Origin of the sequence: Exiguobacterium sp. SH3S1 (assembly GCF_004337105.1) — a bacterium.
Classification (GTDB): domain Bacteria; phylum Bacillota; class Bacilli; order Exiguobacteriales; family Exiguobacteriaceae; genus Exiguobacterium; species Exiguobacterium aurantiacum_A.
Window position 1 is genome coordinate 1 of record NZ_SJUW01000001.1, and the last position, 56,347, is coordinate 56,347.

Here is a 56,347-nt window from a genome sequence, read left to right on the forward strand (position 1 = left end):
CTCCAGGATGTGTAGTTATAGCCAGTTTAGTCCGAAACGGCAAGGACGTACAGCGTCGCCCCGAGGGCACGCCGACTCCCGGGGGAACAGCGGGCAAGGCGAGACCCAGCAGCGACATCGTCGCGATGCGGCTCGCTGACCGCCCCCAGGAAAGCGGCGTGCCGGACAGGGCGGCTCGAAGGGCAATGAAAGCAGAGGAGCGCCATCCCATTCGGGATGACGCTCCTCTGCTCAAAATTATTTGAAGTTTTTCAGTGCCCTCCACGTGGGAAGAGATGTTTTTCAGCTTAGTAGATGCCGACCGCGTCAAACGATTTCGCGGCAGCAACGGCTTGTGTGCTCGTCGAACCGTAAAGGTCTTTAGCCGATTGGACGACCGCTTGGCGAAGACTCGAGAAGTTCGAAGTCGGTGTCAAGTAGACCGTGAGGGCGCGGTAGTAGATGTCCCCCATCTCCATGACGCCGACACCTTGGACCGAGACACCGTAATGCGATCCGCCATTCCCTAACAAGTAGGCCGCTTTGTTGACGATTCCTGAGTTGATATGGACACCGCCGTTATCTTGCGTTCCTGTATAACGCACCGAATAGTGATCCGGGTCACCGTAAGCGGCCGGGTTCGACATCGAACGTAGAGCGTCCCCCGCAACGCCTGGCGTGTAGATATCCTCCCCGACCAACCAGTCAAAGTTCGATCCGACACTGTATTCGGCGACCGTACCAAAGATATCAGACACCGCTTCGTTGATCGCACCCGATTCGTTCTGGTAGATCAAGCCGGCCGTGTACTCGGTGACGGCGTGTGACAACTCGTGGGCGACGACATCGAGCGCACCCGAGAGGTACGTGAACGTCTGTCCATCCCCGTCCCCGTAAACCATCTTGCTGCCGTCCCAGAACGCGTTGTTGTAACTGCGGCTGTAATGGACCGTCGAGTTGAGGGCCGCCCCGTTGTTGTCGTAACTATTGCGGCCGTAAGTGTTTTTGAAGAAATCGTACGTTTTAGTCGCATTCACGTGCGCACTGACCGCGGCCCGGTCATACGTCGTGTTCAAGACGTTGTCGACGTCAGCCCAAAGTGATCCGGGAAGACGTGTCCGGTTGCCGGCATCGTACGTGTAGATGCCTTTACCGCGCGTCGAGTCTTGTAAATAGTAATATGAACCGCTCTTCGTCGTCTTGAACGTTTGGCTCTGTCCGAGCACGTCGATGCCCGTTCCGGTAAACGTCGTTCCTGTGACGCCGTTCGCCGGTTTGGCGTGGGCCAACTGGTTGTATTTGTTCAACACTTCGCCGCTCGCCGCATCGATGAAGTACGTCCAACGTGATGGTTCCTCAGCATCGAGGATCGTCCCGGTCACCTCATAGGCATAAGCCGCTTCACCTTTGTTCGGGTAGATGACGAGTTCCGCTGCCGGCTCGAGCTCGTAGGCGCCTGTATGACCGACAAGTTCTTTATAGCGGGCGATCGCTTTTCGTTCGTTCAGTTTGATCGATTTATGTAGTCCTTTCAGTTGTTTCGTGTCATCGACGACCGTCTTCAATTGCCCGGCCTCGTCGACCACTCCGACGACGATACCTCCGAATACGGGAACACCGTCCACCGTCTGTTGGAGTTTGACGACTTGTCCGACTTTGTCGCGCTTCGATTCGATCGTCTTGAATTCTCCTTTCGCTTTGGCGAACTCTTTGACGATCGTCGCCGGCGCCTCAGTCGATGGTTTTGTCAACGTGCCTGTCTTCAGTTCTGCCGCCCCGGCGAATTGTGGAACGAGTAAGACGCCTGCGATCAATGATGTCGATAAAACTTTTTTCATATGTGTTTCCCTCCTTATGTGGTGTCTCTTACTTTACATAGTTTCCCACAGTTAAGATATCCAACTTATTGATTATTTTGACAATTCTAATTATTGAGACATTTAACCTATTCAGTCTTCCTGTTTAGTGCTTTCAACCGTATAAAAAAAGCGCCACCGGGATGGTGACACTTTCTCATTTAATAGACATCTTTTTGGGTGAAGTGATAAAACGCGTACGCTAACGCCGCGAGCGTCCAAACTAAAATGACGATGAGCGAGAACGGCAGCGTCATCCCATCAATCGGCGGGGCTTGTCCCTCGAGATAGTTATTAAGACCGAAGTTGACGTTCACCAAGTATTTCGAGCTGTCCCAGTTCGACCCGAGCGATGTGAGGAGCGGTCCCGAAATGAGGATGGCCATCATGATGCCGATCCCGGTCGCCGTATTTTTGACGAGGACCGAAATCATGAGTGCGATCGTACCGACGGCCGCCACGACGAACCACGATAGACCGACCGACATGAGCAAGTATTGCCACATCGGCAGCGTATGGACGAAGTCGGTCGAGAACGTCCCGGTCGCTGAGGCCTGGAATCCGGTCAAAATCGGTGCGGTCCAACCGTCCCATCCGAGCACGATCCCTGAAATGGCATAACTGACGAACGCCGTGATGAAGATGAGGATCGATGTGTACAACAGCGTCGTCATCCATTTCGCCAACAAAATCTTAAAGCGCCGGACCGGACGTGACAACAGCGTCTTGATCGTCCCGTCGTTATGCTCGCCGCTGACGATGTCTGCCATCAGAACGATGATGAACAGCGGCAGGACGAGCGTCGTCCCTTGGGAGAAGAAGACACGCATGAACGTCGGCGCCCCAGGATAACTCGGGTTGATGTCGTTATCTAAGTAGTATTGATTTTGTTGCACTTGGAACTCGAGGATTTGCCGGAACTCGTCTTGGACGTTCGCCGAGGCGAGCCGGTTTTGCGTATCGACGATCTCTTGCTGCAGGTCGACACGCCAGTCGATCGTCCCTTGCTCTTCACGTTGCTTCTCGATTTGACGATAGTTAGCGTACGTGAACATCGAGACGAGTACGACGAGGATGACCGAGACGACCAATAGTCGTCGTTTATTATGGATCTTCAACACTTCGTTACGAATCAGGCCGAGTAAAGATGGATTAGACAATGTGGTCACCCCCGGTCAATGTGATAAACAGTTCTTCGAGCGTCTGAACACGTCGTTCGAGACCAAAGACTTCCACATCTCGATCAAGCAAATAACGATTTAATCGGGCCGTGTCTTCTAAGTTCATCGAGACACGGATCGTCCGTTCGTCGACGACGTCCGCCTGTTCGATCGATTCAAAACCACGAACAATCGGCAACACCTCAAAACTGTCCGCCACGTGAACGTCGACCGTCGACGCCAATTCATTGATCAGCTCTTGAACGGTACCGACTTTCACAATCTTGCCGCGCGACATGATGGCGACACGGTCAGCGAGCAACTCAATTTCCGCCAAGATGTGGCTTGAAACGAGCACACTGAGTCCGGTTTCTTCGACGAGGCGACGGATAAACAGTCGCAAATCACGGATCCCCATCGGATCGAGCCCGTTCGTCGGTTCATCTAAAATCAAGACACGCGGGTTGTTGAGCATCGCTTGCGCGATTCCAAGCCGTTGGCGCATCCCGAGCGAGTACGTCTTCACTTTGTCATCGATCCGGGCCGTCAAATCGACGAGGTCGATCACTTCTTGAATCCGGGCCTCCGTGATACCCGGTAACATGCGCGCGAACACGTTCAAGTTCTCGCGGCCACTCAAAAACTTATACAGCTCGGGATTCTCGACAATCGCCCCGATCTGGTTCATCGCTTGGACGAACTGGCGCTCGACGCCAAAACCGCAAATCGAGACGGACCCTTTCGTCGGTTTGATCAAGCCGACGATCATCCGGATCGTCGTCGTCTTACCAGCACCGTTCGGTCCTAAAAAGCCGAACACTTCCCCAGGAAACACATCGAACGAGATATCGTCGATGATCGTTTTTTTCCCGATTACTTTTGTCAAATGGTCTATTTTCAATGTTGGTTGCATCGTCTCACCTCAACTCTATTCTAGCGGACTCGTCCGCTTCTGTCCTATTCGAACATTCACATAGGGCAGGTTCAAATATATTTGATATGATGGTTACATAGAAAGTGAGGTCATCAGATGAAAAATGGGAAATGGTATGCCTTTTTAATCGGCTCTGTCTTGTTGACGGCAACGGCCTTGTTTGGTCTTTGGATTGGGTATCAAGACATCGTCAACCCGCCGGAGCGTACGCTCTCGGTCAGCGAAGATACGAGACCTGAACCAGACGGCGAAATTTTCGTCGCTCTCGGTGATTCAATCACACGCGGCGTCGGTTCGACGTCAGGCGCCGGTTACGTTCAACCGGTCAGCGCCGCTCTCGAAGACCAAGATATCCGCACACAAAACTTGGCCATATCGGGGGCACGCACCGAGGACCTGCTCGCTCAGCTCGCTCAGCCGGAAGTTCAGCGGACAATCAAAAACGCCCGCTACATCACGCTCACGATCGGCGGCAACGACCTGTTCAACCGGGGCGAGAACGTCGATAACTTCGAATCTGTCGATATCGAACAAGTCGTCACGGACGCTAAAGCAAACTTAAATGATATCTTTGCAGAAATCCGTGGTCTGAACGACACGGCTCAAATCGTCTATATCGCGCTTTACAACCCGTTCCCCGAGAACACGAACGGACAGGCGTTCAACCAGCTGATTCTCGACTGGAACGCTGCGGCGGCTAATCTTGGGAATACGTACCGCATCGACGTGATCGATCCGTTCGCGTACGTGAGCGACGTCACCCGAGACCTCGCAAGCGACCAGTTCCACCCGAGCGATCGGACGTATGGAAAGTTTGCCGAAGACATTTTGTTCATCCTCGACTAAACACGTTTGGCCTGATCCATGTGATCAGGCCATTTTTACCGTTCATATCGGATAAGCCACGTCTCGTCGACTCGTTTCATCGCCGTGCCGTACCAACCCGTCTTCAATAATTCGACTTGGCCGTCCGTATCACTCATCTCAAGCCACGCCGTCTCACCTAACGGTCGCCAACCCGTATGCAGTTCTTTCATAAAGATATAACGAAGTTTACCGCCATACTTTTGTTTGAGGGCGCCGATTCTTAGGCCCAGGACAAACTTGTCCTTCAAGCTCGGGATGTTGAACGGGGCGACGGTCGCACAGACGAGGTCAAACCGCTCGTCTTGGCTCAATTCTTCCATCAACAGCTTCCCTAAATGCTGCTGCAAACGGTAGCCCCGATAAGACGGATCGACGTTCGTCACCTCTTGATAGATGATGCGATCGAGCTCATCCTCACGCCGCCCGATGTCACGACCTAAATGTTCGTCATCGAGCGGCGGGATGAGCAACGCCCGAAACGCGATCAACACCCCTTGATGGAACGCGCCGATGATCGTCTGATCCGACAACAGCTTCATGAATTCGTTTGTCGTGAGCGCTTGGTAATGGCTACCTTCGGCCAGATCAGCAATCACGGTGTGTTGCACCGCTTCGATGGCCGTCAAGTCCATATCGGTCAGATGCCGAACGTCGAGTTCAAGTCCCTTGCATTCACCGTGCCACATGATCGGCGCCTCCGACTTCGTAGTAATCGGTCGTCAGGCGACGGAGCACGTCCTCATCGACGTCGACACCTAGACCCGGGCGGTCGTTCAAGCGGATGAACGGTAAATCGTACGTCAAATTGCCGACGTCCGTAGCGAACCGGAGCGGGCCGGTCAGTTCGACCGATTGAACGATTTTGCTCGAGAACGCGACGTGGAAGCCCGCGCTCGAGGCGATCGAAGATTCGACCATCGAGCCGATTTGACACTCGATACCGGACATCTCAGCCATATGGACGAGTTTTTTCGCCGGATAGATGCCGCCGCACTTCATCAATTTCACGTTCACTTTATGCGCCGCTTGCATCATCGTCAAGCGGCGCATGTCGGCGACACCGCGTACCCCTTCGTCAATCATAAGCGGGACCGATATTTTGCCTTTGACTTCGAGCATTCCTTCAAAATCGTCGGCTTTGACCGGTTGCTCGACCCAATCGATATCGAACGGTTCGAGCTTACGCATCGCCTGCAGCGTCTTCGCCGCGTTTACCCAGCCTTGGTTGACATCAACACGGATTGGGACGTCAGGACCGACCGCTTGCCTTACTGCCTCGACACGACGGACGTCCGAGGCGACATCGACGCCGACTTTCATTTTGACGGCCGTGTAACCTGCTCCGACCTGTTCCGACGCTTCCGCCGCCATCGCTTCAGGCTCACCGATACTTAAGACGTGTGTGACCGGGAAAGCGTCGTGATAGCGTCCGCCGAGCAACTCGTAGACGGGTTGTCCGAGCTTCTTCCCAATCAAGTCATGGCAAGCAATGTCGAGCGCTGCCTTGGCCGCTGGAACGTCGCGGATGGCCCGTTCCATCTCGTCGTGAATCCGTTCTAGATGCATCGGGTTCCGTCCGATCAACAGTGGACCGAGCAAGTGGCGAATGACACTGATCGTACTCTCAAGCGACTCGCCCGTCACGTGTTCGTCGGCAACCGCCTCACCGTACCCGACGAGACCGCATTCGGTCGTCATCTTGACAATCACCGACGGCATGACGTCATAGCGATGGTAGCTGACGATGAACGGGACTTTGAGCGGTAGTTCAATCGCAAACAGTTCTATTTTTTCTAGTTTCATGATAAGTGCTCCTTTACATTTAAAAGTTCATTGTATATATTGTCGTTAAATAGTCGCTAAATTGCAAGGAGGAGTTTTCGCATGTCGCTTCATTTAGCAATCGTCGGTTCAACCGACTTCGTCGCTACCATCACGGCGCTGGCCCCCGATTATGAAGACGTTCGCTTCGCCTACTATACGTATCAACATCCGCACGAGGCGGCCACGATCGCCAAACAGCTCGGTTCGTTCGACGGCGTCTTCTTCTCTGGGTCGTTCCCTTATTCCTACGCGCTACCTTATCTCAGTTCGAGCCTGGCGCACCACGTCGTCCAAGACGAGACCGTACTGTTGACGACGCTCCTGTCGGCGGCGCTCACTCGTGCCGTCTCCCTCGAACACGTGTCGATCGATGTGATCGAGCCGAAACGGTTGGCGGCGATTTTATCGTCCCTCCCCGCAGTGACGACACCACCTCGTTTAATGAAGATTCATCCTGACGTCGACTTTCAAGACGTATTCGCGTTTCACGCGGACTTACAACCCGCTCAAACGAACTTGGCCTTGACGAGCATCGAGCGTGTCCACCGCCAATTGCAAGAGCAAGGCTACGAGAGTCAGCTCATGATCGAGCCGCCGAGTACGATCCGATACCACCTCGAGCAACTGATTCAACGTGTTCGGCAACTATTGGCGGACAACGCTCAATTTTCAATCATTTTATACGATACCGATTCCGAGGCGCTCCGCGACCATTTGGCTACGGTTCACTATATCGGCGGACATCTCGAAACGACGGACGGTCCCTCGACCGCTCTATTGACGACGAAAGGCGAGACGATCAACGCCCTCGAAGAAAACACGCTCGCCCCCGCGTCTTTTGACTCTTCAATCGGGATCGGCTACGGCACCCAATACCAACAAGCTTACGAACATGCACAAATCGCCTTGTCTGCCGCCACCGACGAACGAGTCCGCATCGTTGACGACTCGAAGCGATTGTCTTTCCCGAAACGCGACGACGTGACTTCTTACCGTGTGACCGAAGAAGTTGCGTTCGATATCGTCAAACAAGTCGGCATCAGCCCGGCCAACGCCGGCAAGATCATCCGATTCTCGAAACGCAAACTCGAGTTCACCGCCAAAGAGCTGACCGACTACTTGAACGTCTCGCGACGGACGACCGAGCGGCTCATCAAAAAATTACACGACGCCCAGCTCGTCCGTGTCATCGGTGAAGAAATGAGTTACGCCCAAGGCCGCCCCCGCGCCGTCTATAAATTCAATTTCCCGGCCTAGAGGGCCGGGAAATTTTTATAATGCCGCTTGATCTTCGACTTGTGTTTCTGCTTGCAACACCGTGATCCGTTCGATCGTGAACCCTGTGAACGCATAGATGATCGAGATGACCGGGACGACGAAGTTGAGCACGGCGTACGGCGCGTACTCGAACGCCCCGACACCGAGCGTCCCGAGAATGAACACCCCGCACGTGTTCCACGGGATGAACACTGACGTCAGCGTGCCGCCGTCCTCGAGCGCCCGGGACAAGTTCTTCGAGTGGAGCCCCATCTTCTCATAGGCCCCGGCAAACATGCGTGCCGGCACGACGATCGATATGTATTGCTCGGAACACGTCGCGTTCGTCGCAATCCCGGCGAGAATCGTCGACGCGATCATCGATCCGGCCGTCTTCGCCAGTTTGACGATCTGGTTCATGATTGATTGCAGCATCCCCGAATACTCCAAAATCCCCCCGAACGTCATCGCGACGATCGTCATCGAGACGGTATACATCATCGCGTCGAGCCCACCCCGACTGAATAAGTTATCGACGAGCTCATTGCCGGTGTCGATGACATAGCCGCTTTGAAGCGCACCGACGCTATCCGAGAGCGATCCGCCTTGAATGACGACTTGGGCCAGGAAGCCGAGCGCGATCCCGACGACGAGTGCCGGGATAGCCGGTACTTTTTTCGTGACGAGCACGATGACCGCGAGCGGAATCAGTAGCAACCAAGGCGAGATGACGAAACTGTCCTCCAAAATGCCGAGCGTCTGCACGATATCTGAAGGATTCGTCGCCGTATCATTGAAACGCGTCCCGAGCCACCAATAGACGCCGAGCGCGATGATGAGTCCCGGAATCGTCGTATAAAGCATATGACGGATGTGGACGAACAAGTTCGTATGCGTCAAACCGGCCGCAAGGTTCGTCGTATCCGACAGCGGCGACATCTTATCGCCGAAGTAGGCGCCCGAGATGACGGCACCTGCGACCATCGGCGCCGGAATCCCCATGCTGAGCCCAATGCCCATCCCGGCGACACCGATCGTCCCCATCGTCGACCACGAACTGCCGATCGACAAAGCAACGACCGCACAGATGAGACAGATCGTCACGAGGAAGTAGGCCGGCGAGATGATCTTCAACCCAAAATATATCATTGTGGCGACGACGCCTCCCCCGATCCAGGCGCCAATCGTCAAACCGACCAAGATGATGATGACGACCGCCGGCAAGGCGAGCCGTATCCCCTTGTACATCATCTCCTCGATGTCTTTCCATTTGTAGCCGTGACGCCACGCGACAAGCGAAGCGGTCGCCGTCCCGACGATGAGCGGGATGTGTGGCCCTTGCTCGAGTTTGACGATGGCGACGAGCATGACCCCGATCATGACAAGTAGCGGTAAGAGCGCCCAACCAAGCTTCATGTCTTGCCTGTTCCCCTGCAGTTCCATGTAAATTCCTCCCCGTTAGCGAAAATTCAGAATTGTCGTTATATTGTCGCTAATGAAATTATGATAACGCTTACATGAGAAGTTGGCAACAAAAAAATGGACGGCAAGCTCACGCCCCGTCCATTTCGTTTCACTTTGTCATAGCGTTGCTGCTCGTCTTAACGTCTCAGCGAGCAGAGCCGCCCCTTCAGGCAAGACGTCGCGGTCGAACGTCATCTGCGGGTGATGCAGTCCCGGCGTCAAATTTGCCCCGATCCCGATCATTGTGGCATCGAGTCCCGGTTTCTCGACCGTGTAAAAATGAAAATCGTCACTTCCTGACGTCACGATGCGATTGACGAGCGCGTCCTCGCCATGGAGTGCGATGATCGCTTCCGCTGCGATCCGGCTCGAGTGTTTCCCGATCTCGGCACCCGGCGTGAAGTCTTGCCATTCCAACTCGATCTCGACGCCATGCAGCACGCTAATTTGATGCAACATCGTCTCGAGACGGTCACGAAGCTCGAGCAGTTCTTTATTTTGCTGGGCCCGCACGTCAATCGAGAACGTGGCGTTGCCCGGAATGATATTTATGTTGTCACTTCCTGCCTGGACACCGGTCAGCTTGATCGAATGCGGCTCAAACGGCGACAGATAGATGCTTTTCAACATCTGTTGGATCGTGAAGACAACGTCGAGCGCATTCTGACCTTGGTGTGGCCTCGCACCGTGGGCATCGTCCCCGATGATCCGTCCTTTCAAGAACAAAGCGGCGCCGTGTTGAATCGCAGCGGCGTATTGGCCGCGCTTCAGCTCTTCGAGCGGGCGCAAATGAATGCCGTACAAGTGGCTGACATCGTCAAGTGCCCCTTTATTGATCATCGCGAGCGAGCCGTTACCTTGTTCTTCCGCCGGTTGGAAGATAAAGCGGATCCGTTTCGAGAGCGCCTCGTCCTTTAACAGCTCGAGCGCGCCGAGCACCATGCTTATGTTGGCGTCGTGGCCGCACGAATGGTTGGCCCTGAACTCTCCGTCGACTTGTTGCCATAAGGCATCGATATCGGCTCGGACGGCGATAACGTCGGCACCGGTGCCGATTTCAGCGATGACACCCGTGACGTCGTCAAACGTCTCGTGACGCACGTTCCATGACGCCAAGATGTCCGCAATCGTCTTCGTCGTCTTTTCTTCTTTCCAACTCACTTCCGGATGAGCATGAAAATGCTCGAACCAGTTCAGTACGTTCGTAGTCATGATTGATTCCCCCGTTATGTAGTCACAGTTTCTTGACGCCTTTGATCAACACCCATTGCAGCGGCAGTCGACCCCATGTCACCCATTTTGGTAACGTCTTGCCCCCGATCCGGGATGGTTTGAGTGCCATATTGATGTTTGCCGGGAACACGGCAATCAAAAAAGCTGGCAACGTCTTCTTGACGAAGCCGGTCCCTTTGTTTAAGAGCAACAACACGCCATAGACGACTTCAATCACACCGCTAGCCTGTACCATGAAGCGCTTAAACGGCCATGATTTCGGAATAATCGACATGAAGGCGCGCTCTTGAACGAAATGCATGATGCCGGCCCCTAAAAATAACACACCGTATAACTTACGAATCACGTTATCCCCTCCTTTTTCTAAGCATAACAAAAAAGATGGGCATCGTGCCCATCTTTACAACGCGTCTCCGTTCGCATTTTGAATCTCGACATCGACCGTTTCGGTCTTGCCGTCCCGGACGTACTCAATCGTGACGACGCCGTCCGTGTCACGAATCAATTCGCTCCGCAAATCGATGAACGAGGACACGGGTTGATCGTTGATTTTGACGATGACGTCACGAGCCTCAAGGCCCGCTGCCGCCGCCGAACTGTTCGCCTGCACGTCGACGATAATCGTCCCGGCCGTCACCGACTCCGGTAGGTTGATCTGTTCAGTCAAATAACCAGGCGGGAACTCATTAACGTCACGCAATGAGACACCGAGCGACGGATGGTTCACTTCGCCGGTCTGCTCAATTTGATTGATGAGCGGCAACGCGATGTCGACCGGAATCGAGAAGCCGACCCCTTCGACAGAATCGGTCGCGATTTTCATCGAGTTGATCCCGATCAACTGACCGGATTCATTGATCAACGCCCCACCAGAGTTACCGGGGTTGATGGCCGCATCCGTTTGGATGACTTCGGCATTAAAGTCCGCTTGTCCGTTCTCGTCCGTATCGACCGGTACGAGACGCGACGTCGAAGAGACAATCCCGCGTGTGACCGAGTTCTCAAACTGTCCGAGCGGGTTACCGATGGCGATGACCGTCTGCCCCGGTTTCAATTCGCTCGATTTCCCGATCTTAATCACAGACGATACGTTGTCCGCGTCGACTTCGAGCACGGCCAAATCGTACGTCGCATCGCTTCCCATGAGCTTCGCATCAGCAGTTGAACCGTCGTTGAACGTGACGGTCAGACGGTCGGCGCCATTGACGACGTGATGGTTCGTGACGATGTAAGCCGAGCCATTTTCTTTTTTATAGATGACCCCTGATCCGACACCCGCTTCGACCGCTTCGTTCGAGAATCCGCTCGCCGCGAAGTTGTTCACGGTCACGACGGCCGGTTGTGCCACCGCGACCGCATTGGTGACCGATGTGTCTTTGATGTTCGATGAAGTTTGGACAGGTGTCCCGTCTGGCGTCACATTCGTATTCGACGTGACGTCAGGTGCTTGATCGATAAACGGTAACGCAATCGCACCGGTCAACAACGCCCCGGCGACGCCGCCGATGAACCCTGGGAACATCCGGCTCATGAAAGAGGGCCGAGTGACTTGTTCTGCTTGCGGAGGCTCAGGCGCCCGCTTTGACGAACCTAGCTCTGTATCTAACCAATCTTCATGTCGATTTTGTTCATTTGGCCGATCATTTCGTTCCATAACATGTCATCTCCTCAATGATGTTTCCTCTAACTTCTACCCTGAGTATAATAGAAGCCGGCACCGTTTCATGGAATTGACGGAACGATTACAAGATTCTTCACAATTTGCGTCAATTTCGTCAGACGATGTCGTTCCGTAACGTGCCAAGCCCGGAAATCGTCACTTCGACCCGGTCTCCGGACTGGAGGTAGACTGGTGGCTTCATCCCATGTCCGACCCCGGCTGGCGTCCCGGTCGCAATGATGTCACCCGCTTCGAGCGTCATCCCTGTTGAGAGCGTCCGAATCAGTTCATCGATCGGCCGGATCATGTCATCCGTCGATCCGAGCTGACGGTTTTCGCCGTTCACGTCTGTGCGGATTGACAGTGGAAACTCGAGTTCTTCCGGCGTGACGATAAATGGTCCGAACGGACAGAACGTGTCGAACGACTTGCCGCGGAAAAACTGGACGTGCTGTTTTTGCACGTCTCGTGCCGTAATATCGTTAATGATGGTATACCCAAAAATGTGGTCCTCGACGTCTTGAATGTCGCGTCCTGACTTTCCGATGATGACGGCGAGCTCGCCCTCATAGTCAAGTTGGTCGGTAAGCGCTGCATGACGCTCGACGATGGCGTCAGGACCGACGACCGAGGTCGGTGCTTTCGTGAAGATGACGAGCTTACCGGCTCCCGCCGTATCCATCTCTTTCACGTGCTCCTCGTAGTTTTTACCGATGCAGATGACATTTTTCAGCGGTCGGTAAGGTGCGAGCAGTTTGACGTCTTCGAGCAATCGTACGCTTGCGACGTCTAAATCGATATCTGGCTCGAATTCGCGAGCAATCACTTCTAACAATGAGTTCGTATGTAGTTGATCACTGACGTCATATACTCGGTCCCCTTCGACCACCCCGACTCTTGTCTCCCCTTCGACTTCATAGCTACACCATTTCATAATGATTTCCCCCTTTTTTGTTAGTATACAAAAAATCGGGGCGTTGTCGCCCCGATCATGCTTTGTTCAGAAAAATGATCCGCTGGTTGCTCGACCCCCGGAAACGGAGCGAGCGGTCCATGAGCGGCTGCTCGAAACGCCCGTCGACGAGGACGTCGGCGTGGTCAAGGACGGTGTCGATGTCCTCATTTTCTAGCTGTTGTAGCGCCTCGAACGTGTAGCCAGTATAGATCCAGACGTTCTTCCCGAGTGTCTTGCAACCGCGCACGACCTCCGACAGCTCAGCCGGTTGCAGGAACGGTTCACCGCCCGATATCGTCACACCTTCCCATGCGGCCGTCTCGACACGGTCTAACAACTCTTCGACCGAGATGTCGCGACCGCCTCGCGGATTCCACGATTCAGGGTTGTGACAGCCCAGGCAACGATGCGGACAGCCCGCTGTAAAAATCACGGTTCGAATGCCCGGACCATCTACGACCGATTCTTCAAGTACGGATAGGACGCGCATGATGTTTCACCCTCGCTCGTTCTTCTTCTCGTTTTGCCGAGTTCCATCGATCCATCGTCCCGACCAAATAACCGGTGATACGACGGATCCGCTCGATCTGATCTCGTTCCCCGCACGTCGGACACGACTCGTCGATGATCCCTTCTAGACCGCAACTCCCGCAACGATCGACCGGATGATTGATCGAGCCATAGCCGACGTCATGCGCCCGCATGAGCCGCACGATCGATTCAACCGCTTCCGGGTTATGGGCGAGCGAACCGTCGACCTCGACGTACGTAATATGTCCGGCGTCACATAAGGCGTGGTATGGCGCCTCGATTCGAACCTTGTCCCGGATTGAGACGTGTTGATAAACCGGGACGTGGAACGAATTCGTGTAAAACGCGCGATCGGTCACACCGGCGATCATCCCGAAATCGTGTTGATCGTTTAACACGAACTTCCCGGACAATCCTTCGGCCGGCGTCGCCAGTAGCGAAAAGTTTAAATCATGATCGTCCGCCGCCTGCCTCATCCGGTTCGCGAGATGGGTCACGATATCAAGCCCGAGACGTTCTGCTTCTCTTGATTCAACGTGCGTCCCGCCAACGAGGACACGTAGCGCTTCGGCGAGACCGATGAATCCGAGCGACAACGTCCCTTGTTTTAACACGTCTCGTAATTCCGATTCAGGCAAAAGCGTCTCACTCCCCCGCCAGACATGCTGCGCATAAAGAAAGCGGAATTCGTCCGCATGTCGCTTACATTGATAGTCGAAGCGCTCGAGCAATTGCTCGATGGCGATGTCAACGAATCCATCCAACGTCTTATAAAATGACTCGATATCGGATGACACGAGTGCCATCTTCACTAAATTCAACGTCGAGAACGATAAATTACCTCTTCCGATCGACGTCTCTGCCCCATGACGGTTTCCCATCACCCGCGTCCGGCAGCCCATGTAGGCAACTTCCGAAGCATGTGTCCCGTCATAGTACTGAAGGTTGAACGGCGCATCGACGAACGAGAAGTTCGGGAACAACCGCTTACCCGTCACGCGGCATGCGTGGCGGAACAAATCGACGTTCGGGTCCCCGTCATTGAAATTGACGCCTTCCTTTACTTTGAAGATTTGAATCGGGAAAATCGGCGTCTCCCCGTTGCCTAACCCTCGCTCTGTCGCTTTTAACAACTCGCGGATAAACACTCGTCCCCACCGACTCGTGTCGGTGCCGTAGTTGATCGACACGAACGGAACTTGACCGCCGCCGCGCGAGTGCATCGAGTTGGCGTTATGGATGAACGCCTCGCACGCCTGGTACGTCGCCGAGACGGTTTCCGCTTCAGCGATCTGCTGTTTTTGCTCCACCGTCAGCTCAATCGGTAATCCGTTCAACCGCTCGAGTTGACGTTCATACGTCTTCTCGACGTAAGGAGCGAGATCGACGTCAAACATCGGGAACGCCTGTCCCCCGTGCTGCATGTTCTGATTCGCTTGAAGAATGATCGAGGCGAGCGCCAGCGCCGAACGAATGTCCTGCGGGGGACGAATCGTCCCGTGTCCGGTGTGGAACCCGTTCGCGAGTAACTCTCCGAGCGGGATTTGACAACACGTCGTCGATCCGGTCACATAGTAATCGGCATCATGCACATACAAGTAGTTATCACGGATCGCTAGACGTGACCGTTCCGACAATAGGTACGTGGTCGATAATTGTTTTGACACTTCTGAAGATAAGCGCGCTAGTTTGCCGAGTGGCGACTTCCCGTCGACGTTGGCGTTCTCTTGGATCAAATCTTGATCTGGTAGCACACAGACATCATTATAAAGCTGGAGCATGTTCACTCCGCATCACCTCGCTATATATTGATTATTTAACGGCTGATAACCGATAAAAATTCTATATATAGATTATGTCACGTTTTATCGATTTGAGGCACGTCGATATTGTGACAGTTGCAACCGATCCCGAACGTAAAAAAACAGCCGAATCCCTGATGTGGGCTCGACTGTGCGCTTCGTGATGTATGTCATACTTCTTTGGCTGGCTTGACGATTTTCAGTTCGACTTCTTCTTGCTCTGACTCTTGTGCTTCACGCAATCCTTTAGCGTTCAACCATGTATAGATCGCTCCCATGAATAACGCGCCTCCGATAATGTTTCCGAACGTAGCCGGAATCAAGTTGTGGATGGCTCCAGCAAAGCTGATTGCTTCTGGATGCGGAACAACGAGTGTGAGTGCGAACAAGACGAAGTTGGCGATGACGTGATCAAACCCTGAAGCGAAGAAGACGGCCACTAGGAAGATCATCGAGAAGATTTGGGCAAATTCATTTTTCATTTGTTTCGGCAAGAAGATGGCGAGACAGACCATCCAGTTACAGAAGATGGCTCTAAAAAAGATTTCGACTGTCGTATGATGCATCTTGCTCTCGACGACGGCAAATAACCAGTTGTTCATGCCGAGCTCTTGAATGACTCCAGTCGGCGCGAGCAACAAGGCGAAAAGAATGCCGCCGAGCGCGTTCCCGACGAAGCAAAGCAACCAGACGAGCATCGTATCACTCAGCGTCGTATAGCCACGCATCGTTGAAGTCGTAAAATACATCGTATTCCCGGTAAATAGTTCAGCGCCTCCGTAGATGATCATGACGAGCGCGATCCCGAACGAGAATCCCCCGATGAGCGTCGTAAATGGTGAATCTACAAGATACATGCCGTTGACGACTTTTAATGTGAAGATTGATGCGAACCCGATAAAAATCCCCGCGAGCATTGCCCGTAAAAAATATTCCATCGGCCGATAGTGAATCATCGCTGAGGAAGCCTGTGCTTTCTTCCGTAATGATTCGAGTGCATGGATTTCCATTGATGCCATGTCACAAACCCTTCTTTCTGTTTAAATGAACCATATAATAAGAACAAACATGTGAAATCATTAACAATATAAGCCCGGAGCGACATTTTTGCAACTGCCCATTCGAACTGTTGACATACTTTTCACATCGTAATCGGTTACATTTGTCGGATTTGTGACTAAAAAAAGCGACCCTTCGTAAAGGGCCGCATGAAACCAATTATTCTTTCTCAGAAGACTCTGTCGTCTCATCAGTCGATGCTTTAGTCGATTTTTCTGGAGCTGAAGCTTCTTCACCTTCAGTTTCCTCTTCTTCGACTGCTACCGGCTCGTTCACTGATGCGATTTGAAGATCGCCTTCAGATAAGATTTCGTAATCTTTATTCTTCGGAATATCAGCAACTGTGAGTGAGTCACCGATCCCTAGCTCGCTGACGTCGAGCTCGATCCGCTCTGGGATGTTAGCAGGTGTTGCCGAAACAGTGACTTTATAGAGTGCTTGCGACAAGAAGCCGCCTTCTTTGACACCTTTCGCGTCGCCGACGAGTGTGACGTCTGCTTCAACTTCAGTTGCCTCATCCATTTTGACTGCCATGAACTCGACGTGCTTGTATGTGTTCGTGAACGGGTCAACTTCCGTCCCGTGAACGAGTGTGTTTACTTTCTTGCCGTCGATGTTGAGTTCGATCAAGGCGTTGTCACCGTGTTCCCGGAGAATCTTGCGCAATGCCATTTCTTCAAACGCGACTGGTGTGCTTTCGACTTTGTAGCCGTAAACGACACCAAGTACTTTTCCTTCTTTACGTAAGTTTGTTCGAACCGAACGTGGTCGTAATTCTCGTGTCGTTACTTTAAGCGTGTCTGTCATAATCATTTCCCCCTACTGGTTTATGAATCATGTCTACATCTTGAGGGTGAGGCAGTGTGAACTCCACCTCTCAACCTCGATGCGTTTGACGACATGTGTATATTGTTCCCATAGCTAAGCATCCATAAACGTTACAGTCGGTTAAATTAAGATTACAACGTTTGTCACATGACACGTTTGAACAACTTCTCGAGTTCATACGTACTCCACTTCACTAAAATCGGACGTCCGTGTGGACACGTATACGGAGACGTCGTCTCGCCAAGGTCGCGGATCAACTGTCGCATCATCTCGAGGTTTAACGGATGGTTCGCTTTGATCGATCGTTTGCACGCCATCAGGATCGACGCCTGTTCGCGATATTTAGCGATATCGATCGATCGGTCCCGAATCGCCATCTCGATCAAATCACGGACTGTCCCTTCGAGATCGTGCTGCGGGTACCATGTCGGGATTTCCCGGACGAGAAACGTATTGCCTCCGAACGCCTCTAAATCGAGGCCCGCTTCTTTAAGAAGTGGGGCGACTTCTTCGATCGCAAGCGTCTCTTGTTGGGTGAACTCGAGCGTGAGCGGCAACAGCAACAACTGATACTCTTTTTCAGGCTGGCCGAGTTGGTCATAAAACAGCTCGTACTTGATGCGTTCTTGGGCGGCGTGTTGGTCGATGATGTACATGCCATCGTCCGCGCCGCAGACGATGTAACTCGCATGGAGTTGGCCGATGACGTCGAGCGCCGGCAACCGGCTTTCCGCCTTTTCAACCCCCGGTTCTTCTGGCAGCACTGTTTCGACCGGTGTCTCTTGAACGAGTGGTGTCGGCGACCAGCGACTCGGAGATGTCACCGGCTCGCGTGGGATCGGATAGTTCCATGCGTTCGGCTCAACTGCTGTGTCTGAGCGTTCGACGGTGAAATCAAGCTTCGATTGCTCTGTCGGAACGGACGGCTGTCTTGGTTTGACCGACGGAATCAACCGTTGCTCCCGAAGTGTCAGTTGAACCGTCTCCCGGATCAGTTGACAGAGTTCCTTCTCTTTTGACAGCCGCACTTCCCGCTTCGTCGGATGGACGTTGACATCAATCAGCATCGGGTCCATGTTCACTTCGAGCACGGCGATCGGGTAACGTCCGATCGGCAGGAGCGTATGATAGCCTTCGAGCACGCTTTGCGTGAGCGCGAAATTTTTGATGCTCCGCCCGTTCAAGATCAGGGTCACATACTGTTTATTTGAACGCGTCACTTCGGGCCGCACGAGGTGAGCACTCAAGCTGTAGTCATTCGTCTTGCTCGACGCCGTCACGATTTGGGCGGCGACTTGCCGACCGTAGATCGCGAGCATGACTTGCTTGATGTCCCCGTTCCCGTTCGTTCGGAGTAGCTCCTTGTCTTCATGGAAAGCCGTCAATCGAACTTCTGGGTGTGACAAGGCGATCCGGTTCAACGTGTCGGTGATGCTCGCGAGCTCGGTCGCAGACGTTTTCAAGTATTTCAAACGGGCTGGCGTATTATAGAACAATTGACTGACCGTGATCTCTGTCCCGACGTTAGCAGCAGTCGGTGTTTGCTCGATCACGACGCCGCCATGTAGCGTCATCTCAAAGCCGGCCTCATCAGCCCGGCGCGACTTTAACGTGACGTGACTGACCGATGCGATCGAGGCGAGCGCCTCGCCCCGGAATCCGAGCGTCCGAATCCGGAACAAATCATGTTCGTCTCGTATCTTGCTCGTCGCATGTCTTAAAAAAGCACGGGCCGCGTCATCCTCGTAAAAGCCGTGGCCGTTATCCCGCACTTTGATGAGCCGGATCCCGGCCTCTTCTAGCTCGACTTCCACTTTCGTCGCGCCGGCATCAATCGCGTTTTCGACGAGTTCTTTCACGACCGATGCCGGTCGTTCGACAACTTCCCCGGCCGCAATCCGGTTGGCTAACTGTTCTGGCAACTCTTGAATGATTCCCATCGACTCACCCTTTCTTCGCAGACTGTTGGAGCGCATAGAGCGCCTGCATCGCCTCGATCGGGTTCATCGCTAAAAGATCGAGCTCGAGCAATTGTTGTTTTAACTCATCTTTTGTCTCGAACAAAGAGAGCTGAGCGGTTTCATCGCTCGACTTCTTCGTTACCGGGTCAGTCGAGGCAGCGTCCGGCTCTTTCTCTTGTTCGAGCTCTGTTAAGATCGTCCGCGCTCGTTCGATGAGCGATTGCGGCAAGTCGGCCAGTTCCGCGACGTGGATGCCGTAAGACTTGTCGGCCTTGCCTGGATGAACTTCATGCAAGAAGACGACGCGTCCGTCGCGTTCGATGGCGCGGACGTGGACGTTCTCGAGCGTCGGGATCGTCGTTTCGAGGACGGTCAGCTCATGATAATGCGTCGAGAACAGTGTCTTCGCGCCGATTGAGGCGGCGATATATTCGACGATTGCTTGCGCAAGCGCCATCCCATCATACGTCGACGTCCCCCGCCCGATCTCATCTAGCAAGATCAGGCTGTTCGCCGTCGCCTCGGTCACGGCCTGGCGCGTCTCGGTCATTTCGACCATAAACGTGGACTGACCGCTCACGAGGTCGTCCGCTGCCCCGATGCGAGTGAAGATGCGGTCAAACAGCGGCAGTTCGGCCGCCTCGGCCGGGACGAACGATCCGATTTGGTGCATGATCGCGATCAACGCAAACTGGCGCATATACGTCGATTTACCGGACATGTTCGGTCCGGTGATCAACAGCATCTGACGCGAGTCGTCAAGCGTCAAGTCGTTGGCGACATAGTCACCGCGTGGCAGTACCGTCTCGATGACCGGGTGCCGGCCGCGATCGATTTGAACGTTTGCGGACGCTGTCGGGCGCACGTAGTCCCGCTTTTCGGCGACGATCGCCAAAGCGAGCAGGACGTCGAGTTCACTGAGCGACCGTGCGAGCTGCTGCAACCGTTTCGTCTCAAGTTTGACTCGGTCGCGCAGTGTGACGAACAAGTCATACTCGAGCGTGCAGCTCTTCTCTTCCGCACCGAGGATGAGCGCTTCTTTCTCTTTCAGCTCGGGCGTGACGTAGCGTTCGGCGTTCGTGAGCGTCTGCTTCCGCTCGTACCGACCTTCTTCGAGTAAACGGGCGTTCGCTTTCGTCACTTCGAGATAATACCCGAAGACACGGTTGTAGCCGATCTTTAATGACTTGATCCCGGTCGCGATCCGCTCTTGTTGCTCCAGGTTGGCGATCCACGACTTCCCGTTCGCTTTCGCTTCAAGTAACTGATCGAGCTCTTCTGAATAGCCTTTACGAATCATTCCGCCTTCTTTCGTCGAGATCGGTGGAGATTCGACGAGCGCCGCTTCAAGGAGCGCCGCCAAGTCTTCGAACGTGTCCAAGTCCTCATGGATATGATGCAACCGGCTTGATGCGACCGCTTCGAGCATCACGCTCAAAGCCGGGATGCGTGCTAGTGTGTCGCGCAATTGTACGAGATCGCGCGCGTTCGCCGTCCCGTAGCCGACTTTCGCGACGAGCCGCTCAATATCATAGACGTGTTTCAATTCGTCCCGGAGTTGGTCGCGCAGCATGAAATCGTCAAGTAAGTTCTCGACCGCGTCTTGACGCTCATGAATCGCTTGCTCTGTATAGAGCGGTTGTTCGAGCCAACGCTTTAAAAGACGTCCACCCATGGCGGTCGTCGTCTCGTCGAGCAGTGATAAGAGTGAGCCTTTCCGTTCTCCGGACCGGGCCGAGCGGAACAGTTCTAAATTGCGTGCCGTATTCGGGTCGAGCTGCATGTGGGCCTCGACCTCATAGGCGATCGCCGGCTGCAAGTGGTCGAGCGCCCGCTTTTGCGTCCGTGTCAAATAGGCGTACAGCAAATCAAACGCGCTCACTTGGGCGTCGTCTTTCGCCGATGCGGACAGTTCGCTCGACCGGCGTTCGACTTGAATCGACAGCGGGATCCCGAGCGGCTGCAACATGTCCGCGAGCTGATCGTCATCGACTAATATCTCACTCGGGACCAATCCTTCGACTTCACGGAGGACCGCTTCTTTCGTCGGCAACGTCGTCAGCCAAGATTCACCTGTCGTCACGTCACCACGGGCGACCCCGTAGGTTTCACCAACTTTGGCGACGGCGACCAAATAACGGTTGTCTTTGTCTCCGAGCGCGGCCATGTAAGTACCTGGCGTGATGACTTGGATGACTTCCCGCTTCACAAGGCCTTTTGTCGCTTTCGGATCTTCCATCTGCTCACAGATCGCGACGTTGAATCCTTTTTCGATCAACTGCTCGATGTAGACGGCTGCCGAGTGATGCGGGACCCCACACATCGGGATCGGATGCTCGGCGTTTTTGCCGTTTTTCGCGGTGAGCGTCAATTCGAGTTCTTTCGCCACGATTTGGGCGTCTTCAAAAAAGAGCTCGTAAAAGTCACCGAGCCGGTAAAATACAAAGGCGTCAGGATAATCCGCCTTGATTGAAAAATATTGCTTCATCATCGGTGTCTGATGTATCGCTTCCATTTCGTCTCACCTCTATAAAGTAGAACAGCTGACCAAAGGCCAGCTGTTGTTTTTTAGTATCCGCAACCGCCGCGTGATTTCTCCGCTGCCATGCCGCTTCCTGTTTTACCTGCGAGTACGTCGCCTTCCGTCGCTTCGATGATTCGGTCCGTCACCGAGTTGGCGAGCGTCACCGTCACGTATTGAAGGAGGTCGTTCACTTCGACTTGTGTCTCTTGGAACGCTTGGACGACCGGAATCGAATCGAGTTCGTCCATCGCCTTATCGATTTTTAGTTCGACTTTGGCAAGCGCTTCGGTCTTGCCGTAATGTTTGCAGTTGACCGCTTCTTTTTGTAAATATTTGATCCGTTTGATTAACGTTTGGACGCGTTCACTTTCGTTCACTTTCGTTTCCGCTTCTTTGAAGCGGGCCACTTCTGGAGTCTTTGCCAAAAGGTCGGCTAATTCTTTCGCTTTTTCAATCACTTGTTGGTCAGTCACTATCGTAAACCCCTTTGCACGCTATAATGTTATCGCACGTTTTCATGTGCGCATGTATTCTTCAATATTCTACCACGAACTAATCGTGAACGGTACCGCACTGCTTTAGGAAGATTTTGTTCTTTCCCGCGTCATATCGACGTGCGGGATACCGTCTTCTAAGTATTCTTCACTCGTTCGCGAAAAGCCGAAACTCGCATAGAACGGTTCGACGTATGTCTGGGCTTGTAAGTAGAGCTCGTCATTTCCAAAATCAGCGACTGCCGCATCCATCAACCTGCGAGAATAGCCTTTCCCCCGATGAGTTTGTCTCGTAACGACACGACCAATCGCGATCGGCGTTTCTTCGGCGAGCACCCGAAGTGCGGCGACAATCACACCGTTTTCTTCGATCCAGTAATGATGCGCCGTGACATCTTTCCCGTCGACTTCCTGATACGGACAATCTTGCTCGACGACGAACACCTCGGTCCGCAGCGCCAACAGATCATACAGTTCTTTCGTCGTCAGCTCATTAAATGTTTTCTTATGCATGACACCGTCTCCTTCATTATAGCTTTGCACCGAGCGCACGTCCGACGTGCAACCCGCTCGTCATTGCCCCGATCGTCCCCGCTCCCGGGAACACCGTATCCCCGCACACGAAAAAGTTCGGCAGCCGCGTCCGATAGCTCGCGGCATGGAACAGAGCCTGACGCGGTGTTTGCGCATAGCCGCCGACAGCACCGTGCGGTCGTCTCGTATATTTCACCCACGCTCCTGGACCCCCGGGAAGGAGGACCGCTGATTCGCCCGTCCAGTCCGGAAACGCCCGCTTCACGGCCGAGATGAGACGCTCGGTCCATATTGCTTCTAGTTTCTCATAGGTGGCCCTGTCTTTCCAATCGTCCCACTCTGATAAATCGATATGCGTCGAGACCGTCACGGTCCGTTCGGGGAGAGACGTCCGTAACACGTCGTCCGGAGCCGACATCGAGATGAAGGCATGGCCGGACGGCAGGTCGTCCGTATACACTTGTTGGAATAAGGGCCGGTCCAGACAGACGCGCTCGGGCAACGTCACGTATAGACTGAACGTGCCCCATTGCGATTGCTTCAACTGACGTCGATATTGCCCGGCAAATCGACGCTCGTCAGCACCGTTGAGCAAGCGATGTGTCGCCTCGAGCGGGATCGCGGCAACGACGATGTCGACGATCTCAAGCCGGCCCCGGCGATCGGTCAATAACCAGCCGTCGGCGACGCGCTCGATTTTCATGATTTGACGACCGAGCAGCGTCGTGCCTCCGCTATGTCGAATCGAGCGTTCCAAGGCGTGAGCGAGTGTGTACAATCCACCTTCGACGTAAAATGCTCCTTCATGATAAATCGATAGCGCGACGGTCGCGAGCAAGTGACTCGCCTCGCGTGCTCCCGTCTGCAAACTATCGAGTAAAATGCCGTCGATGAATTGCTCGAACGGTGTCCCGCCCAACCGATGACGTCGCAACGTTTCATGTAGCGGACGATATAGTTTTACGAGTGCCGCTACTTGATTCGGCCGAAATCCGCGAAATGCGGTCAGCGCATCGTCAAGCGTCCGGAGCGGTAAAGCCGGCAACCGTTCGAACAACGGTCGAATTCTATCAAAATCCGTCCATACTTCTTGAAAGAATGACCGGATATCCGACTGCAGTTCCGGAAACTTTACGCTCAGTTCATCGAGAAACGCTTGGCGCGCTTGATAATAAACGACCGTTCGATCGTTCAAGTGGACGTGCATCACTTCGTCGAGCTTCTCGACTGCGACCGACTCGTTCAAATAGTCGAGCACGCGTTGATGGAGACCGCCTCGTTCGAAGCCCATCCCGAGCGTCGCCCCGGCCGGGAAGCGGTAGTCCCCGCGGTCGAACTTGCCGGCACATCCACCCCATTCGCGCGATGACTCAAAAACAATCACGTCATGTCCCGATCGACTAGCGAGAGCCGCCGCCGTCAACCCGGCGATCCCCCCGCCGATAACCCCGATTTTCATCTCCATCCCCTCCTGACTTCATCATACATCCGGTCGTCCTATTTTTGACGATTGAACGTGCTGCTCGTGACATTTTTCAAGTGTTAGGCAGGGTTCTGACAAACTATGGCGAAAAAACTCGATAAAGGACAGGTGAAGCCATATGCAAAGTCGGGTCATCATTTATTTGCTCATCCCTATCTTGATCTTTATCGGGATTCTCATCACGCCGCCGTCGGAAGAATCGCAAAAACTCGCGACGATGACGGCCGTCAACATTCAAGAGATGATTCCATATGAACGAGAATACACGGCGCAAGAAGTTTTATTCGAAGCGAATCAAAACGATCACGAAGCCGTGATTGAGGAATGGCGGCTCGAACGTGGGGCCCGAACGACGTACAGTTACGTACTTCGGCTGCAAGGTTTCGAAACGGTGCTCCAAATCGACGCCGGTGCGGCTAATACCCGGTCTGACGGTTATTACGCGATGCAGGCCCACAGTCCGATTTATGAGGCGGACGAGCCGCTGTCGATCGGCTATCCGCTCGTCCTTTTTGCCTCGGAGCAACGGCTCGTACTGAGTCAGATGGAAGTCCGAGTCATTTACGAAGAAGACGGAGCGTTGAAAAAATGGAACATCACCGCAAAAGAAGACATGAACAAATGAATGAGATTGACGACCTCGTCCGCTTCGTTGACGAGGCGTTGCTCCCGTTCGGTGGCAGGTTATTCGCCGGTTTCAGCCGTGGTAAATCAAACGAAAAGTGAGGTGAAACAATGTTCTTTTTACAAATGTCCGGATTTCCGGGTTCCGGCAAATCGACGCTGGCCCGTGCCATCGCGCCTCAGCTCGATGCGATCATCGTCGACCATGACGTGACGAAGACAGCGTTGCTCGAATCAATGGTGGATCATCCGCCCGACCCGGCACTGGCCGGAAAAGTCGCCTATGACATCGATTAGGCGCTTATTTCGTTCAATTTGTCACTAAGGCGGAACGTCATTCTGGACAGCCCTTGCCTGTATGATGTGATGCTTGAACGCGGATTGCCACTCGCCGAAAACTATGGCGCCACTTATCGCTACGTCGAGTGTGTCGTCGACGACGTCGATGAAATCAATCGCCGCCTTTCCGAGCGCTAACAAACGATTAGTCAAATCGAATCCGTTTCCCCGGACGACTTTCACCGAAGCATCGCCGACAGTAAAAAACCACCTTCCATAAAAACATTGACCAGCGACACGAGTCAGCCGCTCCATAGTTATATAGAGAACGTCGTCGATTACGTCAAAATGGAAGAGTAACTGCTCCATGAGTCGACGATCTCACAACCGTGGATTCATTTTTTTTGCGAAGATTGTATTTTTATGCTTTACAATTAATAATTATGCAATTACACTTAGTCTCATATCTTGAAGGAGGAATTTATACATGAAAAAGTGGATCGTTACTGGGGGACTAGTCGCAAGCGCATTATTAGCGGGATGCAGCCAAGAGACAACGGGAGAAGAAAAAAAGACACTCGTCATGGGCACAAGTGCTGATTACTTCCCGTATGAGTTCGTTGATACGGCGAACGGGGATGAGATTGTCGGCTTCGACATCGAGATTGCCGAAACCGTCACAGAGCGTCTCGGCTATGAGTTAAAGATTGAGGACATGGACTTCGGCAGTTTGCTCGGAGCCTTGAACGCTGGACGGATCGACTTCGTCATGGCCGGCATGACGCCGACCGAAGAGCGGAAAGAAAACGCGTCGTTCTCGGACATCTATTTGTCGGCGACGAACTTGATTATGACAAAAGATGAATCGTTAAAAGAAATCGAAGCGCTAGCCGGTAAGAAGATCGGTGTCCAGACCGCTTCAATTCAAGAGAATATCGCTAAAGACCAAGCGCCAGACGCTGAACTCGTGTCGTTGAACAAGATTCCAGAAATCGTTCAAGAGTTGAACACGGGCCGCATCGACGCGATGGTCATCGAAGACACGGTCGCTCAAAAATACTTAGACCAAGACGCGGGTTTTTATACGTTCGCGCTTAAAGAAGACGGCGAGAAAGGATCGGCGGCCGCTTTCAAATTGGAAGACGATTTGCGTGATCAGTTCAACGACGAGTTGAACAAGATGATCGACTCAGGGGAGATCGATGAGCTCGCTAAAAAATGGTTCTCGATGGAGCCGACGGAATGAGGCAAGTCGACCTCCCAATCTATCCCGTCACTTACCCGGAAGGATATCGATTGAATCAAAACGAAAGCCAGTTCCCGGCGCCGAAGCGGTTGCATGAACAGCTGGCAACGATCTCTTTCCATGACTTGCACGAATATCCGGTCCAACCGATCGATGAACTGTTCACCCGCTACGCGGCCTATGCTGGCGTCGAACCGAACCAGTTGCTCGTCGGCTGTGGCAGTGACGAAATGATTCACGTCGTCACGCAGGCGCTCTTGTCACCAGAAGACGTCGTCTTGTCACCGAGTCCTGACTTCTCGCTCTACCCGATCTTCACGACGATTGCGCACGGTCGGCATGTTCAGGCGGACGATTTATCGTATGAGGCGCTCGCCCTGGCGATTCAGCAACATGCACCGAAGCTGTTACTGTTGTCGAACCCGAACAATCCGACCGGTAAGTTGTGGACGGTCGGTGAGTTGACCGAACTGGCAGGCCTCGTCCCTTATTTGATCGTCGACGAGGCGTATATCGATTTCACGCCTGCATCGAGTATCGTCAAGCACTTGAATGAACTGACGAACGTGATCGTCTTACGGACGCTATCAAAGGCGTTCGGCTTAGCCAACGCCCGTCTCGGGTTTATGATCACGACGACCGAACTCGCTCAGTATTTCCGGCAATTCGTCCCTCCGTTCAATATAAGCGGTGTGAGCGCGAAAATTGCCAACGTCTTTTTGGCTGATGCGACCTACTTGAACGAGTCAATCGCTTGGCATCACGATATGCGGGTCAAGTGGTCGGAGTTACTCGGGACGATCGGTCAAGTCCAGCCAGCTGAGGCGAATTTTTTATACGTCACACTCGACCAGCCCGAAGCGGTTTGGTCTCACTTAGCCGAACACGGCATCCATACGTCGCGTCAACCGGACGGGATCCGCGTCACGCTCGGTAACGAGCAAGCACTTGCCCTTGCTCGACAAACATTGATTGCTTGGGCGCACACATCAGAAACAATTTCATAGCTAAAACTAAAAACAGGACCCAGGTCCTGTTTTTAATTTGGGTCAATATTTTTTATGCACGACGCATCATTTGTTGACTTTATAAGCATTCCCCATCAAAATTCAATTTGCTGTCTGTATATCTAACTTGAACGATAAATTTTCAATATTAGACAAGCTCGTTTCCATTGAAACAGAATTGAGGACATCACATGATTTCACGAAATGAACCGGTCGAATCGAGATGGGGACGCAATCGCATCGGGAATCGTTGGTATTGGACGATTTTGACTCGCTTTTGGTTGGCGCACGGTTTTTCATGGCTCTGGTTATTGTTTTCTATCTACATTTCTTTACCTTGGTTGACCGATTTGGCTGCAGTGACGAATTGGGTGCTCGCCTTGTTCATCATCGGTGGTATCGCTTACGTCCCGGGCTATTTGATGGCATTCTTGCTCGCGAGTCTCGTTCTCGATCGGCAGCCGCCGTTCACAAACGAACATCCGGACGAAGCCGTGACGGTCATGATTGCCGCCTACAACGAACAATCATCCATCTACGAGACGATTCGTTACGTGACACTGCAAGACTACACGGGACCGCTCCAAGTATTCGTCATTGATAACAACTCAAGCGATGCCACGTCGGCCGAAGTGATACGGGCGCAAGAAGATTTCGCCTTACAAATCGAGCTATTGCATGAACCGAGAGCCGGGAAGTTCCAAGCGCTCAATTACGGTTTAACGAAAGTGACTACCCAATACATCATCACGCTCGATGCCGATACGTTGATTCATCCGTCCGCGATTCGCTATTTGGTCGCACGGCTCGTGTCGAGTCCGAAAGACGTCTGTGCCGTCGCCGGCAGCATGCTCGTTCGCAATAGCCGCAGTTCGTTTTGGACACGGCTTCAAGAGTGGGATTATTTTCTCGGCATCGCATCAATCAAGCGGCTTCAAGGGCTTTACCAAGGGACACTCGTCGCTCAAGGTGCGTTCAGTTTGTACGAGACCGATGCCGTCAAACGAGTCGGTGGTTGGCCAGATGCGATCGGGGAAGACATCGTTCTCACGTGGCGACTCCTTGAAATGAAGCGTCGCGTCTATTTCGAACCGCTCGCCGTCGCGTTCACGGACGCACCTGAATCGTTCCGCCACTTTGCGCGTCAACGGTCGCGTTGGGCCCGTGGGATGATCGAGGGATTGCAAGAAGTGAAACCGTGGCGTCAGCCCCAGCTTTATACGAAGTACTTGACCGGGGTCAATTTGATCATGCCGTATCTCGATATCGCCTTCACGTTCTTCTGGATCCCAGGTCTCGTTCTCGCTCTGTTCGGTCATTATTGGATCGTTGGACCGATGACGCTCCTCGTCCTGCCATTGACCGTCCTTAGCTATGGACTGCTCTACTTCTACCAACGGGACTATGTATTCAAGAACTTGAACTTACGGGTACGTAAAAACTTCTTCGGATTCATCTTTTTCGTACTGAGCTATCAATTGTTCATGTCCCCGATTTCCGTTTGGGGTTATGCCCAAGAAACGCTCAACGTAAAACGAGTCTGGAAATGAACAACGCCCCGTCTAGACATATCCAGACGGGGCGTTGTTGCCTTTAAGGGATCAGCTTGATCACTCGGGCCGGATTGCCTCCGACGACGGCACGGGCCGGCACGTCTTTCGTCACAACCGCACCTGAGGCGATGACTGTGTCATCCCCAATCGTCACGCCCGGATTGATGATGGCCCCGCCTCCGATCCAGACGCGATGGCCGACCGTAACCGGCTTACCGTACTCGAGGCCAGAAATTCGTTCTGTCGGGTCGAGCGGATGGGTCGCCGTGTAGACGTGGACACCGGGACCGAGCATACAGTCATCCCCGAACCGGATCGGACAGATATCTAAAAACACGCAGTCGAAGTTCGCAAAAAAACGGTCCCCGAGATGAATATTGTATCCGTAGTCACACTTGAACGTCGGTTCTAGGTAGAACGATGCCCCGGTCGAACCGAACAGTTCACCGAGTACTTGCTTGCGGACGTCGAGCTCATCGATCCCGGACTGATTGAACCGCTCTGTCAGACGTCGCGCCTGTCGCCGGTCAGCGACGAGTTCCGAATCAGCGGCCAGATAAAGTTCACCTTGAATCATCTTTTCTTTTTCTGTCATGTTTTCGCCTCCATTCTGTTTTATTATAGAGGGATATTGGCACGAATAGGGAATAGGAAAATGGACGAATCTGAGGAGGTAGTTGACTATGAAACGCATTCTTGATTGCAAAGCGAGTGATTTCTTGACGTTCAACCGTAACGATTTGATTGAGTCGATCCGAAAAGCCGAAGGCCGGACCGTGCTCGCCGAGGTCATTCCGACCGTGCAGCCGCTCTATCCCGAAGTGACGAACGCCGAGCTCGCCCGGGCGTTCGGCGCCGACATGATCTTGCTCAACATGCTTGACGTGTTCCATCCGTACATAAAGGGACTTGAAAGCCACGCCTTATTCGGCGACATCCCGGGTGAGACGATGTCCGACAATCCGATCACGGAATTAAAACGGCTGATCGGACTGCCGGTCGGTGTCAATCTCGAGCCTGTCGACTTCAGCGAGAAGTCCTCGGACATGTTCGACGTGAAACAAGGCCGACTGGCGACGCAGGAAGCGTTCACCCGCGCTTCCGAACTCGGAATCGACTTCGTCTGTTTGACCGGTAATCCGAACACCGGTGTCACGAACGAGGCCATCGAAAAAGCGATCATCACGGCCCGGTCTGAATTTGCCGGCGTCATCATTGCCGGGAAGATGCATCAAGCGGGTGTCGGTAACGTGATCGACCGTGATGCGTACGTCCGCTTTGCCGAAGCTGGTGCCGACATCATCTTGATTCCCGCGCCAGGAACCGTCCCAGGTGTCCGTGAAGACGAGTTCTATCACGTGACGCAAGAAATCCAAGCACTGAACAAGCTCGTCTTGGCCGCCATCGGAACGTCACAAGAAGGCGCCGACGAAGGGACGATCCGCGACATCGCCTTATCATCAAAACGCGGCGGTACCGACATCTTCCATATCGGCGACGCCGGTCTGTCCGGAATCGCCACACCTGAGAATATTCAGGCGTTGTCGATCGCCATCCGCGGACGCCGTCATACGTACATCCGTATGGCCGCTTCCGTCAATCGTTAACCACAAAGGGAAGGAAGCCGCGGCTTCCTTCCCTTTGTCTGTCACCATTCCGTGACGTCGCGGCGCGGTTTCGCCGGTGTCGTCGTCCCATGCCGTTCGGCGAGCAACGTCTCGACGTCGTGTAAGGAGACGCCTTTGGCTGCGAGCAAGACGAGCAAGTGGTACAACAAATCAGCCGTCTCTTCGACCAAGTCTTCATCGTTCAATGCCGCAATGACGACCTCGAACGACTCTTCCCCAAACTTTTTCGCGATTTTGTCTAACCCTTCATCAAACAAGTACGACGTATAAGAACCTTCCTTCGGCTCTGTCTTTCGTTCTTGAATCAGTTTTTCGAGTTCGTGGATCATATGTTCACCTCCGTAAAAAAGCAACTGCGATTTCCAGTATGACACGTCGGTCCGTTCGCATGGACGCGGACTAACAGCGCGTCTTGATCGCAATCGACATGGATGCTCTCAAGGTCGAGCGTGTTGCCGCTCGATTCACCTTTCATCCAAAGCCGCCCTTTCGAACGTGACCAGAACGTGACTTTGTTCGTCTGGAGCGTCGCTTCGATCGCCTCGTGATTCATATATCCTAACATGAGGACGGTCTCGTCATCCGTCGACACGATAATCGCCGGGATTAGTCCGTTTGCGTCGTAACGAACCGCATCGGCAAGTTGTTCGCGCTGCATACGTGCTTCACCTCTTCTACTGTCGTTTTTCGGTCGTGCAAGATCGAAGCGAGTAAGGCGGCGTCGACTGTTTCAAGTGCCTCGACGACGTGTTCAGCGTTCCCGGCCCCGCCTGAGGCGATGATCGGGATATCGACCGCTGCCCGTAGCAATTCGAGAATTTTTAAATCATAGCCACTCTGTTTCCCGTCTTGGTTCATCGACGTGACGAGCAACTCCCCGGCCCCGAGTTCAGCGACGCGCTTAGCCCAATCGACCGCCGTCAGCTCGGTCCGGTGTTTCCCGCCGTACGTGTATACGTAATAGTCACCTTCTTCGAAACGGACGTCGATGGCGACGACGATACACTGGGAACCGAAACGTTCGGCTGCCCGCTTGATCAAGTCAGGTGACTCGACGGCGAGCGTGTTGAGCGACACTTTGTCGGCTCCTGCTTTGAGCAGGGACGAGATGTCTTCAAGGGAACGGATGCCGCCCCCGACCGTGAGCGGGATGAACACTTTCCGGGCGACGGCACTGACGACGTCAAGCATCGTCTGTCTTCGTTCCGTGCTTGCCGTAATGTCTAGAAAGACAAGTTCATCCGCACCTGAGGCGTCATAGTACTTGGCAATCTCGACAGGGTCACCGATGTCACGCAGTTCGACAAACTCGATGCCTTTGACGACACGTCCGTCTTTCACGTCTAAACATGGGATGATTCTACGCTTTAGCATGTCGCGCCTCCCATTCGATCAAGTCGTCAAGACTGACTTTGCCAGACAAGAGCGCTTTCCCGACGACCGCCTCATCAATTTCGGCCTCACTCAGTGCCTTGACGTCGGATTCGGTCGTGACACCGCCCGAGGCGATGAGCGTGACCGAGACAGCTTCCCGGAGCGCCTTCATGCGCTCTAAGTTCGGTCCGTTCAGTTTCCCGTCCGAACCGATGTCCGTGTAAAGAATCGTCTCGACCCCGCGGCTGGCGAGATCGATGGCCACATCGATGTCTTTTAGTTCGGTCGCGTCTTGCCAGCCGTTGATGGCGACGATGCCGTCATAGGCGTCAAGGGCGACCGCGACACGACTCCCGTACTTGGCGAGTGCCCGGTCCAGGAAATCAGGATCGGTGAACGCTTTCGTACCGAGCAGGACACGGTCCACCCCAGTTGCCATGACAGCATCAAGCGCTGCTTCGGAGCGAATCCCTCCGCCCGTCTGGACGAAAAAGCCGCACGATTTGGCGAAACGGACGACATCGAGATGTTTCGGCTCACCAGCTTTCGCTCCTTCTAAATCGATCAAGTGGAGCATCGGGACGCGCCCGGTCCATTCGTTTAACTTCTCATACGGGTCGCCGTATTGTTCTTCCGTACTGAAATCTCCTTCAGTCAGGCGGACAATCTTGCCGCCGATTAAGTCAATTGCCGGTAGCAGTTTCACGTTCGACCGCCTCCTTCCATTCTTTTAATAAGCTGAGTCCGAACGCGCCGCTCTTCTCCGGGTGAAATTGCATCCCGGTCACGAGACCTGATCGGACGATGGCCGGTACGCGCTCTCCCATATAGTCAGCTGAGGCGACGATATTGTCGTCAGCGGTCACGACGTGATACGAGTGGACGAAATAGACGTCCTCGTCGCGTAAAATCGAGTTCCAACCGACGTGAGGCAACCGTTTGGCCCGCATCCGTTCGACCCGTCCTTCAATCAAACCGAGTCCTGGCGTCGGCATGCCTTCCGTGCTCGACTCGAATAACAGTTGCATCCCGAGACAAATCCCAAGCAACGGCTTCTCTGTCGCCACTCGCTTGAGCAACGGAATGAGTCCCGTGTCCTCAAGCGACTGCATCGCTTGCGGGAACGCACCGACGCCAGGCAAGAGGATGGCGTCGGCCGCTTCGATTTCAGCCGGATCGTTCGTGATCGTGACGTAACAACCGATCGCTTGTAGCGCCCGTTCGACGTTGAAGACGTTTCCCATGCCGTAGTCAATCACCGCGACGTTCATCCTTCGATCCGTCCTTTCGTCGAAGGGAGGCGGTCGAGCCCGTCTTTCCCGATCGCTTCGGCAAGGGCGCGGCCGAACGCTTTGAACAGCCCTTCGATCATATGGTGCGAGTTCGAACCGTATAACACGTCAAGATGGAGCGTCAACCGCGCGTTCATCGCGACGGCGCGGAAGAACTCTTCCGCGAGTTCCGTGTCGAAGTCACCAAGCTTCGGATTGTTGATTTCAGCTCGGTAGACGAGGAACGGGCGTCCCGAGACGTCGATGACGGCCCGGGCGAGTGTCTCGTCCATCGGCAAGTAGCTCGTCCCGTAGCGACGGATCCCGACTTTGTCCCCGAGCGCTTCTAAGATCATCTGCCCGAGGGCGATGCCGACGTCTTCGACCGTGTGGTGCGCATCGACCCACGTGTCCCCTTCGACTTGCACCGTTAAGTCGATGCGGCTATGGAAGGCGAACAGCGTCAACATATGGTCGAAAAAGCCGACGCCTGTCTTAATGTCACTTTGACCTGTACCGTCTAAATCGAGACGAAGCTCGATGTTCGTTTCTTTCGTCTCACGTTTAATTTCAGCTGTTCTCAAAAGAAGTCACCTCTTCTAACATTTGTTTGATGAATCGATACGCCTCGTCCGTTCCCGCACTGACGCGCAGTCCGGTCGGAAACGCACGGACGTGGACACCGTAAGCGAGGAACCGCTCGGCCCACATCTCACTATTGGGCGTCTCGACGTATAGGAAGTTGGCCCGGCTCGGCAAGACGTTGCCGATTGGCGCGAGCAGTTGTTCGAGCTTTTGACGTTGACCGTTATGGAAGGCGACGGACTGAGCGATATAATCCGGGTCGTCAAGGACGACGGTCGCAACAGCCGCGCTCAATCCACTGACGTTGAACGGCGAGCGGAACCGGTCGATCTTCTCGATCAAATCGGGATGGGCGATCATGAAGCCGATCCGTAAGTTCGCGAGTCCGAACGCTTTCGATAACGTCCGCAAAATGATGACGTTCGGGTAATCCGCGAGTCGCGACTTGAAGGAATCACTCATCGTGAAGTCGATATACGCCTCGTCGACGACGAGGTACGGGACTTTTTTCGCGATCGTCTCTAATTGGTCGAGCGTCCACATCTTCCCGGTCGGATTGTTCGGGTTCGACACGAGCACGAGTTTCGGTTCGTTCGCTTCAATCAATCGAAGCAATGAATCGATCGTGAGGCCGTCTGCCTCAGGTTGGAAGAACTGGCCCCGGGCGATGTGCGCGTAAATGCCGTACATCGAAAAGTCGGGTGCCGGTGCCAAGACGACGTCTTCTGTGTCGAGAATGGCTTGGCAAAGTATGGCGAGCAGCTCATCGCTGCCGCTCCCGACCATCAATTGGTCAGGTTGTACACCCGCATAAGTCGCATAGCTAGTTTTAAGGGCCGTCAGCTCATCGACCGGATAACGGCTGAGTGAGCGGAGCGTCACGAGCTGAATCGCTCGTTGCAGGCGCTCTGGCAGCTCGAATTGACTCTCGTTTTGATTTAGCGCGTATCCGCTCACCGCATGTGGGACATAGCGCGGGATCGCTGTATAGTTACGTCTCATACGTCCTCCAATCGGACCGCCATCGCTCGGGCGTGTCCTTCAAGCTGCTCTTGTCTCGCGATTCGGATCGCGGCGCGTGTGACCGCTTCGTCGATCGCTGTCATCTCGAGAAACGTCTGTCTGCGGTAAAAATCATCGACCGACAGTCCGCTCGAGAAGCGGGCCGTCCCGCTCGTCGGCAAGACGTGGTTCGGTCCGGCAATATAGTCACCGAACGCCTCGGCCGCCTCATGGCCGAGGAAGAACGAGCCGCCGTGGCGAATCTGTGCCATATAATCGGCTGGATCTGTCACCGCAAGTTGCACGTGTTCGGCCGCCATATCGTTCGCGTAGCGAATTGCTGCTGCTTTCGTTTTGACGAGGACGCCTCCGCGCTTGAGCGCTTCGACTGCGATGTCGCGACGTGGCAGATCGAGCAGTTGCTTGTCCAGCTCAGACCGAATCGCTTCGGCCTGTTCACTTGTCGTCACGAGGGCGAGTGCTGTCGCTTCAACGTCATGCTCGGCTTGCGCGAGCAGGTCGGCTGCGACCCATCTAGGATTGGCCGTTTCGTCGGCGATGATCAACACCTCGGACGGACCGGCGACGGAATCGATCCCGACGAAATGCGAGACGAGTGATTTCGCGGTCGCCACATAAGCGTTGCCCGGCCCGACGATCTTATCGACGGCCGAAATCGTCTCGGTGCCGAACGCGAGTGCGGCGACAGCTTGGGCGCCACCGACGAGATAACATTCGTCGGCACCGGCAATCTTCGCGGCAATCAACAGCGATAAGTCGATCCCGCCTTGTTTCGGTGGCGTCACCATGACGACCCGCTTCACTCCGGCCACTTTCGCTGGGATGATGTTCATCAACACACTCGACGGGTAGACCGCCGTCCCGCCAGGCACATAGACGCCGACCGAATCGAGCGGCATGAACCGACGACCGAGCCGGAACATCTCATCTTCAAAGACGTCGTCTTGACGCTGTTGCCGCGCATGAAACGTACGGATCCGTTCGGCCGCGAGCGTTAGCGCCTCGGTCAATTCCCGATACGCCTCCGGCGGTTCAAACGTCTCAAGGTCGACCGTTTCAATCACATCGACCCCGTCAAATTGCTTCGTCCATTCGAGGAGCGCCGCGTCACCTCTCGCCTCAACCGATTCTAAAATCGGTTTGACGGCTTCTGCCCACTGTTCTCGGCGCGTCCGATTCGTTTGTCCGTTCATCTGTCTCCCTCCTTGCTTAACCGGCGAATCCACGCTTTCAATTCGTCCGGGTCGTTCGCGAGCGCTGTCTCGCTCGTGATGAATTTCGCGTTAACCGTGAAAATCGTCTCATATTCTTCTAAATCGTTCGCGCGAAGCGTCGCCCCCGTCTCGACGATATCGACGATGCAGTCGGCGAGACCGGTCAACGGCGCGAGTTCGACCGAACCGTTCAAAGCGATCACTTCGACGTTTTGACGTTTCGAGGCAAAGTGCGAGATGGCGATATTCGGATACTTGCTGGCAACTTTCAGTTTCTTCGTACCGTTTCTCCGTTCTCTCGGACCACATACCGCCATGCGGCAACGGCCGAATGGTAAATCGACGACTTCGAGGACGCCTGGTGTCTTCTCGCGTAAAATGTCGCCGCCGACGACTCCGACGTCCGCTGCGCCATGCATGACGTATTTATAGACGTCATCGCCTTTGACGAAGATGAATTCATGACCGTCTACTTCGACGGTCAACTCACGGCCCCGCTTTTCCGGCCAAACGGTGAGACCGACTTGTTCAAAATACTCACGGGCCGCTGTTTCGATGCGCCCTTTCGCGATTGCGACTTTCATTTGATCACCTCACCTAACTGTTCTAAATCGAGCGATAGTCCGAAGGCACGTCGCGACTGTCCGAAGTGCCCGTATAACGAGTCGTAACGGCCACCTGAGAGGACGCGTCTGCCGTCGATACTGCCGGTCACGGTCAAACCTGAATAATAATCAAAGTCGCCGGTCTGTCCGAAGTCGTACGAGACGTTCAATCCGATCGCACGTAGATGTTCGACCGCATGCTCCACTTCGTCGATGGCCGGTTTTAAGCCCGGTTCCGCGAGGTCGCGTAACTCTGCTAGCGCCGAGTCACCGATCAAGAACGGCAGCTTGGCGATCAACGGGTATTGATACGATTCCGCGAGGTCGCGAAGTGACTCCAAATTACGGAGTGCTAAGTATTGACGCAACGTCCGTTCCGGGATACCGGCCTCGTTCGCCACTAACGCGATCAATGCAGCGGATCCGACTTGGATGCGTAAACTTCCTTTCGGCAGGACCCGTTCCGTCATACTAAGGAACGATTCAATCAACTCCATATCTTTTGAATCCCCATCGATCCATTCAAGACCGAGTTGCTGACGTTCATGCGGTTGTCCCGAATGCTTCGGCGTGCGTCGGTAGACGGCACCGGCGTAAGCGACGCGCATCGGTTCATGTCCGTCGGCGAGCTTCCTTGCGATCTGGAGCGTGTAGTCCGGTCGCATGACGAGCAACTCCCCATCGTTGCCGAACAAGCGATAATACGCCGACTCATCGAAGAGTGCGAGATCTTGATAATGGGAATAGTATTCAACGAGCGGCGGCTCGATCACACTATAGCCGTCCCCCTCGGCCCGCTCTAAAAATGATTTTATCCATTGCTTCGGACGCAGCACGTCCTCACCTTGCAATTCGTGCCATCCTTCCGGGATGGATCCTTTTTTATTGAACCAAATCATCAGTATCACCCTTTACCTTATTATCACTTTACCAAACTAAAGTAGTGTGTTAAATTTATCAAATCAAGCCAATGCTGTCAACCGGCGAACTCGAAAGGAACGATGTTTGATGATTGATTATACCCATGACGGCCACGTCCATACCCCATTTTGTCCGCACGGATCGACCGATTCACTCAACGCGTACGTCGAACAAGCACTTGCTCAAGGCGTTCGGACGCTGACGTTCACCGAGCACGCCCCGCTGCCGGCACGTTTCATTGATCCGACGCCAGAACAAGACTCGGCGATGGCGCTCGACTTATTGCCCCGTTATATAGAAGAGGTCGGACAGTTGAAACGAGATTACGCCGGAAGACTCGAGATTCGGGTCGGTCTCGAGATCGACTATTTGCCGGGATATGTCGATGAGACGCTCGCCTTGCTCGAGCCCTATCGCTCATACCTCGACGAGACGATCTTGTCTCAACACTTTCTACAAGTCGAAGGCGAGCTCCTGCCCGTCGACTTCTCACCGGAGACGTTTGATGCGCTCGTCAGCCGAATCGGGTCGTTCGAAGAAGTGCTACGCCGGTATTACGAAGCGCTCGGGACCGGGTTACAGTTCCCGTGGGAGCGACTGAACGTCGCGCGCATCGGGCATATCGATTTACCGATTAAATATCAGACGAACTACTCATGGAACCGTGCGAACGTCAAAGATGCCGAGTCGCGACTGTTGCGTGCAATCGCCTCACGCGGGTTCGGACTAGACTTCAACACTGCCGGTCTCCGTAAAGCCGCCTGCGGACAGCCATACGCCATGGCCGTCGCCGCTGAAGCGACCCGGCTCGGCATCCCACTCGTACTCGGTTCGGACGCCCATATCGCGGCAGATGTCGGTGCCGACTTTAAAAATATGCAAAAAAAAGCCACGTTCCTATGAACGTGGCTCCTTAACAGCGATCTAGCTATCTAGATCCCCATGTTTGGTTTGTCGACAACGATATGGCGTTCCATTTCTTCATCTACTATCTATATTACCATACTCGTCACGAGTTACAAGACAAAAGTGAACTACTCACCACTTATTTGCTTCGCAACTTGAAGTGGGAGCTTCTTGGGAAGACCGTGCTCTTACCAGCCACGGTTGTGGACCAAGCTCGTCGGGCAGTCTCTGCCCTGGAGTGTTTCAGTCGGCGAGACCCAACAGGTTGAGGCTCGCGTTGACGTCGCGGTCATGGTGCGTGCCGCATACGGCGCATGTCCACTCGCGGACGTGCAGGTCCTTCTTGCCATCGTTCTCGCCACAGGCCGAACAAACCTGGGTCGAGGCGAACCACGGGTCGGCCTGGATCAGTGTGCGGCCGTGGAACCTGCATTTGTAGGCGAGCTGGCGGACGAACTCGCCCCATCCGGCGTCCCCGATCGATTTTGCCAGGCGGCGGTCCTGCATCATCTCCCTCGGTTTCAGCGTCTCGACGACGACGACTTGGTTCTCGTCGACGATGCGTCGTGACAGCTTGTGGAGGAAGTCATGTCGGCGGTTCCGTACCTTTTCATGCTTTTTGGCCAATAGGAGCCGCGCCTTCTCGCGGTTCCGGCTGCCGGGCTTCTTGCGGGAGAGCGAGCGCTGCGCCCGTCTCAGCCGTTCCTCGGCCTCGCGCAGGTTGCGCGGGTTCGGGACCTTCTCCGTGACGAGCGCGTCGTTCGTCATGACGGCGAAGTGCCCGAGGCCGAGGTCGATCCCGATTTTGTGCTCGGCCGGGACCCACGGCTCGTCGGCCTGCTCGACGAGGAGCGACACGAAGAATTTGCCCGTCTTCGTCATCGACACGGTCGCCGACCGGATGGCCCCGTCGAAGATTCGGTGCTGTGTGAACCGGATGAACCCGACCTTCGGCAGCCGGACCCGGTCCCCCTCGATGCGGATCGTGCCGTGCTGGTTGTTCGTCGTGTAGGAGGCGCGCGATTTCCGTCTCGACTTGAACACCGGAAAGCCGGCCGTCCCGGCGAAGAACTTCGCGAACGCCGCGTCGAGGTGAAGCTTCGCGTTCGCGAGCGCGAGGCTGTCCGCCTCACACAGGAACGGGAACAGGGGCTTGTAGGAGGCCGGTGTCGGCAGTTTTCGCTTCGGGCCGGTCCCAGCCTTCGCCTCCTCGTGGATGGCGATGCGGTCCTCGAGCAGCTTGTTGTAGACGAACCGGGCACAGCCGATCGTCCTGACCAGGAAATCGGCCTGTTCCGACGTCGGGTAGAGCCTGTATTTGTAGCCCTTCAGCATGTCTCCACCTCCTCTCGGCCGATGATCGTGATGAACGTCTTCCTCATCCGATACCCGCGACGGGGGAAGGGAAATCTGACGGAATCACGAACTTATGTTCGTCATATCTGTCACAGGGGTGGCCAAGAAGTTTATGTACGGGCGATTCATCTCCCACCTACGCTGGGCTTCGCCCCAGACGCTTAGAGGTGGGAGAATTCTCGCTTAATTATGTTAAAAAGGATGACCCGAAAGTCATCCTAACGTTTAAACTGCCATTTCGGCATACATGTCTTTTAACTGTTTCGTCGCGGCTTCATCCATTTGAAGGGCGACGAGCTCGACGAAGCGCAGGGCTGGATCGGTATCACCTGACAAGGCGACGATTTCAGCAGCCGCGCCGTCAAGGGCGAGTAGAATTCCTGAAACACCTAGCGTCGGGTAGTAACGGAGCAACGCCCGGACATGCTTCATCTCGGAGACGTCATTTCCATTAATTTTGAGTGATTTAACGGCAAGCTCTTTGTGCGTGCCGATGGCAAATTTATCTTCCCATACCTCTTCAAGTGTGATCAACGCTTCCACATCATAGGCACCATCTGTGAAACGAACTAGTTTTTCCATGTGACATATCCCCTCTCGTTTATCTACTCTTATTATAAAAAAGATTCAGCGGAATAGTTTGTGAAATATTGAACATTATGTGTAAACTTTGTCTCACCTCACGATTAGACATAAAAAAAGGCCCCTCCGAGGAGGGGCAAATAATGGAAGAGTAAAACACCATTGGCAGTACATTAATAATATAACATCGAATGTAAACGTTTACAATGTGTTTCTGAAACTTTTTTCAAGCGGCATATGTAAGACGTCAATCCCACTTTCCCGCATCAAATCAAGTCCATCCCCGTGCTCATAGCCGACAGCGTACACGACTCGGGCCACGCGCGCAGCGATGAGCGCGAGCGAGCAAGAATGGCATGGTGAATGGGTCACATAGGCGGTAGCGCCGAATGCGTTCGTCGAATCAGCGGCCAATTTCCCGATCGCATTGATTTCGGCATGGATCTCGTGTTGTTTTGACCAATTGTGATGTTCGAACGGGTCGCTACATTTAACAAATGTCACACCTTGCTCGATGATGCGCACAGACGGCTCGGTCAAGTCGACCGTATCATCCGTCACATATTCGGCTCGTTGGTAAAATCCGTCATCACGTTTTAGAAAGATTTCATTACAGTTCGTATGTCCCGGCGGTGTCCCGTTCAATCCGATCGAGATCGGTTTCTCATCTTTGACGATGACACAGGCGACACTCTTCGAGGCACATTTCGAGTGCCGTTCCGCCATCATGTCGGCGAACTGTAACCATGTCTCGTCCCACAATCGTTGTTTCTCCATCCTGATCCTCCTCATGGAAAAAGAAAGTCTGAATGCTCAGACTTTCTTTTTAGTATCCAGTCTCTTTTGGCAACTCTTTATTCTTTGAGGCAATTTCGATGACTTTTTCTTTCAGTTCGTGCTCCATCCGATCGAGCTCACGTTCGGCCTCACGACGCTTCTGCTTGCCTTCCTGTTGGATACGCAGCGTTTCGTCGAGCGTTGACAATAGATTCTCGTGCGCGACTTTGAGCGATTCGACCGAAACGATCCCTTTTTCGTTCTCGGTTGCGATCTCGATCGACGAATCTTTCAACATTTTCGAGTTTTGTTCGAGCAGTTGGTTCGTCGTCTTCGTGACGTCTTGTTGCATCCGGAGTGCCGTTTTCTGGCGCGTCAAGCTGAGGGCGAGGACGACTTGGTTTTTCCAAAGCGGAATCGTGTTGACGACAGCCGACTCGATTTTCTCGGCTAAGATTTGGTTATTTTGTTGGATGACACGGATTTGCGGCGCCATCTGCAGACTGATCGTCCGACTCAACTTCAAATCATGCAACTTCTTCTCGAACCGGTCTGTCAATTGGATCATATCGTTTAGCTGTTGCAGCTTCACTTGATCTCTCGTCGTTTCGACTTCTTGACGGAGCGGCGCGATCTCGTGATCGCGGACGTGGTCGAGCTTCGTCTCACCGGCTGCGATATAGACGTTCAATTCTTCGAAGTAGCGCTTGTTCTTATCATACATTTGATCGAGCATCGTAATGTCCTTCATCAGACCGAACTTAGCTCGGTCGAGATTGTGAATGACTTCTTCCAAATAGACGTTCATTTTTTCAAATTGAAGCTTATAGTTTTCAGCTTTCTTTTTCGCTCGTCCGATGAGCGGTAAGTTGTCTATAAAACTCTTCTTCTCCGGTTGAAGCATATCCGGGTCCATCTTCCGAACGTTTTGCATCAAATCGGACAACAACTTACCTGCGTCGCCACCGTCTTTCATGCGGACCTCGGTCAAGATTTGGTCAGAGAATTGAGACAGTTCCCGTTGGACGTTCGATCCGAATAACATGACGGAGTCTGTTTTTTTAATATCGATCGACTCGGCGATCCGGGTGATTCGTTCCCGGTGTTGTTGCGGCACGTCGGCTTTCGGTTGGATGGCCGGCACCTCATGTTTTTCTGTCATCGAGGACCAATCCACAGACGGGTCAGAGATTTCCTCTGTCTCGGTCTTTGTTTTCGTCTGTGAAGTGAGCTCTTCTTCTGGCCATGACTGCCAGTTCGTTTCATTCGATGAAGTCATGTTTTTTTCTCCCTTCCGGTTGATCTGCCAATACCCGTTCCATCATGATCAATTCGCGTTCGAAGTCGACAGCGTCGTCTTCGAGCAGACGGCTCCGTTGTTCTTTGAACTTATCGACGATGAGCCGCATATTGGTGATCAGTTGCTCTCGTGTCTCTTCTTGAATGACGACACGTTTTCCTTCTAGTTCTTTAAATTTCAAGACGACGGACACGAGCGAGTCCAAATAAAACGTGAACAGATCTCTGACGTGCTTCGCATCTTGGGGGTTCTCGAACAATTCGGCAAACAGTTCGTGTGCCTCTCTCGAGACCGCCTTCATTTCACGACGAACTTCGACATCTTTTATTTCAGGCAAGATACGATCGATCTGCTGGAGTTTTTCGTACCCTTGCTCGATCGTCCGTTGTAAAAATTGCAGTTCCAAGTCGTCTGTCGCTTCGAACTGACGGACCGGTGCCACATCTTCCATCGGTTTAAGGATGCGGGAACCGACGAACGGTTCTTCTTCATCGAGCAACAGTTTTTTCTTCGCCCGTTTCGCTACCGGTGCGGGTGCCCGCTTACGTCGTTTGTTACTCGACCACACCTCATTCAATACGAGCGCCCCGACGATGATAAACAGCCAGGAGAAATCAAACACACTTATGGCAAAATATAGGATTGCCCCGGTCAGGGCCCATTTCATCCATGTCTTCATCCTTGTCACCTCGTCTCATGATACTTCTATTGTACCTTACGTGAACCGTCAACAAAAGTTTCGTCATCTTTATAAGCTTAGCATAATGAAGCCGTTCGCTCTCTCGGTCGCAAGTACGAAAAAAAGCAAGGGGAAGTTCCCCTTGCTTAGCTGATTAACCATGTCGAGACCATAACGATTGCGACCGTCACCGGGATGACGTAACGAATGAGGAAACGCCATACCGGATACAATTTAGCGCCCGTCCCGGACGTTTTAATCTCGTCTTGCAAAATACGCTCATCGACGACATGGCCGACAAAGATTGACGTGAGTAACGCCCCTGTCGGCATGAGGATGTAACTGACGACATAGTCCATCGAGTCAAAGAACGTACGGCCGTTCAAGAACTGCAACTCACTCATCAGTCCGAACGATAAGGCCGAGGGGATCCCGACGGCGAACACGATGGCCGCTGAGAGGAGTGTGACGTTACGCTTCGACATCGTTTGTTTCTTCTCGTTCAATTTATCGGTCACACCGGCGACGACGACTTCGAGCATCGCGATCGAAGACGTGATCGAGGCAAACGTGAACAATAAGAAGAACAATACCATGAAGAAGCCGCCGAGTGGGACTTGGTTAAATACGGCCGGCAACACGACGAACAGGAGCGCCGGGCCTTCTGCCGGATCGAGCCCCGAGGCGAAGACGGCCGGGAAGATGGCGAGTCCCGCCAAAATTGAAACAGTGACGTTCAACAAGACGATCATATTTGCCGAGCGGTTGAGCGTCCCTTTCGTTTGAATGTACGAGGCGTATGTGAGCATCGCCGCCACCCCGAGCGACAGCGAGAAGAACGCTTGCCCGAGCGCGAACAAGACCGACTCGCCGGTCAGTGCCGAGAAGTCAGGCTGCAAGAAGAAGCGGACCCCTTCCATGGCACCGTCAAGTGTCAACGAGCGGATGACGAGCACGATGAAACTGACGAACAGGAGCGGCATTAAAATCTTGCTCATCCGCTCGATTCCGCCTTCTACCCCTTTCAAGACGATGAGTAGCGTGATCAATAAGAACAAAAATTGTCCGAAGATGGCAATCCCAGGAGATGCGACGACGTCCGCGAACACGGTCCCGAACTCGTCAGGTGACCGGCCACTGAGCGTCCCGCTCAAGCCGAGCCCGACATAGATCAACACCCATCCACCGATGACACTGTAGAATGATAGCAGTAAGAAGCAAGCGATTACGCCGAGGTAACCGACCAATGTCCAATGGCGATGGCCGAGTTTTTTAAAGGCAAGGAGCGCCGTCTTTTGCGTCGAGCGCCCGACGATGAACTCTCCGATGAGAAGCGGCAGACCGAGTAAGAATGTGAATGCTAAAAACATGAGCAAAAAGGCGCCGCCCCCACTTGTTCCCGTGACATATGGAAATTTCCAGATGGCACCGAGACCGATTGCGGACCCTGCGGCCGCTAAAATGAATCCAATTTTTGAGGCGAACGAATTTTGCGCCATTACTATCCCTACTTCCTAATTTCATTTCATTTCATTTTCATAATAATAGTGAAATACTAACACGGTTCAGAAACGAGAACAACAAAAAACAGAGAAAAGTCTGAATTCTTTCCTCTGCCTTCGTAAACGATTATGGGACGAGAAATGTCAGTTCATTCGGTAACACTTTAATCTGTAAATGATCCGTTTCAAAGTGTTCACCATCCACATCGATGACTTGTGGCTCACGCAAAAACACATCAAGTTGCTCCATTTGGAGATGGACCCATTCTGGCGACGACTGTTCGAGTCCGAGCTGTTGCGTCAATAGCTGACGAATCATCGGGAAGCCGATGGCCGAGCTATGGACGACTTCGACGAGACCGTCCGTGAACGATTGCGTCGCGATCTTCGTCGGGACCGTGCCGAGATAGGCACCGTTGCCGACGTATAGAAAGCTGACGGCCCCATCATGGATGACCTCGCCCGCCCGCTCGATACGGACCTTGAACGGATCGAGTTCACGAAACTGACGAATCGTCGCTAAAAAGTAACCGATCGAGCCGAGCGTTTCTTTTTGGAGCGGGTCGATTTGTCGGGAAGCGTCCGCGATCAATCCGACCCCGACAAAGTTGAGGGCGAACCGGTCGTTGACACGCATCACATCGACCGATTGCTGCTCGCTCATTTTAAACAGGCGAGCCGCCTCAATCGGTTCAACAGGCAGTTCAATCGCCCTCGCGAAGTCGTTGCACGTCCCCGCTGGCACGAGACCGACGCTCGGACGTTCGTCACGAGGCAACGCCATCAATCCGTTGACGACTTCATGAAGCGTCCCGTCCCCACCGATGAGGATCAAATGATCGAATCCACTGCTCGTTCGAGCAAGGTGCGCTGCATCCCCTTCAGCTAGCGTCTTTTGGATGAGGATCTCTTGATACATCGACTCGACTGTCCCGACCACTTCGCCGAGCATCGTCTCGCTCGCACCCGACTTCGGGTTCGAAATGATCATCGCTTTCATAGTAGACCAGCTTGTTCCAAGAAGTCTTGGGCTACGTCGTAGGCCCGTTCTTTCCCGTAAGCGACCCGACGGTTCAATTCAGACATCTCTTCGTCAGTGATGAGTCCGCCCAACTGGTTGAGCGCGTCCTCGATCTCCGGATGTTCTTCAAGCGTTTCTGCTTTCAAGAGTGGAGCACCTTGATAAGGCGGGAAGAACTGTTGATCGTCTTCTAACACGAGCAGGTCGTTTTCGGCGATATCCGCGTCGGTCGAATACGCATCGATAAGATTGACGTCGCCCCGTGCGATGGCGCTGTAACGAAGTTTCTGCTCCATCGAAACGACAGAAGGGAAATCAAGTCCGTACGCTTGCTGGAGTCCTGGATATCCGTCTTCACGGTCCGTGAACTCGAGCGTGAATCCGGCCTGGATGTCATTTTGCACGCTACGTAAATCTGAAATCGTCGTGACGCCTTCAGTTTCCGCATAGTCACGCGGGATCGCGATGGCGTACGTGTTATTGAATTGCATCGGTTCAAGTAAAGCGAAGCCGTCATCTGCTAGCGCATCCCGTGCTTGTTCGTACACTTCACGGGCATCGTTTGAATTCGGTGTTTCTTTCACCAGACTCGCGAGTACCGTCCCGGTGAATTCAGGATAAATATCGACATCACCGGATTTCAACGCTCCCCAGACGAACGTCGTCTCTCCGAAGTTCGGACGGACCGATACGGTCAGATCCGTCTCTTCTTCGATCAACAGTTTGTACATGTTCATCAAGATCTCCGGTTCAGGACCGAGCTTCCCGGCGACGACGAGGTCGGTCTGTTGGGTACGGCCCAATGCGAGTGGTGCCGCGACAATTATCGCCAAGACGGTCGATACGGCGATCAGCTTCGTCTTGTTGCGGGTCGCCGTCGCACCTTCCATTTGACGGAGCAAGAAGTCGAACAATAATGCGAGAATGGCTGCTGGGATCGCACCGAGCAAAATCAAATAGTTGTCGTTTCGGTTAATTCCAAGCAAGATCAACGTCCCGAGTCCGCCTGCTCCGACGAGTGCCGCCAGCGTGGCTGTACCGACAATTAACACCATCGCTGTTCGAATCCCGGCCATGATGACCGGTAGCGCGAGCGGTAGTTCGACTCTCATCAAACTTTGGTTCGGTCTCATGCCGCAACCTTGCGCGGCTTCGATCAGTGACTTATCGACTTCGTTCAACCCCGTGAACGTATTGCGAAGGATTGGCAACAACGCGTACAGAACGAGCGCAATCGTGGCAGGAAGTGCACCGATCCCAACGAGCGGAATCATAAGACCGAGTAGAGCCAAAGAAGGAATCGTTTGGATGATGGCGGTGAAGCCGATTGCTGTTTCGGCCACTTTTTTACGCCGCGTCAGCCAGATACCTAACGGGACCGCAATTAACACCGCAATCAAAAGGGAGACGACAGAAAGTTGTAAATGCTCGATTAGCGCTTCGACCAATTCCCCGCGTCGATTTTGGAACGTTTCAAGCATCTGCCTCACCTCTTCCGTGTTGTGTAAAGTTGAGCACGAACGGATCATCACTCGCCCGAATCTCGTCAGGCGTACCGACGACGACCAGTTTCCCGTCACGCATGAGAGCGATCCGGTCCCCGAGTTTCATCGCCTCCTCAATGTCATGAGTGACGAACAGAATCGTCTTCCCTAACTCATCGTTCAACCGTTTGATGTCATCTTGGAGCTGGGCCCGACTGATCGGATCGAGCGCCGAGAACGGTTCATCCATTAAAATGACTTCCGGGTCGGCCGCAAGCGCTCGCAAGACGCCGACTCGTTGTTGTTGACCACCCGACAGTTCAGGCGGTTTTTTAGAACGGAGGACAGGGTCGAGACCGGCGATTTTCATCAGTTCGGTCACACGGTCTTTCGTCTTCGTCTTCGGCCATTTCAATAGGTCCGGAACGACGGCGATGTTCTCTTCGACCGTCAAATGCGGGAACAATGCGATTTGTTGGAGCACGTAGCCGATGTTGCGTCGCAGTTCATAAATGTCGAACTGATAGATTTCGCGCTCATCAATCAGGATTTTCCCGTCAGTGTGGTCAATCAGACGATTCACCATCTTCATCGTCGTCGTCTTGCCACAACCCGATGGCCCAATCAATACGAAAATCTCTCCTTTTCGTACCGTCAAACTCAAGTTTGCAACAGCCAATGTCCCATCATCGTAACGCTTGGAAACATTTTGAAATTCAATCAACACAATCCCTCCTCGGCTTTTCACATTATATGAAAGTCAAATATTAGTTTGCCCGTTTCCAGCGATTGTTAAACAATAAAAGGTTCTCCCGCGGGAGAACCTTTTCGTTATGGAAGTGTGATGGTAACGTGGCGACGACCCCAATTGATCGCCTCGCTCTTCGTATCGACGAGTAAATCGACGATGTTGCCTTTAATGCGTCCCCCCGTATCGAGAGCGATCGCTTGACCGATCCCTTCGATCTGTACGACCGTACCGAGCGGGATGACGACCGGATCGACGGCGATGATGCGCATGCCGTTATAAAAAATCGAATCCGTCACGTCGTGTCCCGTCGCCGTCAACACCCGGCCCCCGTATGAGCCGTTGTCTGCCGCATCATTCGTATAAGCTGTCGACTCAGCTTGAATGACGCGCCCGCTGTTTGTCGAGACAGGTTTCGCCACAGCGTTTGTCGTGGCTTGCTCTGCTTTCGCTTCTGCCTGGCGCTTCGCTGCTTCTGCAAGTCGCGCTTTCTCAGCCGCGACCCGCTTTGCTTCCGCCAACCGTTTCGCTTCCCGCTCTGCCTGCTGCTTGGCTTTTTCTTCTGCCACTCGTTTCTCTTCCGCGAGTCGCTTCTCTTCCGCGAGTCGCTTTTCGCGCTCGATTTTTTGTTGGCGCTCAAGCTCGATCGCAATCCGTTCCAACTCCAGCGGGTTTTGTACGATTTTCTGTTCTGTTCCGATTCCAATTTGAGCGGCGTCAGCAGTCGTAGCAACTACGAACGTACCGGCGACGACAAACAGAAGCGTCATCATATATTTTAAATATTTCATAGTGATTAGGTCAGCCCTTTCTCGTCTTCTAACGAACAGGAGTAAATTTACCATGCCGTCTCGAACCCGAGAAGTGGTTTTGACGAAGTGAAATATTGCTGACATATGAACGAACGTTTAGTTACAGATTGTAACAATTGCCGAAAACGTTGCTATACAAGCGACCTAACAAAAAAATTACAGATCGGTTACAAACGTTCTCGTAACAAATCTGTAATCTGTTTGTCATTCTGTTTCAGCTTCGATTGGACGTAAATCATGGGCCCGGACCATCCCCCAAGGCGCCACATCGACTTCAACTTCGAACGTTTTCGCACCTTCGATCACAGCTTTCTCGTCCTCGGCGACACGGTATGAACTCATGTCGGCGATGAAGACTTGGCGATCGTAATATTCAGCCCGCGTCCCACCAAAGAACGGTCGGGAGCTGACCCGGTCGATTGTGGCAAAACCAGCGTCATCCGTTTTGAATGAGACGTAGACCGTCCCGGAATCGACATCTTGTCGCCCTTGCAACGAATCGAACTCGAGATAGACGTAATCCCCAAAAAATGGGTCATACGGCTCGTACGACGTCGCTTTGAACGTATACGACTGGCCGAACCAAGACACCGCATAAACGAGCAAGATAAAACCGATGGCAATCAATACTTGTACGATCGGTACAAGCCAAGGAGTGATTCGTTTCATGTCCGAGCATCCCCTCTCGTACGGCTACGCCACCACAACGCGAGCGACAACGCGAATACGATCAACGCCCCGATCAAGAAGAAGAGCGAGATGTCGAGCCGATCCCAAACATAAATGAAATAAATCGTCATTTGGACAAGTAAGAAATAGATGAACGCCAAAACGATCGGTTTCCGCTCATGGTCTTGCATGATCAAGTAAGCGAGCGCCACCACTTCAAGCAAGATCGCGAGTAAGATACCTGAATCTTCGAATAGCGAGAACGGGATGACCGCGAGTAGGCTCACCCACAGCAAATCGGGGCGACGATGTGTCAAGTACACAGCCACGAGGACGACGGAAAGCAGCGTGGCCTCGATGACGGACGGCTGACGTTGAGACAACCAACCCTCGGTCGCATTGACCAAGTAACCGATGGACAAGATGGCAGCGACGAACAAGTAGAGATACTGCCACTGAGCCCGCTCCCGGTAGACGAGGAACAGGATATGCAGTGCTGCGAGTGCCCAAAGCGGCCAAAACCGTCCCTCGTAATCGATATACTGACCGATCGTGAGCAACAGTCCGTAAAAGCTGAACCAGGCGAAAATCCGGTCAAGCTCGTTATCACCGTAATGGAACCAAGCCCACGTCACGAGCAGGCCGAACAGGATGAGTGTGATCCCGATTCCTTGAAAGCTGTTCGTGACCGCTAAAAAAGCGGCTAGCGCTGCGATGAACGTGAAGATCGGGTGCTTATAGATCAGTTTGTGCAGGACGGCGACAGCAAAGAATAGCCAAAACAGAAGCGGTAGTTGCGAGGAAAGATTATACGTTGTGAAGATGACAATCATCGTGGCGACGAAGAAAACGACGCCGAGGACGCGGAACAACGTCACATACCGAGGGGCTTTCACTTGAAGCCGCTCCGCTGCTACGTACATCCCGAGCATGAAGACAAGGAATATGGATACTTTGACGAGGTCTGGGATCGCTTGCCAGTTGGCGGCGACAAAACTGAATAGACTAAGGGCGAGCAGGATTGATCCGATAATGACAAGAATTGGCGGTTTGTGCTCACGTTTGTCACTAACCGCCAATTTCTTATATTCAAAATCAATCAACCGTTGACCGGTCGTTTCATCTAGCAAACCCGCCTCTTTCCATTCACGAACTTTTTTGTCAATGGACACCTGAATCATCCCTTTCGGTTAAAAGGTCAGCTGGCGCGTTCGATCAATTCCAATTCTTTTTTCAACAAAACTTGTTTCTCAAACTCGAGGCCGAGCTGTTGATATTCCTCCATGATGGAAACGTCCCCGATGACCGTATTCGTTAATACGGCAGTCACTTCTGCGACCCATCCTTCACGAGTTGACTTGACGATATCACCCACAGCGAATTCTAAAGACACACCCATTCACTTCCAATCTTAAATTTGTTTTTATCATTATAACTAAATTATATAGGTTTGAATACGTTTTCTTTTGTACATTTGATGAATTGTGACAAAATTTTTCCAGTCAATCCCCAAATAATGTAGTCTTCATGTTCGTAAAAAGGTTCTCTCATTTTAATTACCCGTTTTTCATACGCTTTAGCGTTCGCCATTCGGTCAAACGGAATATTTTGATCCGGATTCATCGTCCATTCCATCTCGCCGTGAAACGGATCAATTAACAGTAACGTTTCGACAGGAACGGTGAACAGATGATCGACTTCATCCGTTTGACGTACGTCCGAAACTGTCGGAATCATCCCGACGAACGGATAGATGAGTTGACGGTGCGGCGTGGCGAGCGGCTGTAAGCGACCGATGACCTCGATCGTCTCGAGCGGTACCTCGAGTTCTTCACTCGTCTCTCGGACCGCGGCCTCGACAGGTGTCTCCCCTCGCTCGAGCCGACCTCCCGGGAACGAGATCTCTCCAGGTTGGCGGCGCATCGTATGGGCCCGGACTTCAAAGACGACGTGCCAGACGTCATCGATTCGCGTCAACGGGATCAAGACGGCGGCGGTCTGTTCATAATTCTCTTCCATCGAGAAACTTTCTCGTAATTTCGCTTCAGTAACCCATGATTGTTTCATGATTTTCAACCTCGCTCTCTCTGTTTTACAGTTCCACCAGCGTCTCCTCGTTTAAACGTGGCAAATGTCGGAAATATCATTATTAATGATAGGAGATGGTGGAATTGGTTCAACAAGTTGATATATTGATCGTCGGGGCGGGGCCGACAGGACTCACACTCGCTTTGACATTAGCCAGATATGGAATCTCTTTTGAAATCATCGATCGAAAAACGACGCCTTCGAACAACTCACGGGCCATCGGGATTCAGCCACGAACGATCGAAGTGTTTTCACGCCTTGATGTCGCCAAAGAAGTACTCAGTCGCGCCAGAACAATCGAAAAAGGAAACTTATACTTTTCTGGGCAGTGGACGGCCAAACTCGAGTTCTCACGTCTCGTCACGCCTTACCCGTTCGTCACGCTATTGCGACAAAACGAGACCGAGGCCATCTTAGAACAGGCGTTGAACGACCACGGGCACTACGTTCAACGCGGCGAGTCACTCGTCTCGTTGACCCACTATCCGACACGTGTGCTCGCCCATCTCGAATCCGACTCGAACCGTACGATCGAAGCCAAGTATATCGTTGCGGCCGATGGCGCCAACAGTTCGATTCGCCGTATGCTCGCGCTCCCGTTCAGCGGGAAGTCGTTCAAAGAGTCTTGGGTATTGGCCGATATGAAGGCGAAATGGAACATCTCCCGTGAAGAAGTACACATCTTTTTCTCGGACCGTGGCGTGTTAGAAGTGTTCCCGCTGACGGATGACACGATCCGGATTACCGGTAACCTCGCGAGCGACGAATCATTCAGCGAGGCCGAGTTGCACGAATTGGTCGAACAACGGAGCCACATGCCGGTAGAGATCGACGAGGTCGAATGGTTTTCGCTGTTTAGGGTGCACAATCGCATGGTCGACTCGTTCATCCATAACCGTGTCATCTTAATGGGCGACGCGGCGCATATCAATTCGCCCGTCGGCGGCCAAGGGATGAATACGGGCATCGCCGACTCGTTCAACCTCGGCTGGAAGCTTTGGCTTCATCTGAAAGCAGGGGCGCCGTTCAGTGTCGTCGACACGTACCGGGACGAGCGTGAACACGTCGCCAGAAACGTCTTGCAGACGACGAACGTCGCGACCGAAGTGCTCCAAACGACGCTCCCGATCTTATTGCCGTTTCAAGCAGTCGGAGCGGACGTGTTCACCCGCGTCAATTTGATTAATGAAAAGATCACCGAACGGATCGCCCAGCTCCACTTGTCTTACCCTGGACACTCACGTGTACCGTTCATCCGGGTCGCCGAAGGAAAGATCTTTCCCGAGATCGAGATGATCCGATCCGATGATGGCCTTCGTCAAAAGATCTCTGAAGTCGCCGATGGCCGCTTCCAAGTGCTCGTCCTCGATGACGGCAAACGTGACCCAAGTGAGTTATATGAGTACTTGAACGCTCATCAATCATTCTTCCAAATCATCACGTTGTCTAAAACAAGCCGTCCTTTCTTTGACCAAGGCAACGAACTAGCGAAATCCTTGTTCATGCGTCGGGGCGTCCTCGTCATTCGACCGGACGGATACCTGCTGCATAAACAGCGTCATATGCGACCTGAACCGCTACGTGACAAACTGTCGGTCTGGTTACCGTCTTAAGTCAAAAGCTCCACTCGTGAGAGTGGAGCTTTTGTCAGGATGGTGCATTGTAATAAAGTGTCCCCGGTTTCGATAGGGTCAAGTCATAAAACGCCTCGAACGCTTCCACGTCCTCTAATTTCCGAAAATCGACTTTGTCCGTCTGTTCGTTCGGAATCGCAACGATGATGCCATCGACCGTCGATTTGATCATGCCCGTCTGTCCGTTATGGATTCGAATGTAGAGCACGTGCTCACTTTGCAGTAATTTTACGGCTTCACGCCGTGATTGTATCGTCGTTTTCACAGTCATCCCTCTCTTCTTTTCGAGTATACGGTCCGCCGCTGTTGCTTTCAACCGTTTCCCCCTTTAAAATTGTGTAAAGAAGGGGTTGAATGTGTTGGAAACTATATTGATTATCGCGCTTGGCGCGCTGTTCGTCATCCTCGTGACAATCCGGACGATTCGTAACTTGCAATGGGTCCGCTTTGGTGAGGCGTTTGGGAAACAAGGTGAGGAGTTACTCGAGGATTACACCTACTTGACGGAAAAAGGCGTCACGTGCCGAATCGAACAGGGCTTGCCGACCGGGCGCTTGTTTAAACCGCTCGCCAAAAACCTTGATGACCGGGTCGCTTTGTTCGTGCACCGAAATGATGAAAAAAAAGCAAAAGAGCTACTAAAGTAAAAAAGGTGCCGCGGCACCTTTTTACTTATTTTACTTATGTAACTGGCGCTCTGAACAATAATAAGCGATTTGCTTGATTGTCGCCTCTGATAGGAGCTCGAGTTTCGTCTTGGCGATGACTTTGTCGATCGCTTCGAACGAGTCTTCACAGTTCGCTTTAACACGTTCGACTTTAAGACGTGACGCTTCTGGAAAAATTAAAAATGACGTGACCGGTACGGCCTTGCCGCATTCTTTTTTTAATAGGCTCCGAACTTGTTTCGTCATCTGCTCGAGTCCTTCGACTGGATGCGGATAGATGTTTTTCCACCCGAGTGAGGTTTCTAACCGACACTCTCGGTTCGTCACATGGACGGCCGTCGTCGTCCGATTGATTTGGACTAAAAAGACGCCTTTCGGTCCGACGAGCACGTAGTCGAGCACGTTGTCACCGATTTCGACCCGTTCAATCATCATCCAATCGAAGCGACACGTGTGCCGAATGATTTCTACGATCTCATCCGTATACGATTTCGGCGGCAAGATGACCTCTTCTTTCGTTCGGAACAATCCTTTCGTCTGTCGTTTCACCGGCTCTTTCTTGACGGCCGTCAACACTTGTAACATCTATTCCACCTCCTCTCGTTATTCGCTAGGTCCGACTTGTTTTCCGAAGACGGCCTTTTCTAAGTTTGAAATCCGACGCAACATATCGTAGTTCGAGGCGACAGGTTGGGCCGGTTTCACCGGCTCGGTCGGTTCGCTTGAACCGCGGCGCAACGATTCGTTTTCTTGTCGCAAACGTTCGATCTCTTTCGCCATCTTCTCATAGTCCCGGATGACGACGTCTAAAAATTGGTCGACTTCTTCTTGCGAGTAGCCGCGGAGGGCCGTCTTGAATTCTTGTTTATAGATTGCTTCGGCTGTTAATTCGGTTTGCATAGTCTTCACTCCCACTGTTGTTCCCACTGTTTTTCTTCCTCGATCACACGCAGGTCGTCTTGTGTGATCATGAATAGTTCCATCTGGTGTTTTCGTTTAGCCCCTTCAACGAGGAAACGGGGGCTTCCTCCCGTCTCTTCGTCATACAACGTAATTAATCCTGCTGCCTTGTCTAAAAAGAACGCCGTTTTTGCGCGCAGCTGACTCGGGTCTTCATAAGGACGTTGCGTGAGCGGTTCAAAAAAATCGGCTTCGAGCCGCAACTGGCTGAATAACTCTTGTTCATACGGCTTATACCGTTCTTCCATCTCTAAAAATGGCGGAAACACCGCGATTTTAATCGGGTGTGTTTCTCTTAACTCTAACAATACTTGTCCTGCCCACAATTCACAACCGTTCGTTCCACTGAAGATGAACCATTCGGCCCCGAGTTCGATTGCTTCTGTGATCTTTCGGCGGTACGCTTCTTGGATGATCTCGATGCCGGGATGGTCAGCTTTGAAGATCCCAAGCTCATGGGGCCGATACCCGGTAATCGCAACAACTTTCATAACCTCTTCCTTTCTAACCGAGCTAGACGATGGTTGAGCGCGTGTTGCTGTTTTTGGACGGTATGTTTCAAGACCGTCTTTTGCTGTTCCACGATCGCAATCGCCTGCTCGGTATATCGAATGGCTGACACGACATCTTTTTGCTGATGTTCTGCATACTTGGCTAGCTCGACCAACGCCTCGGTCGTCCCGACTTCTTTGAAAAGAGGAAGCGCTTCGACGATGCGGCCGGTCCGCTTTAACAGCAGCGCTTGACGCATTTTCGCCCGTTTTGTCGGTTGCTCGATCCGTTCATACTGTTTGAGTGCCTCGTCCGTACTCCCTAGATCGTTCAACCAATGGGCCCGCTCTTCTCCAAATGTCGGCTCGTCTGCTTCGACGAGGTGACAGAGCCGCTTATAAAGCGACACGAGGCTCAAGCAATCGGCGTGATGGTGCTCGATGACCGATTGTAAAATATCAGGGTCCCGCTCTTTGACGTATTGAAAGTAATGCATCGGGGCGAGAAAACCTGGCAGATCGTCCGTTCGGGCATGTCCAAAATGGGCCTCGACCGCTTTTAACGAGACCGACTCGAGTGTCGGCTTCAACAGACGCCTTGACGCATGCAACAGATCGACATGACCGACGGCGGGCAACGCCTTCACTTTCGTCCGGACGAACGTATGACGCGTCTTGATTTGCGGCCAATCGAACGATTTTCCATTGTACGTCACGAACCGGACCTCGTCGCCGATGTCATTGAGAAAGTGATAGTAGAACGCGGTCTCAAACGCCGGGTGCGGCAATACGTACTGAATCATCTCGAGATGGTCTGGCTTGAAGCGGGCGAACCCGATCAAAAAGATGGACGTCCCGGCACCACGGAGCCCGGTCGTCTCCGTATCCATGAACAACACTTGGTCATACGGCACGTCGACCGTGAAGAACGGATG

Annotated in this window: 59 protein-coding genes and 1 pseudogene (1 of these 60 cut by a window edge); 11 read left to right on the forward strand and 49 right to left on the reverse strand. The window is 53.1% G+C overall.

What is annotated here, in order from left to right:
- Window positions 1-287: 287 nt before the first annotated feature.
- From EVJ26_RS00005 to EVJ26_RS00015, 3 genes are all read right to left on the reverse strand, one after another.
- Window positions 288-1,817: a M4 family metallopeptidase gene (locus EVJ26_RS00005; RefSeq protein ID WP_131469581.1), complete on the reverse strand. Its 1,530-nt coding sequence runs from the start codon at window positions 1,815-1,817 to the stop codon at window positions 288-290.
- Window positions 1,818-1,996: 179 nt separating this feature from the next.
- On the reverse strand, window positions 1,997-2,995 hold the full coding sequence (locus EVJ26_RS00010) for an ABC transporter permease (protein WP_131469582.1): 999 nt from the start codon (window positions 2,993-2,995) through the stop codon (window positions 1,997-1,999).
- A complete protein-coding gene (locus tag EVJ26_RS00015) occupies window positions 2,988-3,908 on the reverse strand; it encodes an ABC transporter ATP-binding protein (protein ID WP_070327361.1) in 921 nt (306 codons plus the stop codon). The genes EVJ26_RS00010 and EVJ26_RS00015 overlap by 8 nt, the downstream gene beginning before the upstream one ends.
- Before the next feature lie 117 nt (window positions 3,909-4,025).
- Here EVJ26_RS00015 and EVJ26_RS00020 point away from each other — a divergent pair, with 117 nt between their 5' ends.
- On the forward strand, window positions 4,026-4,775 hold the full coding sequence (locus tag EVJ26_RS00020; RefSeq protein WP_131469583.1) for a GDSL-type esterase/lipase family protein: 750 nt from the start codon (window positions 4,026-4,028) through the stop codon (window positions 4,773-4,775).
- Between the two features lie 35 nt (window positions 4,776-4,810).
- Here the strand turns inward: EVJ26_RS00020 and EVJ26_RS00025 are convergent, their stop codons facing one another.
- Both EVJ26_RS00025 and EVJ26_RS00030 read right to left on the reverse strand, forming a co-directional pair.
- Entirely contained in the window at window positions 4,811-5,482 is a 672-nt protein-coding gene (locus EVJ26_RS00025; RefSeq protein WP_131469584.1) for a hypothetical protein, read from the reverse strand.
- Window positions 5,469-6,599, reverse strand: coding sequence for a mandelate racemase/muconate lactonizing enzyme family protein (locus EVJ26_RS00030; RefSeq protein ID WP_131469585.1), 1,131 nt, complete (start codon window positions 6,597-6,599; stop codon window positions 5,469-5,471). The genes EVJ26_RS00025 and EVJ26_RS00030 overlap by 14 nt, the downstream gene beginning before the upstream one ends.
- An 81-nt stretch (window positions 6,600-6,680) precedes the next feature.
- Between EVJ26_RS00030 and EVJ26_RS00035 the strand changes: the two genes are divergently transcribed.
- Window positions 6,681-7,877 carry an HTH domain-containing protein gene (locus EVJ26_RS00035; RefSeq protein ID WP_131469586.1) on the forward strand — a complete coding sequence of 399 codons (1,197 nt, stop codon included), beginning with the start codon at window positions 6,681-6,683 and terminating at the stop codon, window positions 7,875-7,877.
- A gap of 15 nt (window positions 7,878-7,892) precedes the next feature.
- On the opposite strand, the gene nhaC is transcribed toward EVJ26_RS00035, so the two are convergent.
- The 14 genes from nhaC to EVJ26_RS00105 all read right to left on the reverse strand — a co-directional run bounded on the left by nhaC (window position 7,893) and on the right by EVJ26_RS00105 (window position 24,381).
- The gene (nhaC, locus tag EVJ26_RS00040) at window positions 7,893-9,293 is read right to left on the reverse strand and encodes a Na+/H+ antiporter NhaC (RefSeq protein WP_370246370.1); all 1,401 of its coding nucleotides are present in this window, start codon (window positions 9,291-9,293) and stop codon (window positions 7,893-7,895) included.
- A 165-nt stretch (window positions 9,294-9,458) separates the two neighbouring features.
- On the reverse strand, window positions 9,459-10,553 hold the full coding sequence (locus EVJ26_RS00045) for an amidohydrolase (RefSeq protein ID WP_131469587.1): 1,095 nt from the start codon (window positions 10,551-10,553) through the stop codon (window positions 9,459-9,461).
- Between the two features lie 22 nt (window positions 10,554-10,575).
- Window positions 10,576-10,920, reverse strand: a complete 345-nt coding sequence (locus tag EVJ26_RS00050; RefSeq protein WP_173647363.1) for a DoxX family protein — start codon at window positions 10,918-10,920, stop codon at window positions 10,576-10,578.
- A gap of 54 nt (window positions 10,921-10,974) precedes the next feature.
- Window positions 10,975-12,228, reverse strand: a complete 1,254-nt coding sequence (locus EVJ26_RS00055) for a S1C family serine protease (protein WP_083273957.1) — start codon at window positions 12,226-12,228, stop codon at window positions 10,975-10,977.
- Between the two features lie 121 nt (window positions 12,229-12,349).
- Window positions 12,350-13,168 (reverse strand): fumarylacetoacetate hydrolase family protein, encoded by an 819-nt coding sequence (locus EVJ26_RS00060; protein ID WP_131458623.1) that lies wholly within the window; start codon window positions 13,166-13,168, stop codon window positions 12,350-12,352.
- A gap of 55 nt (window positions 13,169-13,223) precedes the next feature.
- Complete coding sequence (gene nrdG / locus EVJ26_RS00065; RefSeq protein WP_131458622.1) at window positions 13,224-13,679, reverse strand: anaerobic ribonucleoside-triphosphate reductase activating protein; 456 nt, start codon at window positions 13,677-13,679, stop codon at window positions 13,224-13,226.
- A complete protein-coding gene (locus EVJ26_RS00070) occupies window positions 13,657-15,501 on the reverse strand; it encodes an anaerobic ribonucleoside triphosphate reductase (protein WP_131458621.1) in 1,845 nt (614 codons plus the stop codon). Before EVJ26_RS00070 ends, nrdG begins: the two co-directional genes overlap by 23 nt.
- A 191-nt stretch (window positions 15,502-15,692) precedes the next feature.
- Entirely contained in the window at window positions 15,693-16,532 is an 840-nt protein-coding gene (locus tag EVJ26_RS00075; protein WP_070327936.1) for a formate/nitrite transporter family protein, read from the reverse strand.
- A 208-nt stretch (window positions 16,533-16,740) separates the two neighbouring features.
- On the reverse strand, window positions 16,741-17,388 hold the full coding sequence (locus tag EVJ26_RS00080; RefSeq protein WP_131458620.1) for a 50S ribosomal protein L25/general stress protein Ctc: 648 nt from the start codon (window positions 17,386-17,388) through the stop codon (window positions 16,741-16,743).
- A 164-nt stretch (window positions 17,389-17,552) separates the two neighbouring features.
- Window positions 17,553-19,349 carry a DNA mismatch repair endonuclease MutL gene (mutL, locus tag EVJ26_RS00085; protein WP_131458619.1) on the reverse strand — a complete coding sequence of 599 codons (1,797 nt, stop codon included), beginning with the start codon at window positions 19,347-19,349 and terminating at the stop codon, window positions 17,553-17,555.
- 4 nt (window positions 19,350-19,353) lie between these two features.
- Window positions 19,354-21,885, reverse strand: coding sequence for a DNA mismatch repair protein MutS (gene mutS / locus EVJ26_RS00090; RefSeq protein ID WP_131469588.1), 2,532 nt, complete (start codon window positions 21,883-21,885; stop codon window positions 19,354-19,356).
- A 53-nt stretch (window positions 21,886-21,938) separates the two neighbouring features.
- A complete protein-coding gene (locus tag EVJ26_RS00095; protein ID WP_070327373.1) occupies window positions 21,939-22,370 on the reverse strand; it encodes a YlbF/YmcA family competence regulator in 432 nt (143 codons plus the stop codon).
- Window positions 22,371-22,472: 102 nt separating this feature from the next.
- A complete protein-coding gene (locus EVJ26_RS00100) occupies window positions 22,473-22,901 on the reverse strand; it encodes a GNAT family N-acetyltransferase (protein WP_201738300.1) in 429 nt (142 codons plus the stop codon).
- A 16-nt stretch (window positions 22,902-22,917) separates the two neighbouring features.
- Complete coding sequence (locus tag EVJ26_RS00105) at window positions 22,918-24,381, reverse strand: phytoene desaturase family protein (protein WP_131469589.1); 1,464 nt, start codon at window positions 24,379-24,381, stop codon at window positions 22,918-22,920.
- Between the two features lie 142 nt (window positions 24,382-24,523).
- Between EVJ26_RS00105 and EVJ26_RS00110 the strand changes: the two genes are divergently transcribed.
- From EVJ26_RS00110 to EVJ26_RS00135, 5 genes are all read left to right on the forward strand, one after another.
- Complete coding sequence (locus EVJ26_RS00110) at window positions 24,524-25,030, forward strand: hypothetical protein (RefSeq protein WP_131468039.1); 507 nt, start codon at window positions 24,524-24,526, stop codon at window positions 25,028-25,030.
- A 110-nt stretch (window positions 25,031-25,140) separates the two neighbouring features.
- On the forward strand, window positions 25,141-25,326 hold the full coding sequence (locus tag EVJ26_RS14500) for a P-loop nucleotide/nucleoside kinase family protein (protein ID WP_236634079.1): 186 nt from the start codon (window positions 25,141-25,143) through the stop codon (window positions 25,324-25,326).
- 469 nt (window positions 25,327-25,795) lie between these two features.
- Window positions 25,796-26,554 (forward strand): transporter substrate-binding domain-containing protein, encoded by a 759-nt coding sequence (locus EVJ26_RS00125; RefSeq protein ID WP_131458613.1) that lies wholly within the window; start codon window positions 25,796-25,798, stop codon window positions 26,552-26,554.
- Window positions 26,551-27,561 (forward strand): pyridoxal phosphate-dependent aminotransferase, encoded by a 1,011-nt coding sequence (locus EVJ26_RS00130; protein WP_131458612.1) that lies wholly within the window; start codon window positions 26,551-26,553, stop codon window positions 27,559-27,561. The genes EVJ26_RS00125 and EVJ26_RS00130 overlap by 4 nt, the downstream gene beginning before the upstream one ends.
- Before the next feature lie 191 nt (window positions 27,562-27,752).
- Window positions 27,753-29,111, forward strand: coding sequence for a glycosyltransferase family 2 protein (locus EVJ26_RS00135; RefSeq protein ID WP_131458611.1), 1,359 nt, complete (start codon window positions 27,753-27,755; stop codon window positions 29,109-29,111).
- Window positions 29,112-29,154: 43 nt separating this feature from the next.
- Here EVJ26_RS00135 and EVJ26_RS00140 read toward each other — a convergent pair whose 3' ends face one another.
- Window positions 29,155-29,709, reverse strand: a complete 555-nt coding sequence (locus EVJ26_RS00140) for a maltose acetyltransferase domain-containing protein (protein ID WP_131458610.1) — start codon at window positions 29,707-29,709, stop codon at window positions 29,155-29,157.
- An 88-nt stretch (window positions 29,710-29,797) separates the two neighbouring features.
- On the opposite strand from EVJ26_RS00140, the gene EVJ26_RS00145 reads away from it, so the two are divergent.
- Window positions 29,798-30,721, forward strand: a complete 924-nt coding sequence (locus EVJ26_RS00145) for a DUF7916 family protein (protein WP_131458609.1) — start codon at window positions 29,798-29,800, stop codon at window positions 30,719-30,721.
- A gap of 41 nt (window positions 30,722-30,762) precedes the next feature.
- Here EVJ26_RS00145 and hisE read toward each other — a convergent pair whose 3' ends face one another.
- The 10 genes from hisE to EVJ26_RS00195 are packed head-to-tail and all read right to left on the reverse strand — an operon-like array spanning window position 30,763 to window position 37,713.
- Window positions 30,763-31,071 carry a phosphoribosyl-ATP diphosphatase gene (hisE, locus tag EVJ26_RS00150; RefSeq protein WP_070327382.1) on the reverse strand — a complete coding sequence of 103 codons (309 nt, stop codon included), beginning with the start codon at window positions 31,069-31,071 and terminating at the stop codon, window positions 30,763-30,765.
- Window positions 31,068-31,400 (reverse strand): phosphoribosyl-AMP cyclohydrolase, encoded by a 333-nt coding sequence (gene hisI, locus EVJ26_RS00155; RefSeq protein WP_131458608.1) that lies wholly within the window; start codon window positions 31,398-31,400, stop codon window positions 31,068-31,070. Before hisI ends, hisE begins: the two co-directional genes overlap by 4 nt.
- The gene (hisF, locus tag EVJ26_RS00160; RefSeq protein WP_070327383.1) at window positions 31,349-32,116 is read right to left on the reverse strand and encodes an imidazole glycerol phosphate synthase subunit HisF; all 768 of its coding nucleotides are present in this window, start codon (window positions 32,114-32,116) and stop codon (window positions 31,349-31,351) included. The genes hisI and hisF overlap by 52 nt, the downstream gene beginning before the upstream one ends.
- Window positions 32,103-32,822: a 1-(5-phosphoribosyl)-5-[(5-phosphoribosylamino)methylideneamino]imidazole-4-carboxamide isomerase gene (locus EVJ26_RS00165; protein WP_131469590.1), complete on the reverse strand. Its 720-nt coding sequence runs from the start codon at window positions 32,820-32,822 to the stop codon at window positions 32,103-32,105. Before EVJ26_RS00165 ends, hisF begins: the two co-directional genes overlap by 14 nt.
- Window positions 32,800-33,387 (reverse strand): imidazole glycerol phosphate synthase subunit HisH, encoded by a 588-nt coding sequence (gene hisH / locus EVJ26_RS00170; protein ID WP_071397365.1) that lies wholly within the window; start codon window positions 33,385-33,387, stop codon window positions 32,800-32,802. Before hisH ends, EVJ26_RS00165 begins: the two co-directional genes overlap by 23 nt.
- Window positions 33,384-33,971 (reverse strand): imidazoleglycerol-phosphate dehydratase HisB, encoded by a 588-nt coding sequence (gene hisB, locus EVJ26_RS00175; RefSeq protein WP_070327386.1) that lies wholly within the window; start codon window positions 33,969-33,971, stop codon window positions 33,384-33,386. Before hisB ends, hisH begins: the two co-directional genes overlap by 4 nt.
- Complete coding sequence (locus EVJ26_RS00180) at window positions 33,958-34,974, reverse strand: pyridoxal phosphate-dependent aminotransferase (protein ID WP_131469591.1); 1,017 nt, start codon at window positions 34,972-34,974, stop codon at window positions 33,958-33,960. Before EVJ26_RS00180 ends, hisB begins: the two co-directional genes overlap by 14 nt.
- Window positions 34,971-36,188: a histidinol dehydrogenase gene (hisD, locus tag EVJ26_RS00185; RefSeq protein WP_131469592.1), complete on the reverse strand. Its 1,218-nt coding sequence runs from the start codon at window positions 36,186-36,188 to the stop codon at window positions 34,971-34,973. Before hisD ends, EVJ26_RS00180 begins: the two co-directional genes overlap by 4 nt.
- The gene (gene hisG / locus EVJ26_RS00190; RefSeq protein ID WP_131458605.1) at window positions 36,185-36,793 is read right to left on the reverse strand and encodes an ATP phosphoribosyltransferase; all 609 of its coding nucleotides are present in this window, start codon (window positions 36,791-36,793) and stop codon (window positions 36,185-36,187) included. Before hisG ends, hisD begins: the two co-directional genes overlap by 4 nt.
- Window positions 36,790-37,713, reverse strand: a complete 924-nt coding sequence (locus EVJ26_RS00195) for an ATP phosphoribosyltransferase regulatory subunit (protein WP_070327390.1) — start codon at window positions 37,711-37,713, stop codon at window positions 36,790-36,792. Before EVJ26_RS00195 ends, hisG begins: the two co-directional genes overlap by 4 nt.
- Window positions 37,714-37,822: 109 nt before the next feature.
- Here EVJ26_RS00195 and hisJ point away from each other — a divergent pair, with 109 nt between their 5' ends.
- Window positions 37,823-38,638: a histidinol-phosphatase HisJ gene (gene hisJ, locus EVJ26_RS00200; protein ID WP_131469593.1), complete on the forward strand. Its 816-nt coding sequence runs from the start codon at window positions 37,823-37,825 to the stop codon at window positions 38,636-38,638.
- A gap of 246 nt (window positions 38,639-38,884) precedes the next feature.
- Here hisJ and EVJ26_RS00205 read toward each other — a convergent pair whose 3' ends face one another.
- From EVJ26_RS00205 to EVJ26_RS00270, 14 genes and pseudogenes are all read right to left on the reverse strand, one after another.
- Complete coding sequence (locus EVJ26_RS00205) at window positions 38,885-39,976, reverse strand: RNA-guided endonuclease TnpB family protein (RefSeq protein ID WP_131469594.1); 1,092 nt, start codon at window positions 39,974-39,976, stop codon at window positions 38,885-38,887.
- 246 nt (window positions 39,977-40,222) lie between these two features.
- Entirely contained in the window at window positions 40,223-40,579 is a 357-nt protein-coding gene (locus EVJ26_RS00210; RefSeq protein WP_016509485.1) for a hypothetical protein, read from the reverse strand.
- Window positions 40,580-40,780: 201 nt separating this feature from the next.
- On the reverse strand, window positions 40,781-41,356 hold the full coding sequence (locus tag EVJ26_RS00215) for a deoxycytidylate deaminase (RefSeq protein ID WP_131458602.1): 576 nt from the start codon (window positions 41,354-41,356) through the stop codon (window positions 40,781-40,783).
- A gap of 49 nt (window positions 41,357-41,405) precedes the next feature.
- Complete coding sequence (locus EVJ26_RS00220) at window positions 41,406-42,635, reverse strand: toxic anion resistance protein (protein WP_131458601.1); 1,230 nt, start codon at window positions 42,633-42,635, stop codon at window positions 41,406-41,408.
- Entirely contained in the window at window positions 42,619-43,335 is a 717-nt protein-coding gene (locus EVJ26_RS00225) for a 5-bromo-4-chloroindolyl phosphate hydrolysis family protein (RefSeq protein ID WP_016509957.1), read from the reverse strand. The genes EVJ26_RS00220 and EVJ26_RS00225 overlap by 17 nt, the downstream gene beginning before the upstream one ends.
- Window positions 43,336-43,481: 146 nt before the next feature.
- A complete protein-coding gene (locus EVJ26_RS00230; protein ID WP_131458600.1) occupies window positions 43,482-44,834 on the reverse strand; it encodes a sodium-dependent transporter in 1,353 nt (450 codons plus the stop codon).
- A gap of 130 nt (window positions 44,835-44,964) precedes the next feature.
- Window positions 44,965-45,837 carry a diacylglycerol/lipid kinase family protein gene (locus EVJ26_RS00235; RefSeq protein ID WP_131468032.1) on the reverse strand — a complete coding sequence of 291 codons (873 nt, stop codon included), beginning with the start codon at window positions 45,835-45,837 and terminating at the stop codon, window positions 44,965-44,967.
- Window positions 45,834-47,339 carry an ABC transporter permease/substrate-binding protein gene (locus EVJ26_RS00240; protein ID WP_131468030.1) on the reverse strand — a complete coding sequence of 502 codons (1,506 nt, stop codon included), beginning with the start codon at window positions 47,337-47,339 and terminating at the stop codon, window positions 45,834-45,836. The genes EVJ26_RS00235 and EVJ26_RS00240 overlap by 4 nt, the downstream gene beginning before the upstream one ends.
- A gap of 58 nt (window positions 47,340-47,397) precedes the next feature.
- Window positions 47,398-48,066 (reverse strand): annotated as a pseudogene (locus EVJ26_RS00245) (ABC transporter ATP-binding protein); the annotation flags it as partial.
- 107 nt (window positions 48,067-48,173) lie between these two features.
- Entirely contained in the window at window positions 48,174-48,881 is a 708-nt protein-coding gene (locus EVJ26_RS00250) for a 3D domain-containing protein (protein WP_131458596.1), read from the reverse strand.
- A gap of 225 nt (window positions 48,882-49,106) precedes the next feature.
- Window positions 49,107-49,571 (reverse strand): GDYXXLXY domain-containing protein, encoded by a 465-nt coding sequence (locus EVJ26_RS00255; RefSeq protein ID WP_131469595.1) that lies wholly within the window; start codon window positions 49,569-49,571, stop codon window positions 49,107-49,109.
- Window positions 49,568-50,752, reverse strand: a complete 1,185-nt coding sequence (locus EVJ26_RS00260) for a DUF2157 domain-containing protein (protein ID WP_131469596.1) — start codon at window positions 50,750-50,752, stop codon at window positions 49,568-49,570. Before EVJ26_RS00260 ends, EVJ26_RS00255 begins: the two co-directional genes overlap by 4 nt.
- Before the next feature lie 17 nt (window positions 50,753-50,769).
- Window positions 50,770-50,970, reverse strand: coding sequence for a DUF2187 family protein (locus EVJ26_RS00265; RefSeq protein ID WP_035386447.1), 201 nt, complete (start codon window positions 50,968-50,970; stop codon window positions 50,770-50,772).
- Window positions 50,971-51,011: 41 nt separating this feature from the next.
- Window positions 51,012-51,638, reverse strand: coding sequence for an NUDIX hydrolase (locus EVJ26_RS00270; protein WP_131468028.1), 627 nt, complete (start codon window positions 51,636-51,638; stop codon window positions 51,012-51,014).
- Between the two features lie 95 nt (window positions 51,639-51,733).
- Between EVJ26_RS00270 and EVJ26_RS00275 the strand changes: the two genes are divergently transcribed.
- Window positions 51,734-53,272: an FAD-dependent monooxygenase gene (locus EVJ26_RS00275; protein WP_131468026.1), complete on the forward strand. Its 1,539-nt coding sequence runs from the start codon at window positions 51,734-51,736 to the stop codon at window positions 53,270-53,272.
- Window positions 53,273-53,306: 34 nt separating this feature from the next.
- Here the strand turns inward: EVJ26_RS00275 and EVJ26_RS00280 are convergent, their stop codons facing one another.
- Complete coding sequence (locus EVJ26_RS00280; protein WP_236633386.1) at window positions 53,307-53,558, reverse strand: hypothetical protein; 252 nt, start codon at window positions 53,556-53,558, stop codon at window positions 53,307-53,309.
- Window positions 53,559-53,649: 91 nt separating this feature from the next.
- On the opposite strand from EVJ26_RS00280, the gene EVJ26_RS00285 reads away from it, so the two are divergent.
- Window positions 53,650-53,940, forward strand: coding sequence for a hypothetical protein (locus tag EVJ26_RS00285; protein WP_236633730.1), 291 nt, complete (start codon window positions 53,650-53,652; stop codon window positions 53,938-53,940).
- Between the two features lie 30 nt (window positions 53,941-53,970).
- Here EVJ26_RS00285 and EVJ26_RS00290 read toward each other — a convergent pair whose 3' ends face one another.
- The 4 genes in view from EVJ26_RS00290 to EVJ26_RS00305 are tightly spaced (at most 18 nt apart) and all read right to left on the reverse strand, a layout consistent with a single transcriptional unit that may run on beyond the window.
- Window positions 53,971-54,546, reverse strand: a complete 576-nt coding sequence (locus EVJ26_RS00290) for a nuclease-related domain-containing protein (protein WP_070327404.1) — start codon at window positions 54,544-54,546, stop codon at window positions 53,971-53,973.
- Window positions 54,547-54,564: 18 nt separating this feature from the next.
- Window positions 54,565-54,861, reverse strand: a complete 297-nt coding sequence (gene gpsB, locus EVJ26_RS00295) for a cell division regulator GpsB (RefSeq protein WP_051121542.1) — start codon at window positions 54,859-54,861, stop codon at window positions 54,565-54,567.
- Between the two features lie 5 nt (window positions 54,862-54,866).
- Window positions 54,867-55,412 (reverse strand): SLOG family protein, encoded by a 546-nt coding sequence (locus tag EVJ26_RS00300; RefSeq protein WP_016509942.1) that lies wholly within the window; start codon window positions 55,410-55,412, stop codon window positions 54,867-54,869.
- A protein-coding gene (locus EVJ26_RS00305; protein WP_131469597.1) for a ribonuclease H-like domain-containing protein crosses the window boundary here: on the reverse strand, window positions 55,409-56,347 show its 3' portion. It continues 219 nt past the right edge of the window; 939 of the gene's 1,158 nt are visible here — the last part of the coding sequence; its start codon lies off the right edge, out of view; the stop codon is at window positions 55,409-55,411. The genes EVJ26_RS00300 and EVJ26_RS00305 overlap by 4 nt, the downstream gene beginning before the upstream one ends.

What these genes read in the sequence shown, in the direction of transcription:
- gpsB (WP_051121542.1), bottom strand. Translation starts at nt 54,861, where the DNA reads ATGCAAACCGAATTAACAGCCGAAGCAATCTATAAACAAGAATTCAAG.
- EVJ26_RS00300 (WP_016509942.1), bottom strand. Translation starts at nt 55,412, where the DNA reads ATGAAAGTTGTTGCGATTACCGGGTATCGGCCCCATGAGCTTGGGATC.
- hisI (WP_131458608.1), bottom strand. Translation starts at nt 31,400, where the DNA reads ATGCAGCGCGAACAACTTGCCGATGCGGTTCGTTACGACGCAAACGGA.
- EVJ26_RS00210 (WP_016509485.1), bottom strand. Translation starts at nt 40,579, where the DNA reads ATGGAAAAACTAGTTCGTTTCACAGATGGTGCCTATGATGTGGAAGCG.
- EVJ26_RS00205 (WP_131469594.1), bottom strand. Translation starts at nt 39,976, where the DNA reads ATGCTGAAGGGCTACAAATACAGGCTCTACCCGACGTCGGAACAGGCC.
- mutL (WP_131458619.1), bottom strand. Translation starts at nt 19,349, where the DNA reads ATGGGAATCATTCAAGAGTTGCCAGAACAGTTAGCCAACCGGATTGCG.
- hisE (WP_070327382.1), bottom strand. Translation starts at nt 31,071, where the DNA reads ATGATCCACGAACTCGAAAAACTGATTCAAGAACGAAAGACAGAGCCG.
- EVJ26_RS00020 (WP_131469583.1), top strand. Translation starts at nt 4,026, where the DNA reads ATGAAAAATGGGAAATGGTATGCCTTTTTAATCGGCTCTGTCTTGTTG.
- EVJ26_RS00265 (WP_035386447.1), bottom strand. Translation starts at nt 50,970, where the DNA reads ATGGGTGTGTCTTTAGAATTCGCTGTGGGTGATATCGTCAAGTCAACT.
- nhaC (WP_370246370.1), bottom strand. Translation starts at nt 9,293, where the DNA reads ATGAAGCTTGGTTGGGCGCTCTTACCGCTACTTGTCATGATCGGGGTC.
- EVJ26_RS00060 (WP_131458623.1), bottom strand. Translation starts at nt 13,168, where the DNA reads ATGAAATGGTGTAGCTATGAAGTCGAAGGGGAGACAAGAGTCGGGGTG.
- EVJ26_RS00220 (WP_131458601.1), bottom strand. Translation starts at nt 42,635, where the DNA reads ATGACTTCATCGAATGAAACGAACTGGCAGTCATGGCCAGAAGAAGAG.
- EVJ26_RS00225 (WP_016509957.1), bottom strand. Translation starts at nt 43,335, where the DNA reads ATGAAGACATGGATGAAATGGGCCCTGACCGGGGCAATCCTATATTTT.
- EVJ26_RS00025 (WP_131469584.1), bottom strand. Translation starts at nt 5,482, where the DNA reads ATGTGGCACGGTGAATGCAAGGGACTTGAACTCGACGTTCGGCATCTG.
- hisD (WP_131469592.1), bottom strand. Translation starts at nt 36,188, where the DNA reads ATGAACGGACAAACGAATCGGACGCGCCGAGAACAGTGGGCAGAAGCC.
- EVJ26_RS00215 (WP_131458602.1), bottom strand. Translation starts at nt 41,356, where the DNA reads ATGGAGAAACAACGATTGTGGGACGAGACATGGTTACAGTTCGCCGAC.
- EVJ26_RS00125 (WP_131458613.1), top strand. Translation starts at nt 25,796, where the DNA reads ATGAAAAAGTGGATCGTTACTGGGGGACTAGTCGCAAGCGCATTATTA.
- EVJ26_RS00075 (WP_070327936.1), bottom strand. Translation starts at nt 16,532, where the DNA reads ATGGAAATCCATGCACTCGAATCATTACGGAAGAAAGCACAGGCTTCC.
- EVJ26_RS00270 (WP_131468028.1), bottom strand. Translation starts at nt 51,638, where the DNA reads ATGAAACAATCATGGGTTACTGAAGCGAAATTACGAGAAAGTTTCTCG.
- hisH (WP_071397365.1), bottom strand. Translation starts at nt 33,387, where the DNA reads ATGAACGTCGCGGTGATTGACTACGGCATGGGAAACGTCTTCAACGTC.
- hisF (WP_070327383.1), bottom strand. Translation starts at nt 32,116, where the DNA reads ATGCTAAAGCGTAGAATCATCCCATGTTTAGACGTGAAAGACGGACGT.
- EVJ26_RS00195 (WP_070327390.1), bottom strand. Translation starts at nt 37,713, where the DNA reads ATGATTTGGTTCAATAAAAAAGGATCCATCCCGGAAGGATGGCACGAA.
- EVJ26_RS00045 (WP_131469587.1), bottom strand. Translation starts at nt 10,553, where the DNA reads ATGACTACGAACGTACTGAACTGGTTCGAGCATTTTCATGCTCATCCG.
- EVJ26_RS00240 (WP_131468030.1), bottom strand. Translation starts at nt 47,339, where the DNA reads ATGCTTGAAACGTTCCAAAATCGACGCGGGGAATTGGTCGAAGCGCTA.
- EVJ26_RS00255 (WP_131469595.1), bottom strand. Translation starts at nt 49,571, where the DNA reads ATGAAACGAATCACTCCTTGGCTTGTACCGATCGTACAAGTATTGATT.
- nrdG (WP_131458622.1), bottom strand. Translation starts at nt 13,679, where the DNA reads ATGCGCGTCCTATCCGTACTTGAAGAATCGGTCGTAGATGGTCCGGGC.
- EVJ26_RS00275 (WP_131468026.1), top strand. Translation starts at nt 51,734, where the DNA reads ATGGTGGAATTGGTTCAACAAGTTGATATATTGATCGTCGGGGCGGGG.
- EVJ26_RS00235 (WP_131468032.1), bottom strand. Translation starts at nt 45,837, where the DNA reads ATGAAAGCGATGATCATTTCGAACCCGAAGTCGGGTGCGAGCGAGACG.
- EVJ26_RS00130 (WP_131458612.1), top strand. Translation starts at nt 26,551, where the DNA reads ATGAGGCAAGTCGACCTCCCAATCTATCCCGTCACTTACCCGGAAGGA.
- EVJ26_RS00070 (WP_131458621.1), bottom strand. Translation starts at nt 15,501, where the DNA reads ATGCTCCAGCTTTATAATGATGTCTGTGTGCTACCAGATCAAGATTTG.
- EVJ26_RS00145 (WP_131458609.1), top strand. Translation starts at nt 29,798, where the DNA reads ATGAAACGCATTCTTGATTGCAAAGCGAGTGATTTCTTGACGTTCAAC.
- EVJ26_RS00015 (WP_070327361.1), bottom strand. Translation starts at nt 3,908, where the DNA reads ATGCAACCAACATTGAAAATAGACCATTTGACAAAAGTAATCGGGAAA.
- EVJ26_RS00030 (WP_131469585.1), bottom strand. Translation starts at nt 6,599, where the DNA reads ATGAAACTAGAAAAAATAGAACTGTTTGCGATTGAACTACCGCTCAAA.
- EVJ26_RS00110 (WP_131468039.1), top strand. Translation starts at nt 24,524, where the DNA reads ATGCAAAGTCGGGTCATCATTTATTTGCTCATCCCTATCTTGATCTTT.
- EVJ26_RS00080 (WP_131458620.1), bottom strand. Translation starts at nt 17,388, where the DNA reads ATGACAGACACGCTTAAAGTAACGACACGAGAATTACGACCACGTTCG.
- EVJ26_RS00250 (WP_131458596.1), bottom strand. Translation starts at nt 48,881, where the DNA reads ATGAAATATTTAAAATATATGATGACGCTTCTGTTTGTCGTCGCCGGT.
- mutS (WP_131469588.1), bottom strand. Translation starts at nt 21,885, where the DNA reads ATGGAAGCGATACATCAGACACCGATGATGAAGCAATATTTTTCAATC.
- EVJ26_RS00135 (WP_131458611.1), top strand. Translation starts at nt 27,753, where the DNA reads ATGATTTCACGAAATGAACCGGTCGAATCGAGATGGGGACGCAATCGC.
- EVJ26_RS00005 (WP_131469581.1), bottom strand. Translation starts at nt 1,817, where the DNA reads ATGAAAAAAGTTTTATCGACATCATTGATCGCAGGCGTCTTACTCGTT.
- EVJ26_RS00290 (WP_070327404.1), bottom strand. Translation starts at nt 54,546, where the DNA reads ATGTTACAAGTGTTGACGGCCGTCAAGAAAGAGCCGGTGAAACGACAG.
- EVJ26_RS00100 (WP_201738300.1), bottom strand. Translation starts at nt 22,901, where the DNA reads ATGCATAAGAAAACATTTAATGAGCTGACGACGAAAGAACTGTATGAT.
- EVJ26_RS00105 (WP_131469589.1), bottom strand. Translation starts at nt 24,381, where the DNA reads ATGAAAATCGGGGTTATCGGCGGGGGGATCGCCGGGTTGACGGCGGCG.
- EVJ26_RS14500 (WP_236634079.1), top strand. Translation starts at nt 25,141, where the DNA reads ATGTTCTTTTTACAAATGTCCGGATTTCCGGGTTCCGGCAAATCGACG.
- EVJ26_RS00140 (WP_131458610.1), bottom strand. Translation starts at nt 29,709, where the DNA reads ATGACAGAAAAAGAAAAGATGATTCAAGGTGAACTTTATCTGGCCGCT.
- EVJ26_RS00055 (WP_083273957.1), bottom strand. Translation starts at nt 12,228, where the DNA reads ATGGAACGAAATGATCGGCCAAATGAACAAAATCGACATGAAGATTGG.
- EVJ26_RS00260 (WP_131469596.1), bottom strand. Translation starts at nt 50,752, where the DNA reads ATGATTCAGGTGTCCATTGACAAAAAAGTTCGTGAATGGAAAGAGGCG.
- EVJ26_RS00180 (WP_131469591.1), bottom strand. Translation starts at nt 34,974, where the DNA reads ATGAGACGTAACTATACAGCGATCCCGCGCTATGTCCCACATGCGGTG.
- hisJ (WP_131469593.1), top strand. Translation starts at nt 37,823, where the DNA reads ATGATTGATTATACCCATGACGGCCACGTCCATACCCCATTTTGTCCG.
- hisG (WP_131458605.1), bottom strand. Translation starts at nt 36,793, where the DNA reads ATGAAAGTCGCAATCGCGAAAGGGCGCATCGAAACAGCGGCCCGTGAG.
- EVJ26_RS00035 (WP_131469586.1), top strand. Translation starts at nt 6,681, where the DNA reads ATGTCGCTTCATTTAGCAATCGTCGGTTCAACCGACTTCGTCGCTACC.
- EVJ26_RS00230 (WP_131458600.1), bottom strand. Translation starts at nt 44,834, where the DNA reads ATGGCGCAAAATTCGTTCGCCTCAAAAATTGGATTCATTTTAGCGGCC.